Origin of the sequence: Paenibacillus sp. RC21 (assembly GCF_044907935.1) — a bacterium.
Classification (GTDB): domain Bacteria; phylum Bacillota; class Bacilli; order Paenibacillales; family Paenibacillaceae; genus Paenibacillus; species Paenibacillus terrae_A.
The window spans coordinates 346028-403698 of the sequence record NZ_JBIYCS010000001.1 but is presented as its reverse complement, the minus strand read 5'-3'; the positions used below and the strand labels follow the sequence as shown (position 1 = coordinate 403698).

Sequence of the window (57671 nt, the reverse complement as noted above, 5' to 3'; positions counted from 1 at the left end):
ATTTCCTGTGTAGCTCTTTCCCTGCTCAGACGGCTCATATTCGGATGGGAGTAAGCATGGTTCGAAAGCTCATGTCCTCTTTTTTGAATCTCTTTGGCGAGTTCAGGATTTTTTTTCAGCCAGCTACCATCGAAAAAAAACGTAGCCTTGACCTTTTCCTGATCCAGCGTATCCAGTATAGGCGCGATATACTCGTTTCCCCAAGCTACATTGATCATGAAAGAAACCATCGGCTTTTCGGGATTTCCCCGGTAAATCGGGACATTGCCGAGTTGGTTCAAATGTATCTTGGGCGCAAGCTGTCGATACACATATTGTATGGGTTGGTCCGGAGCCGCAATTGCCTTACGATAAGTCGCGTCCAGGTCAACCTCCAAGCCGTTATAGCCGGGAATAGCCTTCCATACCCGGTCGATCTTGGCATCAATCGGCTCTCGTCTTTGTCGGGCAGCCTCTGATCGCAGTCGCTGCATGAGTGCATTATCTGGTAAAGCGGCTATCGCCATCGTTGTTGCAGCCTCGGGCTCACTCGTTTCCGTGCTGTGTCCGGCGCGTAGTTGACTCACATACTCTCGCACCCCGCTAAACTGCCCAATCACCAGCGTAATGACCAGACTGGCTACAACCCACGCTGCTCTCTTTGCCTTTCTCATGATCCCTTCATCCTCCCGCCCGTTTGTCCACATTGTATGCGGGGAGGACAAGAACTATGACGCAGCAAGCCTCTGGAAGCCCACTTCGACACAGCTTGTGCATATGTATGAAAAAAGAGCCAGAAACGTAGCTCTGCCTCTTTCCAAAAGCTTAAAAGATGCTATTCCAATCCCGAGTCTTCTGTAAAAAACGAACAGCACTCCTTTTATAGTGATCCGCTGTACGCAGGTACTAGGACTTTGCAGGAGCTTCAGCCGTCAGAACAGCTTTGCGGGATAAATTGACACGACCTTGTTGATCAATTTCGGTAACTTTCACCGTAATCGTATCTCCAATAGCAACTACATCCTCAACTTTGGCTACACGTTCAGTAGACAGTTGGGAAATATGAACCAGACCGTCCTTGCCCGGTAAAATTTCGACGAATGCACCGAATTTTTCAATCCGCTTCACTGTGCCGATGTAAATCTCTCCAATCACGACTTCTTTCACGATACCTTCAATAATGGAACGCGCCTTCTCATTCATCTCTTGGTTTGTGGAAGCGATGAATACACGACCATCTTGTTCGATATCAATTTTTACGCCGGTTTCTTCGATGATTTTGTTAATGATTTTACCACCCGCACCAATAACATCACGGATTTTATCCGGGTTAATGTGCATCGTCATAATTTTCGGCGCATACGGAGACAATTGCTCACGCGGCGTCTGGATGGCTTCCATCATTTTGCTAAGAATGAACAAGCGTCCTTCTCTGGCTTGTTTGAGCGCATCCTGCAAAATGTTACGATCGATACCGTTAATCTTGATATCCATTTGAATAGCAGTTACGCCTTCTGCTGTACCAGCCACTTTAAAGTCCATGTCGCCCAAGTGATCTTCCATGCCCTGGATATCGGTCAACACGGAAACATGCTCCCCGTCCTTGATCAATCCCATCGCTACACCTGCAACCGGAGCCTTGATCGGTACACCCGCATCCATCATAGCCAGTGTGCTTGCGCAGATACTAGCCTGGGAAGTCGAGCCATTCGATTCCAGCACCTCGGAAACGAGACGAATCGTATATGGAAATTCAGTTTCAGAAGGAATGACTTTGGAAAGCGCACGCTCACCAAGAGCACCATGTCCAATTTCACGACGACCCGGTGCACGCAAAGGACGAGCCTCGCCTACACTGAATGGAGGGAAATTGTAATGATGCATGAAACGCTTCGTTTCTTCCAGATCAATGCCGTCCAAAATTTGCACATCACCCAATGCGCCAAGTGTACAAACGCTAAGCGCTTGCGTTTGACCGCGTGTGAACAAGCCCGAGCCATGCGTACGCGGCAAAATGCTCGTATCGCTTTCGATCGGACGAATCTCGTCAAGCTTACGACCGTCAGGACGCACTTTATCATGCGTAATCAGACGACGGACTTCTTCTTTAACGATATCATAGAGAACTTCGCTCACGTCTTTCAAAAGCTCAGGCGTCTCTATGTACTGTGCTTCAAAATGTGCAACCGTCTCTTCGTTGACTGCATCAATCGCCTCTTGACGGGCATGTTTTTCTATAATTTTGACGGCTTCCACCAAACGTTCAGCCGCATATGCACGAACTTCGCTGTTCACTTTTTCATCGACAGCATGCAGTTTAACCTGCATTTTCTCTTTACCTGCCACTTGAACCAGTTGCTCAATGACTGCCACAATGTTCTTGATCTCGTCATGGCCAAACATGATTGCTTCCAGCATGACTTCTTCCGGAATTTCGTTGCCTTCCGCTTCTACCATCATGATGGCATCTTTCGTCCCGGCTACAACCAGATACAAATCGCTTGCATTCTGTTGCGCAATGTCCGGGTTAATCACGAATTGTCCGTCCACACGGCCTACAGCAACTCCGCCAATCGGTCCGTTAAAAGGTACGTCCGAAATGCTAAGCGCTGCCGAGGTTCCGATCATCGCTGCAATTTCCGGCTCACAATCCTGATCGACACTCATCACCAGGTTTAATACCTGTACATCATTCCGGAAGCCTTCCGGGAACAATGGGCGAATCGGACGGTCTGTCAGACGGCTGGACAAAATCGCTTTTTGACTCGGGCGTCCTTCCCGTTTAATAAATCCGCCTGGGATTTTTCCCACAGCATACAATCTTTCTTCATAGTTCACCGTCAGCGGAAAAAAGTCCAAATCTTTCGGCGCATTGGAAGCGGTCACGGTACAGAGAACAACCGTTTCGCCATAGCTTACTTTAACTGCCGCATTGGCCTGTTTCGCAAGACGCCCTGTTTCCAGCACCAGCTTTCTTCCGCCAAGCTGCATTTCTACACGTTGCTCCATGGTATCCCTCCATTTCATTCCATTGTAAAAGTTCTATACATATCCAGTATTTCCTGTGCGGGCCTAATTCATAAGAAGCCCTATGCATTATAAGCACCAGGAACCTTACTAGACTCGCACTTCTAAAGGATCTGTACGTCAAAAAAATTCCTTACTTCAAAAAAGAACCCGGCTGCTGTCCGCCGTCGCCTTAGCAGGGACAAGCGGTGAACAACCAGGCTTCTTTTCTCATTACATGTCTGAAAATTAACGACGCAGTCCGAGACGCTCGATCAACGCACTGTAACGTCTAACATCAGTCTTCTTCAGGTAAGCCAAAAGTTTACGACGCTGACCGACCATTTTCAACAACCCGCGGCGGGAGTGATGGTCTTTCTTATGCGAACGAAAGTGGCTTTGCAAGTTAACGATGTTTTCAGTAAGGATAGCGATTTGTACCTCTGCAGATCCTGTATCGGATTCATGAGTTTTGTACTCCTCGATCAATTGCTGTTTACGCTCTTGAGTCAATGCCATCCTGTTCACCTCCTTCATTATAATCGCCATTAGCCTCGTAGCCGCTGGTGAAAGCGGACAACCAAGCCAAGGTTCATCGTTGTTTACACAACATAAGTCAGTATAACACAGCGCCTGTCTTATGTAAATAAATTAGCCTAACAGCTTTTTAGCCGTTTGTGCGTCGTTGCCAATCTGGGTAATCAGCTCGTCCACCGAAGAGAATTTGCGTTCAGGACGGATGTAATGATGAAGCTCAACCAGCACAGGCTCACCATAAATCTGCTGATCAAAATCAAACAGATGAACCTCAAACGACGGATTCAGCACACCTTCATGAAAAGTAGGCTTAACCCCTACATTCATTACCCCGCTTTTCCAACGCTCACCCACCAGTGCCCGTACGGCATATACGCCCTTGACTGGAATTACGTAAGTATCATCCAGCTTGAGATTGGCTGTTGGGAAGCCGATGGTGCGTCCACGTTTCTCTCCATCCATTACGGTGCCGCGAATGTGGTAAGAGCGTCCCAGCCAGCGAGAGGCATGCGTTAAATCCCCTGTCTGCAAGGCATGGCGGATGCTGGAGCTGCTCACTTTTTCCCCATCCAGCTCGAATGGCGGTACGGTGTGGACGGACATACGTTCTCCTCCCAGTTCCCGAAGTGTATGCTCATGTCCGGCTCCCCGGTAGCCAAACCGGAAATCAAAGCCCACTACTGCCGTTTGAATCTGCAATGGAAGCAAGATGTCCGTGATGAACGCCTCAGGGCTGACTTTGGAAAAGTCCTCGTCAAATCTCAAAATATAAAGCACGTCCACACCCATATCGGCCAAAATATCCTGCTTGTCCACAAGCGGGGTCAAATAGCCTTCATAGTCGCCTTTTTTCATGACTTCCTTCGGGTGAGGATGAAATGTCATAACAGATACCGGCACTTTCTGTTCCCGAGCCAGCTCGACAGCCTTGCGTATGACACTTGTGTGTCCGAGATGAAGACCGTCGAACTGACCGATCGCCGTGACCTGTGAACGTCCCCATTGGTGCAAAAGCTCATCGCTCAATGGATAAGATAACGATACGGTAATCATATTATTTCACCTGCATTTCACATCATTTGACTAACTTCGTCAAAATTATAGCACAATTCAAGGTAAAAAAACTTTAATTGGCGCGATAGCCCCTGATTCATCACGTCCATATACGCCCAAAAACGTTCGATCCTCTTTATACAACCGGAAGGGCTGGCTGTCCGTCACAGGCGGAGAAATCATGCTCAGCGACAAGCGCTGACCTTGAAGAGCGGCAGCGGCCTTCACTTCGGCCACCGTATGATCAGGCATATAGTCAATGGCCTCATCAGTGGCAATAAGCCGCTCACCCAGGCTGCCATCCGCTACGTAGCGTTCAATTTCTTCGAATGTTAAACAACGATTCGCAGAAATCCCCGCAGACATGGTTCGTTCCAGCTTGACCATCGTCGAAGGATATCCCAATTCGCGGCCGATATCGACGCAGAGCGTACGGATATAAGTTCCTTTGGAGCATAATGCACGAAAAGAAATATCCACATATGATCCCGACTCCGCGAATCCCGTCATTTCCAGCTCGTAAATAGTCACTTCACGGCTTTTACGCTCCACGGTCTTGCCTTCTCGGGCCAGCTCGTATAGACGTTTGCCATCCACTTTGAGGGCCGAGTACATTGGTGGCACTTGGGAAATCGTACCGACAAAACGCTCCAGAACCGCTTTGGCTTCCTCTTCCGTCACCTCTACTGGATGGTCACACTTCTCGGTAATCGTACCCGTAAGGTCCTCTGTATCAGTGGCAAGTCCCAAGCGTAATGTTGCATGGTATTCCTTAGGTAACTCCTGCATGTATTCAACTACCCGGGTAGCACGTCCCAGACACAACGGCAGCACGCCTGTCACCTGAGGATCAAGTGTTCCGGTATGTCCGATTCGCTTCATTCCCAGCAAACGGCGAGTCTTGGCCACCACATCATGAGAGGTGAATCCAGCGGGTTTGTAGACGGGTAGTACGCCTTCCCAAGTTGCTTGTTCCTGCTTCATCGGTTTCATAGCTCGGCCTTCACCCGCCCTACAACGACCTCAATAATGTCCTCCAGCTTACCCTCCAGACGACAACCTGCAGCACGTACGTGTCCCCCGCCCCCAAACGATTGGGCAAGCGCAGCTACGTTAACGTTACCTGCCGATCTCAGACTGGCTTTGACCGCTTGATCACTAATCACTTTAAAGAAAATGCCTACTTCAACGCCACGAATATTCCTCGGATAATTGACGATGCCTTCCAAATCCTCATTAACAGCTCCGCATTCCTTCATATCGTCAGGGGTTACAACCACCCAGGCGATTTTACCATCCTCCGAAATCTCGAGCGTTTGCAATGCTTTGGTCAGGACCTTCATTTGCGGGAATGTCATTTCTTCCAGCAGGCTCTCGGATAGATAGGGACCGTCTACACCATAGGCAAGCAGCTGTGACACTGTAGACATGACTTTAGGCGAAGTGTTCGAATACCTGAAGCCTCCTGTGTCCGTCAGCAGTCCGGTATATACAGCCGTCGCCACTTCAACGTCCCAGTTGATTGCAAACTTTTCCAGTAGATCAAAAAGAATTTCTGCCGTTGCCGCAGCATCCGACTTAATCACATTAACTGTTCCATACGCATCATTCGTCGGATGATGATCAATATTCAAAATGATGGCATCTTCCGCAAAAAACTGCTCTGTTAGACCAACACGACGAAAATCTGCACAATCTACACAAATAATCCGGTTGTATTTCCGTTCCGGCGGTTGCTGGCTCATATCCATAATCTCATCAGCATGCCATAAAAAATCCATGCGCTTGGGGATAGCCCCCTCATTCAGCATGGTAAATTTCTTCCCCAGACATGAGAGAAGCCAGCCCACCGTTACGGTGGAGCTGACTGCGTCTCCGTCCGGCTGTACATGCGATACGATCAGGTAATCATCATGCTCCAGAATAAATTCCTTCGCTTGTTGAAGCGCCTGTTCATAGGTATGCATTGCCGTCTCCTTTACATTCAGTTCATGGTTCCTTCGGATAAACTAGCTCTTGCTATTTCTCATCCTTGTCGATATCACTTAGCAGCTTTTCAATCCGGCTGCCATAAGCGATAGATTCGTCAATTTTGAAAATCAGCTCGGGAATATGGCGAAGCCGTATCCGTTTGCCAAGTTCAGAACGAAGATAACCGTTCGCTTTGTCCAATGCTTTCAGGGAAGAAGTTTTTTGCTCTTCATCCCCAAGCACGCTCAAGTATATTTTCGCTTGGGACAAATCGTTTGTCAGATCAACACCCGTTACCGTAATAAAACCGATACGGGGATCTTTTAATTCGGTCTGTATGAGTTGGCTTAGCTCTTTCTTAATCTGCTCGCCAACCCGACCTGTACGTATTTTAGCCATGGATGCTCACCTCTCTGCCGTTAGCGCTCCACTGTTTCCATGACGAACGCTTCAATAATGTCGAGTTCCTTAACATCATTATAGCCATCAAGGGTAATACCGCATTCGTAACCTTGGGCAACTTCTTTTGCGTCGTCCTTAAAGCGTTTCAGTGAGTCGATTTTACCTTCAAAAATAACAATGCCATCACGTATCAGGCGCGCTTCTGCTGAACGGGCAATTTTACCGGACGTCACCATACAACCGGCAATCGTACCGACCTTAGTGACCTTAAACACGTTACGAACTTCAGCATGCCCAATCACATTTTCTTTATATTCAGGATCCAGCATGCCTTTCATGGCTTGCTCGATTTCTTCAATGACATTGTAAATGACGCGGTGCAGACGAATGTCCACTTTTTCAGCTTCAGCTGTAGATTTCGCCTGATTATCAGGACGAACGTTAAAACCAATCACAATGGCATTGGAAGCCGCAGCCAAAATAATATCGGATTCGGTAATTGCACCTGCACCGCTGTGAAGAATTTTAACGCGTACACCTTCAACTTCAATCTTGTTCAAGGAACCTTTCAGCGCTTCGACGGAACCTTGCACATCACCCTTGATAATGACGTTCAGATCTTTCATCTCGCCATCCTTGATGTGCTGGAACAGGTCATCCAGCGTTACGCGGGTGTTGCTGCCCAGATCGGACTGACGTTGCGTAATCGAACGTCTGTCAGCGATAGCACGAGCTTTGCGCTCATCCTCGAACACCATGAACGGATCGCCAGCAAGTGGCACTTCTGTCAAACCAGTGATTTCAACTGGTGTGGAAGGACCAGCTTCCTTCAGACGGCGGCCTTTGTCATTGACCATGGCACGTACACGTCCGAAACAGTTACCTGCTACGAAAGCATCGCCAACTTTCAGTGTACCATTCTGAACGAGGATACGGGCTACGGAACCGCGGCCTTTGTCCAGCTCAGCTTCGATGATCGTACCACGTGCCCGTTTGTCCGGGTTCGCTTTGTACTCATTTACTTCAGCTACGAGCAGAATCATTTCGAGCAGATCTTCAAGACCCATTCTCTGTTTCGCGGAAACGTTGACAAAGATCGTATCGCCGCCCCACTCTTCAGGAACCAATTCATACTCAGTCAATTCTTGCTTTACTTTATCCGGATTCGCATCCGGCTTGTCGATCTTATTCACAGCCACGATGATCGGCAGACCAGCTGCCTTCGCATGGTTGATGGCTTCAACTGTCTGTGGCATAACACCGTCATCAGCTGCAACAACAATGATCGTCATATCCGTAACTTGAGCACCACGAGCACGCATTGCCGTAAACGCTTCGTGACCCGGTGTATCCAGGAAAGTTATTTTTTTGCTGTTGATTTCAACTTGATACGCACCGATATGCTGTGTAATACCACCAGCTTCGCCACCCGTTACATTAGTGGAGCGAATAGCATCCAGCAAAGTTGTTTTACCATGATCGACGTGACCCATAATCGTAACAACGGGAGGACGTGCTTTCAGAAGCTCTGGATCATCGTTTTCTTCCACTGTTTCAAAGCGATCCTCTTCGACCGGAATTTTCACTTCTACTTCTACACCGAAATCTCCGGCAAGCAGAAGGATAGTATCCATATCCAGTTCCTGGTTAATGGTCGCCATCGTTCCGAGCGTGATCAGCTTTTTGATAACTTCCGATGCATCCTTGTGGAGAAGCTTCGCTGTTTCGCCTACTGTCATCTCACCACGCACAATGATTTTCTTAGGCGTGTTGTCGATTTTCTCGCGGCGCTCCTGTTGTTGACCTCTGCCACGATTGTTGAATTTTCCACCACGATTGTTACCACCGCGGCTATTACCACCACGACCACCGTTACCACCGCGTCCTCCGCCTTGACGGTTATCGTCGAAACGGCCTTGACCGGAACGATTACCGCCGTTATTGGAGTTGCTGCCTGTACGGTTGCCACCACCGCTACGGTTCGCATTGCTACTTCCCGTGGACGATGCCGTTCTTACTGCCGTACTACCTTGACTGCTCCCTTGTGGACGTGAGTTGGTGCTTTGGCTACCTTGAGGACGTGAACCCGTGTTAGTGCTCGGGCGCTGTTGTCCTCCCTGTTGCTGGCCGCCACTACGGTTCTGGCTGCCTTGCTGTCCACTTGGTCTGCTTGTACTCTGTTGACTGCGGTTTTGACCGCCCTGCTGACTGCCTTGCGCTTTTGGAGCGCTGCTTCGGTTACTGTTTTGGTTGTTGTTTGTCCTATTCATACTTACCTGCTTTTCCTGTTGATTTTTGGTTTGCTCAGTTGAATGATTACTATTCTGGCTTGAACCGGCCTGGTTCGAGCTTACTTGCGCCGTGCCTGCTCCGCCTTGCTTGGCCGCAGCATTGGATTTAATATCCTTAAAAAAATTTTCCACTTTACCCACGGCATCGTGTTCCATGACGCTCATATGGTTGTTCACGGGAATATCCAGCCGTTTAAGAATGGTGATAATTTCTTTGCTGCTCATGTTCAACGATTTGGCGTATTCGTATACCCGCACTTTGTCTTTGCTTTCTTGTTTACTCAATATACTCCACCTCCGACATTATCCCCGCATGTTTCTTGATCAATTTCGCGAATCCTTGATCCGTCACAGCCAGCACAACCCGTTCAGGCTTGCCGATGCTGCTTCCCAAGCTTTCCCGGTCAAATCCTATCAATAAGGGGATTTTGTACGTCCCGCATTTGTCGCGGAATTTCTTTTGAGTATTCATTGAAGCATCTTTCGCAAGAATGACCAGCTTGGCTTCTGAAGACCTGATCGCTTTAAAAACGATCTCATCACCTGTTAGCAGCTTGCCAGCTCTCATGGCAAGGCCCAATCCAGACAGCGCCTTATTCATCATGCACGCTGCCTTGTGCCGCCAGGAATTCTTCCTCGACGGCAGCAAAATCACGACTTAGCTGCTCATAAATATCAGGATGAACCGAGTGCTTCAATGCCCGATCCAGTGCCTTGCTTTTTTGAGCAAGCTTGAAGCAGGCGGCTTTGCCGCACAAGTAAGCGCCGCGTCCCGACTTTTTGCCTGTCAAGTCAATCAGCACTTCGTCTTCAGGGGTTTTGACGACACGGATCAACTGCTTCTTAGGCATCATTTCATGACAGGCCACACACTTGCGCAAAGGTACCTTTCTCTGTTTCATGCATTAACCCCCCTACACTCCCGTTTAATCTACAGAAACGGAATCCTGATGCATTTCATCGGTGGATGTTCTCGGTCTGCCGAGTTCTTCCTCCGCCTGCGTTTCGCTCTTGATATCAATTTTCCAGCCAGTGAGCTTGGCAGCAAGGCGGGCATTTTGCCCTTTGATACCAATGGCCAGAGAAAGCTGGTAATCCGGCACGATGACACGCGCCATTTTTTCTTCTTCAAACACCTGCACCTCAAGCACCTTGGACGGGCTCAGCGCATTAGCCACATATTCGTCAACATTATCGGAATAACGCACAATGTCGATTTTTTCACCACGCAACTCATTCACAATCGTCTGCACCCGCGTTCCTCTCGGTCCTACACAAGAACCGACCGGATCTACCTCGGCATTGCGGGAATGAACTGCGATTTTAGAACGGAAGCCTGCTTCACGCGCTACAGAACGAATCTCAACGACACCGTCAAAAATTTCCGGCACCTCGAGTTCGAACAAACGCTTAAGCAGACCTGGATGTGAGCGGGACAACATGATTTGAGGCCCTTTGGTCGTATTCTCTACCTTGGTAATATAAGCCTTAATCCGGTCCAGATGACTGAATTTCTCATTAGGCATCAACTCGCCCAACGGGAGAACCGCCTCCACCTTACCCAGGTCAATATAAATATTACGCGGGTCCTGACGTTGTACGGTCCCTGTTACAATATCCTCTTCCTTGTCCACAAACTTGTTGTAGATCAAACCCCGCTCCGCTTCACGGATACGTTGGGTTACGACCTGCTTCGCTGTTTGTGCGGCAATCCGTCCAAAATCACGAGGAGTAACTTCAATCTCAGCAATATCCTCCAGCTGAAAATGCGGGTTAATCTCACGGGCTGCTGGCAACGAAATCTCGGTGCGAGGATCCAATACCTCCTCAACGATCAGCTTGCGGGCATATACCTTAATGACACCCGAGTTGCGGTTCATATCGACACGCACGTTTTGTGCGGTGTTGAAATTCCGTTTGTAGCTGGAAATCAAGGCTGCTTCAATGGCCTCAAACAGCACATCCTTGCTGATCCCCTTTTCCCGTTCCAACTCGTTCATTGCTTCAATAAAATCCATACTCATGGATTACTGCTCCCCCTTTCAAATGATGCACCTGCGTCCTGGTCGGCACACGAGGCAAAAAAACATGAAGTACATGTCAAACAGCAACGGTCAAATCCGAATTAAAATATGATCGCGAGCCTAGCTCCAGCCACCTTGTCATAAGGTATGGCATGCTTCTTTTGTCCGCTCTGAACAGTAAGTTCCCCATCTTCAAAAGAAAGCAAACGACCTTCAAATTCCTTCAGGCCGTTGATCGGCTCGTATGTAGTAACGAATACATTTTTGCCTACCGCTTTGGTTACGTCTTCCGCTTTTTTCAGCGGTCTTTCAGCGCCTGGTGAAGACACTTCCAGAAAATACGCTGTAGAAACAGGGTCATTTTCGTCCAGCTTTTGACCCAGGTATTCACTGATCATACTACAGTCGTCCAGATCAATTCCCCCGTCTTTGTCTACAAAAACGCGAAGAAACCAATTGCTGCCCTCTTTGACATACTCGACATCGACCAGTTCAAAACCATGCTCATCGAGGTAAGGTTGGGCCATTTCTTCTACTACTGACTTGATCTTTGGTGTGCTCAAAGATTATAACCTCCAAAAGTAAACTTTCCTGTGGTGAAAAAGAGACGCCCCATTGCCATGGACAATGCTTCTCCATCACCGGCATTTTCCATTTTCATTTGATGTAATGTTCATTTTGGGCTCACTGCAAATAAACCGGCGTACCGGTTCCTGCCCAAAAATCGTCTTTTCACGTTGTAACTGTATATCAAACAGTAAAGAGTGGGTTTCCCCACTCTTTAAGCAACGGTTTTATCTCCATGATTACCAAAAAAATTATAACATAACCGTAGTTATGTGACAAGTGCCAGAGCTTGACTACTGGGATTCCAATTAAAACAGAGACAGCTGATTACTCTCCGGCAGTCCACGGAAACAGCCCATCTGGGACAGCATTTCGACAATCGTTTTACTAGCCTTCGATTTTTGCTGAAAATCCTCGACAGACAAAAATTCACCCTGTTCACGGGAGGCTGCGATGTTACGTGCCGCGTTTTCCCCAATCCCCTGAAGCGCTCCGAACGGCGGAATGAGTGAATCTCCGTCTACCTTGAAGCGAGTGCCCTCGGAACGGTACAAATCAATCGTCTTGAAACTGAAGCCGCGAGCCGTCATTTCCAGCGCCATTTCCAGGATCGGAAGCATTCCTTTTTCCTTTGGTGGAGCCTGAAAACCGAGCTGCTCGATTTCGACAATTTTTCGCGCGATGGCATCATACCCCTGACAACACAGTTCAATATCAAAATCGGCTGCGCGTACCGAGAAATAGGTCGCATAATATTCAATCGGATGATACAGCTTGAAATAGGCGGTCCGCACTGCTGAAATAACATAGGCTGCGGCATGGGCCTTTGGAAACATGTACTGGATCTTGAGGCAGGAATCAATGTACCATTGTGGCACCTTGCATTTTTTCATTTCCTCGATCCATTCCGCACTAAGCCCCTTACCTTTACGCACGCTCTCCGTAATTTTAAAGGCCAGACCTGCATCCATCCCCGCCTTATAAATCAGGAATAGCATGATATCATCCCGGCAACCGATTACGGTCTTGATGTTGCAGGTATTGTTTTTGATCAAATCCTGCGCGTTCCCCAACCATACGCCCGTACCATGGGACAGACCCGATATTTGTAGCAAATCGGCAAAAGAACTCGGCTGTGATTCCACTAGCATCTGACGTACAAACTTGGTTCCCATCTCGGGTACACCGTAGGTTGCGACAGGAGTACGGATCTGCTGCGGCGATACGCCAAGCGCCTCCGTGGAATTGAACATACTCATAACCTTCGGATCATTCATCGGAATCGTCGTTGGGTCGACTCCAGTCAAATCCTGAAGCATTCTCATCATGGTCGGATCATCATGGCCCAGAATATCGAGCTTGAGTAAGTTCGCATCAAAAGCATGATAATCAAAATGCGTCGTTTTCCATTCCGAGCTTGTATCATCAGCCGGGAATTGTACCGGCGTAATGTCCTCGACCTCAATATAATCCGGAACGACGACGATCCCGCCCGGATGCTGTCCGGTGCTGCGTTTAACGCCCGTACAGCCGGAAGCCAGCCTGTTTAATTCGGCCCCACGCCATTTTTTATGATGCGCCTCTTCATATTTCTTCGCAAAGCCGAAGGCCGTTTTTTCTGCAACCGTACCGATGGTTCCAGCACGGAATACGCTTTTCTCACCAAACAGTACTTTCGTATAGTTATGTGCGACTGGCTGATATTCCCCGGAGAAGTTCAAGTCAATATCGGGAACTTTATCTCCCTTAAACCCCAGGAACGTTTCAAACGGAATATCCTGTCCCTCACCCTTCAGCTTGCCACCGCATTTCGGACAGTTTTTGTCAGGCAAGTCAAATCCGCTCGGCACACTGCCATCCAAAATCCATTCGCTATGTCTACATTCAGGATTACCACAAATATAATGTGCAGGTAGTGGATTAACCTCGGAAATACCAAGGAAGGTAGCGACCACAGAAGATCCAACAGAACCCCGCGAACCTACCAGGTATCCATCCTGATTGGACTTTTTAACCAGTCGCTCGGAAATGAGATAGTTGGCAGAGAAACCGTATTTAATAATCGGCTCCAGTTCTTTTTCAAGACGGGCTACGACCACCTCGGGTAATTCCTCACCATAAATGGATTTAGCCGTTTCGTAGCAAGTATTGCGGATTTCCTCGTCTGCCCCATCCAGCAAAGGCGTGAACAGCTTGTCAGGGAACAGCTCCAGTTCCTCAAACCGCTCCGCCAACTCGCTGGTATTCCTCACAACGACTTCATAGGCTTTCTCCTCGCCCAAAAACTCGAATTCTGCCACCATTTCGTCTGTCGTGCGCAAATGCGCATCCGGCTTTCGGATATCCTTTAACGGGCTAAAGCCAGTAATTCCATGTATCGTGATATCACGGTACAGCTTATCACGTGTTTCCAAATAGTGAACATTGCCTGTAGCAATAACGGGCTTATCGAGCCGCCGCCCAATTTCGCATACTTTACGAACTGCCGTTTTCAGAGCATCAGGGCCACTTACCAGTTGTTTTTCCACCAGATGCATGTACATGGTTAAAGGTTGGATCTCCAGCACATCATAAAACTGTGCAATTTCCTCTGCTTCCTCCTCCGACTTGTTCAGCACTGCCTCGAAAAACTCACCCTTTTCACAACCTGAAATAATAAGCAGCCCTTCTCTCATCTCGGACAATTTCGATTTAGGAATACAAGGGACACGCTTAAAATACTCGGTATGTGACATTGAAACCAGCTTGTACAGATTTTTTTTGCCAATCGGATTCAGCGCATAAATACAGCAATGGAAAGGACGAACGGTCGATAAATCCTTACCAACATAGTCATTCAAGCGGTCGAGCACTTTCATACCTTTAATTTGTTCCGCATCATTCAAAAGTCCATTCAACACTTCTGTTAGCGCAACTGTATCATCAATGGCCCGGTGATGGCTTTCGAGCGCAACCTTGTATTTGGTAGTCAATGTGTTCAGACGATGATTTTTCATCGTAGGAAACAGCAAGCGGGCCAATTCCAGTGTATCCAGTACCGGGTTCGTCATCTCAGGCAATCCCATATTCCTAAGCGTAGCCTGGATAAAACCGACATCAAATCGCGCATTATGGGCAACCAGTACAGCATCGCCAGCAAAAGCCACAAACTCCTTCATAACGGGCTCCACATCCGGTGCATCCTTGACCATTTCATCGTTAATGTTGGTCAGTTGCTGGATATTGTATGGTATACGCTCATGCGGATTTACAAAGGTAGCATAACGGTCTACCTCTTTACCCTCATGCATTTTGACAGCAGCAATCTCAATAATTCTGTTTTGTGTGACTGACAGACCAGTGGTTTCAATATCAAAAACGACATAAGTCGCTGTTTTCAAATTAAGTGGCTGTGCCTGCATCACAACCTCAACCGCATCGTTGACCACATTGGCCTCGATACCATAAATCATTTTAATTCCGTTTTTCTTGGCGGCCTTAGCGGCATCGGGATAACATTGCACTCCACCATGATCAGTGACCGCAATCGCCTTGTGCCCCCACTTGGCGGCTGTTTTAACATACTGGTCAATAGAGCTAACAGCATCCATCGCGCTCATCTTTGTGTGAAGGTGAAACTCAACCCGTTTTTCCTCTGCATTATCTTTACGGGAAGGAGGAGCCTGCACCTCTACCAGATCAGAAGGAATCATAACCAGCTCAGGAATTTGCATAAACCGATCATATTCGACGCGGCCACGGACCTTAACCCATTTTCCGTTAGCCAGCAAGCTGAGAATTTTTAGATCTTCTTTTGTTTTGGCAAACATTTTCATTTGCAGCGAATCACTAAAATCGGTCAAATAATAGGTGAACAATGTACTTCCATTGCGCAGCTCTTTACTATCGAGACCGAAAATCGTTCCCTGCAACGTGACTTTCTTCTCTTCATCCTGAATTTCTTGCATCGGAACAGGCGGCTCCTTGATGTCATAGCCAAATTGAAGTCGTACATCTCCTTCCTCTTCATCCAGAGGCGGCATTTCTGATTCCATGCTTTCCATCATCTGCTGAATAACTTCACGTTCTTCCTGCATCTTTTTCTCTTGGAACTGCTGCAAAGCCTCTTGGTTACTTTCTCCCACCTGGATTTTAATGCGCATCGAGAGACCAAAATATTTATCGTAGAATTTGATGATTGCTTGGTCAATCTGCTTTTTGCGTGCCAGCTCCAGTGACATGCTATCGCTCATCGTCAGCAATAACAGGCCGTCTTCCCACTCATGTACAGCCCGGTTCATCCAGCCGTTCACGGATGGGATTTCACGGTGCACCCATTCCAGAAAAAGCTTCCAGTATTCACTGATGATATCCGCAGACTGAACCTGCTCACTATACCGAAACCGAAAGGTAATTTTAGCGATGTGGTTCATTTTCTCCTGCACCTGAATACAGAAGGCCCGATATACCTGAGCGGGAACCAGTGTTTCCTTGGCGATGATAATATTCCAATCCTTATTGGTACGGCTTATTTCCACCTGCTCAATCCAACCGTCCAAGAAATAAGGTTCCACCACTCCCGCCGGCATCACTACCTGCTTCATCAGCAGTTCCAGCCGTTTTCTCTTTTCTTCAGCTCCGCCCATGGCTCTCCCCCCGTTTTCCATTGACTTAACTACTCTAATCGTACCCCGGATTCCAAATCTACAATTCTGAAAACATGAAAAGCTTCTGCGTCTAAAACATCTCCGACCGCAAAAGCTTTTCGTAGCCCCCCTCAATCCTCCACCATAGCAACCTCTTACAATTATGCTCGTTAGCGGAGAGAATGAAGTGAGTATAGTGGTATAGCTTTACTTCTTTATTAGTACGCCCGTGCGAACACTACAGTATGCTTGGCTGGTTTGCCGCAGCACAGACATGTGGTCTTTTGCTCGGTAGTTTTGAAAGGTATATTACGGCTTGTAGCGCCTGTCGCTTCTTTGACTTTGTCTTCACATTCTACAGATCCGCACCAGCCTGCCAAAGTAAAGCCACGTTTTTCTTCCATGAGCGCCTTCATTTCATCCAGCGTATCTACGGAATAGAAGTTTTCATCCATAAAGCTCTTGGCACGATCAAACATTTCCTGCTGTACCTGTGCCAGCATCGCATGGACTTCCTCAACAAGGTTATCCTGCTGTACAATCTTTTTCTCGCCACTGATACGGGATACGAGCACGCAAACACCGTTTTCCATATCACGAGGTCCGATTTCAAGACGCACCGGTACACCACGCATTTCGTATTCATTAAACTTCCAACCTGGACTCACATCGCTGCGGTCGTCCATTTTCACACGTACACCCGCTTGTTTCAGTGCAGCGAACAGTTCATCTGCACGGGCAATAACTGCGTCACGCTTCTTAGGCGGCCCGATAGGCACCATAATGACCTGCGTAGGTGCAACTTTAGGAGGCAAGGCCAAACCCCGGTCATCCCCATGGACCATAATCAGTGCACCAATCAGACGCGTACTTGTTCCCCATGAAGTGGTATGAGCGTATTCCAGGTTATTGTCTCGGCTCAAGTATTTAATATCAAAAGCAACGGCAAAATTGGTTCCCATATAGTGAGAAGTCCCCGCTTGCACCGCACGTCCATCCTTCATCATCGCTTCCAGTGAGAATGTATCCTTCGCACCTGCAAATTTTTCAGAAGGCGTTTTTTGTCCGGTAATAACTGGGATAGCCAGTACTTCCTCGATAACCTCGCGGTATACTTCCAGCATTTTCATCGTTTCTTCGCGTGCTTCTTCCTCATTTTCATGAGCAGTATGACCTTCCTGCCACAAAAACTCACTTGTACGCAAGAACGGTAGCGTGCGTTTTTCCCAACGAACCACGTTGGCCCATTGGTTGATAAGCACTGGCAGATCACGATAGGATTGAATCCATTTGGAGTACATATGACCGATCATTGTCTCTGAAGTAGGACGGATCGCAAGGCGCTCCTCCAGCTTTTCCCCGCCAGCCTCGGTTACCCAAGGAAGCTCAGGGTTAAACCCTTCGACATGCTCTTTTTCCTTTTGGAAAAAGCTCTCGGGAATGAACATCGGAAAATAGGCATTGCGATGACCTGTTTCTTTGAAACGCACATCCATGGCTTCCTTGATATGCTCCCAAATTTCAAAACCGTCGGGACGGAACACAATACACCCGCGAACCGGGGAGTAATCCATCAGCTCTGCCTTTTTAATAACATCAATGTACCATCGGGAAAAATCTTCGCTCTGTGGCGTAATTTCCTCGACAAACTGTTTATCGTTCGACATAGAAACGCATGTCCTCCCATACAGACCCTTTTATATAAGTCCGTCTCTAATTAACCGTTAATTAATCGTAAAATATCATTGTACGTGACCGCAATCATGAGCAGGAATAACATAGCAAAACCAACGAAATGGACCATACCTTCCCTGCTCGGATCAACCGGACGTCCTCTTACCGCCTCTACGCCGAGGAAAACAAGTCTGCTTCCATCCAGCGCTGGAATTGGCAATAGATTAAATATCCCCAAATAAAGACTCATTATAGCAGTCCAATACGTAAGCTGCTCAATGCCCTGTTTGGCAATTTGTCCTGTCACTTCAAAGGTACGTACCGGACCTCCCAGATCATTAATGGAGAAGCGTTGGATAAGCTGACTAAACCCCTGGAAAATAATATCGGTCGTTCGTACCATGGATTGTCCAGCAAATTTAAATGTTTCCCCGACTCCGGCTGGCCGTGTCGGAAGTTCAGGCACGATGCCCACTTTACCACCCTTTTGTCCTTCCATTGCACGAGGTGTAATCGTCAGATCAAAAGTTTTGTTATCACGACGAACAACCCATTTCATCGGCTTGTCTTGGGAATCGGCAATCAGTTTGATCATATTTTCAACGTTCGCACCAATCGCAACCCCGTTCACGGATTCAATGATATCGCCCTTATGCAAATCAGCTTCAGCAGCTGGCATACCCGCTGTAATGTCATTAATCTGAACATAAGTCGGGTTGTCCACTTGTACGCCGACCATCTGGATATGCAGACCAAACAGAACAAAGGCAAGGATAAAATTCATCAGCGGTCCAGCAAAAATAGCCATCGCACGCTGTCCTACTGTTTTGCTGCCATACTGTCGATCCTTAGGCGCAATCTGGATGGATTGCCCTTTGGTTACCATCATCGCTTGCGGGTGTACAGTATATTGCTGATCCTCGCCATCCACATCCAATTTTACAGTTAGTGCCTGCTCCAGATCAATGTGCTGCACTTCGCCGCGCACCACATTTTTGCGGTTATCCAATTGGTCCAAATAAATGGTTTTGACGATACCGTCCGTTACACGTACAGCAATTGTTTGTCCGGCTTCAATTTCATTGATTTCCGGATCTTCTCCTGCCATGCGGGCAAAACCACCGAACGGCAGCAAACGTAGTGTAAATCGCGTCTCGTTTCTTTTATAAGAAAACAGTTTCGGACCGAAACCGATCGCAAACTCCCGTACCAGAATCCCGGCGCGTTTGGCAAAATAATAATGCCCCCATTCATGCACCGTCACTATGACGAAAAACATGAGCACCGTCATCAAAACTATTCGAATCGTTTCCAATCGTTTCCGTTCCCCTTTCAATGAGATCGAGTTTGTCTTCCTAGATTATCATTATTCTCCGATCCCACACAAGAGAATCACAATTCGCTTCTCGAACCCAAATTCAGCTTATATCCTGGCAGCTACGCTGCGAACCTCACGGTCACAGGCTTCAATCGCAGCCAGATCAGGGTTAGTGACATTGACATGCCGTTCCAGTACTCGCTCAATAACGGCTTCGATATGCAGAAAAGGAATTTCTCCACGCAGAAAACGGGCAACAGCAATCTCATTAGCCGCATTAAATGCAATTGGTGCTGTACCACCCATTTTACCACATTCAAAGGCAAGCCTTAAACAAGGAAAACGATTAAAGTCCATTTTCTTAAAATGGAGCTTACCCACCTCAGCCAGTGACAGCGGCTTGGCCGGAGACTTCATCCGTTTAGGATAGGTTAAAGCGTATTGAATAGGCACTCTCATATCAGGGTTGCCCAGTTGGGCGACAATACTGGTATCCACAAATTCTACATAGGAATGAATGATGCTTTCAGGATGCAATAGTACGTGAATCTGCTCATAATCAAGTCCGAACAACCAGTGCGCCTCAATGACCTCTAGCCCTTTGTTTACCATCGTTGCCGAATCAATCGTAATTTTGGCACCCATCGACCAATTGGGGTGCTTCAATGCATCTTCTACCGTAACCTCCAGAAGCTGTTCCCTTGTCAAATCACGAAAAGAACCACCCGATGCCGTGAGAGTAATATGTGCCACATCTTTCATACCCTCACCATTCAAGCATTGGAAAATAGCCGAATGCTCACTGTCAATCGGCAGCAACGGCACTCCTTTCGCCCGTGCCCGTTCTGTGACCAGATGACCGGCGGTAACCAGTGTTTCCTTATTGGCCAAACCGATCTGTTTTCCAGCCTCAATCGCGGCCAGCGTGGAGTGCAATCCGACACTGCCCATTACAGCTGTCACAACCATATCTGCATCTGTATTCGCAGCCAGCTCGACGAGTCCTTCATCCCCCCAATGCAGTTCCATTCCGGAAGGCAACAAAGGACGGATTTCCTCCGCCAGTTGCTTGGTGCCGACGGATACCTTCTTGGGTTGGTATAGATGCGCCTGCTCGGCAAGCAACTTTATATTTGAGCCACCTGCTAAAGCCTCTACGGCAAACTGATCCGGGTGCATAGATACGACATCCAGCGTCTGTGTTCCAATAGACCCGGTTGAACCGAGTACCGTAATTCTTTTCATGAAGCACCTTCCTATCTTGAAAATAACCGTTACTCTGCGGCTAACTTTGACCTGAGCATAAACTGTAAGCACCAGGTAAGGGTCATGGAAGCAGCAGCATCATATGTACAATTGGAAAAACGACAATCCAGCTGTCGCAGCGGTCTAATATACCACCGTGCCCTGGCAGCAGATTACCGGAATCTTTAATGTCGTACACCCGCTTGTACGCAGATTGCACTAAATCGCCGAGTTGACCCACAACTGCACAAGATAAACCGATAGCGAAAGCTTTATCCCACGGCAGCAGCCCTTCTGACAATCCGGCAAACACCAGTGCTGTAGCTAACGCTAAAACAATCCCGCCAATAGACCCTTCGACTGTTTTGTTTGGACTGATCGCAGGCCATAGCTTTCTCTTCCCCGCCATTTTGCCTACAAAATAAGCCCCTGCATCACTTGCCCAAATGCAAGCCAGCAACAAAAAGGTCCATAAAAGCCCATGTTCCATATGGCGTGATTCCGCCATATAGGAAAATCCAAAGCCTATATAAACGGTACCGAGAAATAGTATGGACACCGTTTGAATTGTGATTTTATTTTTCGTTCCCACCGTAATGATCATAAAAATAATCATCAGCAGCCAAAGCAGACTTATAGACGGTAATGGTGAGTGCAGACCCAAGGGCTGATAAGGAAATACAAAAGCTAATATTCCTGCATAGCCAACTAACGCTGTACCGCCGAAAGGAGATACCCTGGTCATTCGCGCGAATTCATAGAATCCAATTAAGGCCATAGCCAAAATGAGCAAATGGTAGGCTAAGCCGCCCCACAGGACCATCGCCAAAAAAAATACGCCTGCTACAATACCGGTAATCAATCTCTGTCTCAACGGCTTTCATCCTCCATTTACTTCAGTCCGCCGTACCGCCGTGATCTTCGCTGATATTCGACTACTGCTTCGTATAAATGCTCTTTCTTAAACTCAGGCCAATAAATATCAGTAAACCATAGCTCACTGTAAGCAAGTTGCCATAGCATAAAATTGCTGAGTCTTAGCTCACCACTTGTTCGAATCAGCAGGTCAGGGTCCGGCATACCACTTGAGAGCAAAGAATTCTCAATCAGTTCAGGCGTAATATCTCCGGATTTAAGCTTTCCATCCTCAATTTCACGACCCAACGCTTGCATACATTCAGTGATTTCCAGCCGGCTTCCATAATTTAATGCAAAATTAAGAACAAGTCCGGTATTATTTTCGGTTCGCCGAGTCGCTTCAGTCAACGCATCAACGGTATGAGATGGCAAATGCTCCTTATTTCCCATCATACGCACTTGTACATTTTTTTCAATCAGCTCATCAAGCTCAATAGCCAGAAACTCTTGCGGCAGCCGCATCAAAAAATCGACTTCATCCTTGGGACGCGACCAATTTTCAGTTGAAAAAGCAAATAAGGTCAAATATTTAATGCCTAGTTCATCCGCAGCAATCGCTGTGCGCTTCACTGCCTTCATTCCATTTTGATGCCCTACAATACGCGGCATTCCAATCCGTTTGGCCCATCTGCCGTTCCCATCCATAATAACAGCAACATGCTGCGGAATATTGTCTTTTGAAATGGCCGGTGTTTGCTGTTTTTGTTCCCCGTTCCACCAAGACCGAACCCGTTTGATCATTCCAGTTCCTCCAGCATTCTCTGAAAATGTGCCTCTGGCTTGAAAAGAGACAAACCCCACCGTAAGGGAGGGGCTACCAGTCTCTTATACTTCCATAATTTCTTTTTCTTTTGCAGCCAAAACTCTATCCACTTCGGCGATAAATTTATCTGTCGTTTTCTGGATTTCTTCCTGATATTTACGGGATTCATCCTCGGATATATCAGTTTTCTCCATTTTTTTAATATCATCGTTCGCATCGCGACGAATGTTACGAATGGCGACCTTCGCTTCTTCGCCGTTCTTTTTCGTCAGCTTCACTAGATCCGTTCTGCGTTCTTCTGTCAATGCAGGAATACTCAGGCGAATGGTGTTTCCGTCATTGGAAGGGGTCAAACCCAGATCGGATTTTTGGATAGCACGCTCAATGTCGGCCAGGGAGGATTTATCCCAAGGCTGAATCATTAGAGTCCGGCTGTCCGGTGTATTTACATTAGCCAACTGATTGACTGGAGTCATTGCACCGTAATACTCAACCTGAACGCGATCCAGTAGAGCTGGTGTCGCTCGACCAGCGCGCAAAGATGCAAGGTCACGTTGCAACGACTGAATTGCTTTATGCATGCGCTCTTCAGCGCTCTTTTTCACAGATTGTGGCATTATTTTACACTCCCTTTGACGATCGTGCCAATTTTCTCACCCAACACGACACGTTTAATGTTACCTTGCTCTGTAATAGCAAAGACAATCAACGGAATATTGTTATCCATGCACAGCGAGGAAGCCGTGGAGTCCATGACACCGAGATTTTTGTTGAGCACATCCAAATACGTAAGTTGCTCATACTTCTCGGCTGTGCTGTCTTTAAATGGATCAGCTGAATACACGCCGTCCACTTTATTTTTAGCCATCAGAATCACTTCAGCCTCAATTTCGGCAGCACGCAGGGCAGCCGTAGTATCGGTCGAGAAGAACGGATTCCCTGTACCTGCTGCAAAAATAACAACCCGGCCTTTTTCCAGATGGCGGATAGCTCTACGACGAATGTAAGGCTCAGCAATTTGCTGCATTGCGATAGATGTCTGTACACGCGTAGGAACTTTAATTTGTTCCAAAGCATCCTGCAGTGCCAGTGAGTTCATCACCGTTGCCAGCATACCCATGTAATCGGCTGTTGCCCGGTCAATTCCGTTGGCGCTTCCGGCAATACCCCGCCAAATGTTGCCGCCTCCGCACACGATAGCAACTTCTACTCCCAGTTCGACAACGTCCTTGACCTGCTCAGCGATCGACGCAATTGTATCCGCATCAATACCGTAACCGTTCGGGCCTGACAGCGACTCTCCGCTGACTTTCAGAACAACACGCTTAAACACAGGTTTTTCCAAATGATCACCCTCCAATATCGACTATATATTATGTACAGGATAGATGTCCTGTTGCAAGAAAAGGAACACTGATGTGTTCCAATTCTTTGCTCTTTCCGTATGCAATTACCGTTCGTTGGTAATTATTGTTTCACTTGAGACATAACTTCTTCGTAGAAGTTATCTTCTTTTTTCTCCAAACCTTCGCCCAGTTCAAAGCGAACAAAACGACGCAGGGAAATGTTCTCACCAATGGTACTGATTTTCTCGTTGATGAGTGTAGAGATTGTTTTGTCCGGATCTTTAATGAAAGATTGCTCCAACAGGCAGAACTCTTCATAGAATTTACCGATGCGGCCTTCAACCATTTTCTCAACGATTTTTTCTGGTTTGCCTTCGTTCAAAGCTTGTGCTTTCAGGATTTCTTTTTCTTTTTCGATCTCTTCCTGTGGCACTTCTTCGCGACGAACATAACGAGGGTTCGATGCAGCGATATGCATAGCGATGTCACGCACAAAATCTCTGAACTGGTCTGTTTTAGCTACGAAGTCTGTTTCGCAGTTTACTTCTACCAGTACGCCGATACGGCCACCAGCATGGATGTAGGATTCAACAACGCCTTCAGTAGCGATACGGCCTGCTTTGTTCGCTGCAGCTGCAAGTCCTTTTTCACGCAGCACTTCAACTGCTTTTGTCAAATCACCGTTTGCTTCTTCAAGCGCTTTTTTACAATCCAGCATTCCTGCGCCTGTTTTTTCACGAAGCTCTTTTACCGCGCTAGCATTAACTGCCATATTATTTCCCTCCAAATTTGATTTTCAGTGGTGTACACAAGCTTTATTCCTTAAAAAAAGGGTAGTGAGAGGTTATACACCTGCCAACCACCCTTTTCATTTAATTCTTATAGGTATTTCCGTAAGGAAATATTATGCTGTAGTTTCTTCGCCTTGGTTTGCTTCCATAACTGCATCAGCCATTTTACCTGTCAGCAATTTAACAGCGCGGATCGCGTCGTCATTACCTGGGATAACATAGTCAATTTCGTCTGGATCGCAGTTTGTATCAACGATACCCACGATTGGGATACCCAATTTGCGAGCTTCAGCAACCGCGATGCGTTCTTTGCGTGGATCAATGATGAACAGAGCGCTTGGAAGGCCCTTCATGTTTTTGATACCGCCCAAGAATTTTTCAAGACGATCTTTCTCTTTACGGAGAATGATAACTTCTTTTTTAGGAAGTACAGCGAATGTACCGTCTTCTTCCCAAGCTTCCAGTTGTTTCAAACGATCAATACGTTTTTGAATGGTTTGGAAGTTAGTCAGCGTACCGCCCAACCAACGTTGGTTGATATAGAATTGACCAGCGCGTGCTGCTTCTTCTTTAACGGAATCTTGTGCTTGTTTCTTCGTGCCTACGAACAGAATTGTACCATTCTCAGCTGCAATGCTTTTTACGAAGTTGTAAGCTTCCTCAACCTTTTTCACTGTCTTTTGCAAGTCAATGATGTAAATACCGTTTCTTTCAGTGAAGATATAACGATCCATTTTCGGGTTCCAGCGACGTGTTTGGTGACCAAAGTGAACCCCAGCTTCCAAAAGCTGTTTCATGGAGATTACTGCCATCTTCACACACCTCCTAAGTTTGGTTTTTTGTGTGTCCTCCGCCGACATCATTTCTCGCAAAGACTTTCCATTTGGAAAGCACCCTTTACAAAATTAATCGACGTGCGTTTTTAACACCGTCAATTAATATACCATAACACCCGCAGCGTTGCAACCAACTTTTCGACAATAGCAGGATAAGCGCGAAATGTGACTGATTATTCCCGCCTATAGAGCTTTCTAGCGAAAAATAAAAGCCGCCCACTCTCCCGATCACGGTCAGTTGGACGGCTTCTTTGTAATTTTAGTAATGATAGAACCAAAATCCTCACCCTTGGCAAACTCATAGGTACCGGTACGGATTTTGGTATTGATTTTTTGAGCCTTAGCCTCAGCCTCAAACGCACTGGCATCCGATACGATGCCTGCCTTCTGCAAACCAGATGCCACACTCCTCAGATTGCTTCCCGATGCAATGCTATATTGCACTTGCGGAGTGGCCGGCTGTTTAGGGGTATCTGGAGTAGTCGTAACACTCGAACCTTTAGTTTGCGGCTTATCCGGACTTTGGAGTGCAGACGTGCTTGCTGAAAGCTTAGAAGCAGCCGGAGGTGTGCTGCTTGCAGGTTTCTTTGGTGTCGATGGAATTTGCGCCGCTTCTGCCTTTTTGGGAGCAACCGGTGTTTTATTGCCTTCCTTGATCACCTTGTCACGCCATTCCTCTTCTGTCATTTTCGGATCAGAACTCTCACTGATTTGAAGATTCAGTCTGGCTGCTGTCTCCTCCAATTGCTCACGAGTCATGTTTTTAGGGTCCGCTGAAGACGGCTGCGATTGACCCTGACCGATCATCGCCAATTGCAGCAGTAGTGCGCCTGTAATAAGTCCGGTGCCCATGCCCAGCATGAATGAACGATTTTTGATCACGTCAGGTCCTCCCTTTCTGCCAATTGTAATATGAGCTGTACCTCGCCCCGTTGGATGCCTGATTGCTTAGCAATGTAATCCACCGATTTGCCCTGCTCATACAGCTCGAACAGTTCCTGATAACGCTCACGGATAGATTCCTGCTGAGCTTCAGGCTCAACCTCTTGCAACGGGGTCTGGTCTTCCACAGCTACAATAGAGGCGTCAGACTGCTCTGCCTGTATGGGAATAACAGTCTGCGTATTGCGGAACTGACCATAAGCTGCCACCGCCTGATGCGGGGTACCTGTATGTAGTAGTACCTCAGATCCAGGCACTGTCTGTGTAGAAACTGAAGCAATCGCAGCCTGGCGTTCAAGCTCCACAATCCGGTTCCGAAGCTCAGCCACTTGCTCCTGCAATGAGGCCTGTTTAACCGCATGTTCCTGCTTTATGCCAGATACGAGCTCAATCAGCTCATCATTGCCGTTTTCAATATCGGCCATATATTGCTCCAAGGTGGCCTCGACCTTTTGGACGACGGCCTCTTCTGTTCCCCGGCCTGCCTGCCGCTTCGGCAGCAGCCAGGCGTAGACAACAGCTGCGGCGCCCAGCAGAACAATATATATCCATGGTTGATCCACTGCCCATCGTCTCCTTTTATAACGCTTCTCCACCTGTCGGATCAGAGCGAAAAATCTATATGATGTCCCTTGTATGGATGCTCTGCAGGATGCTCCTTTGAAAGTACATTCTCACCGGACCGAGATCGGCTCTGGCCGGAAGTATCACTGCCCTGCCCTCCATTTTCCCTCTCACCGACGAATGTTTCCGCAGATTCATCCACCGCACTGCTTCGCTGGCGAATCTTTTCCGTCTCCTGCTCGGTCTTTTGCCCTAACAACGCTTGCTCATTCATCGGACGTTGCTGGTATTCGCTTTGATACTTACCCGCTTCACTGGTACGAGGTACGGCGATTTGTAATTCAACAGCTTTCAGGCTCATTGGACCACACCCTTTCCGATTGGGCATCCGTATCTGTTTTCCGAGGAATAAGGAAACTCGTTATCCCTGTGCCAGATTACACGGAGGAGGACATACTGATATCACCCTCATGATAATAAAACGCCATTCTTTCCACCGAATCTTTAATAAATTTTGTATATCTGCCGATAACTATTTTAGAGCCGCCGTAAATAACGTTTTTGACTTCTACCCGTGCGCGGCTAGTATCTTCCAAGGTTCGTTCGATCTCAAGCATTCTTGATTTGGTTTCCAGAAGCTCGTTGTCATTTGATTTTTTAGTAGATGTCAGCTTGATTCGCATCGCCATTCTTTCAGGGGCAAGCTGTCCGGCAGCAGCAAGCTGGTCCAATATGGTGAGGGCCTTATTGGTCTTATCCTGGCTGTCTGTCTGTTGCTTCAAACGTGCCCGGAGTTCAGTCAACTCATCGCGCAGCTCTGGCAGTACACCTACTTCGATTATAGTGGCTGTGGACATCGTATTACCGATCGTACGTGCCACTACCTTTTCACCAGCTTGTACACTACCACCTACGATGAGTCCTTTAGCCCCTCCGCAAAGTACATTCTTGCTGGCTTTGATCTGGGAATGCATGATGCTTTGGGATACAAGTATATCGCCCCCCGCAATCACGTTACCATCCTGTATAAAAGAGCATTTCACATTTTGTGCAGCTTTCACATACCCCTTATGGTATCCGATGATACCACCACTGATGTCGACTGAGCCTTCCGCATCCAATTCAGCACCTTCCACACCGCCGATGACACGAATGTCGCCAGCCGCCCGAATGCGAAAACCTGTCAGGACATTACCACGAATGACGACGGTTCCAACAAAATCAATGTTGCCGACGCTATAATCCACATCCCCGTTCACTTCATATACGGGAAACACATTGAGCTTACCCTTTTCAGTCGTGGTCACCAGTCCGTCGATAGCTGCGTACATTGCAACGCCTTCTGGATGAACAACTACGTTTTTCCCTACTTTAAAACGTGCCTCTTTGCCTGGAAGATAAGGAATTTCCTCTCCCGTGACGGCAATACCAGGTACACCCGGCAATGGATCAATCCGCTCGGCAATCAGTTGTCCACGCTTTACATTTTTTAAACGGGTTAATTCTTTATAGTCCACTCGTCCGTCCGAGGTTTCAAGCGGCTTACGTGCATCTTCACCAGTCACAACTTCAGCCAAATTAATTTTTCCGTCCGTACCATGAATCGGCGGTGTTCCCTCAGCAATCAGCAATTTGGTGAAGAAATAATCTTCCGATCTTGCCACAAACGTATGAATCTCATCAGTAATCAAACCATGGCTTATTTTTTGGTTACTCAGGAAACGCTCCAATTCTTCCACAGAACAGGAAAAGCCTTCTTCACGTTTGGCAAACTCCAAATAAGCGCTAAGTTTATCGGGTGAGACGACCACTTTTAAATACTGGTCCAAAGCATATTGCTTCTCCACAGGGGTGCTCCTTCCGTCTAACTGTTACTGTAACCTCCCGTACGTTTAATCTTTACGCATTAGCAGATCCCGCTGTTTGTCCAGTGTCGCCCTCAGCCGCAATATGGCTTTGGAATGTAGTTGTGAAATACGCGAAGGGGAAAGCGACATGACCTCAGCAATTTCACTGAGAGACAAATCCTCGTAATACAATAAAGAAACAACGATACGTTCTTTTTCAGTCAATTTGTCAATGCCTTGTGCAAGGGCATCACGAAGTGTAAATTCATTGACCTTGTGATCCGGATTTTTCGCCTTTTCATCCACTAAAAGGGAAAGTCGTGTCTCCGATTCTTCTTCGCGAATCGGGTCCTCCAGTGAAACGATCGACATAACAGCGACCTCCTGGATCATATTTTGAAACTCTTTTTCGGAGACGTCCAAATAATGGCTCATCTCTTCGTCACTTACCGTTCGTAAGTATCTCTGCTCCAGATGCTGGTAGGCATCCTCAATTTTTTTCGCTTTTTCCCTGACCGAACGTGGAACCCAATCTCCTTGGCGAAGGCCATCCAAAATCGCTCCTCGAACGCGCCAGGAAGCATAAGTCTCAAACTGTAAACCACGTTCATAGTCAAACTTTTCAAGAGCATCAATCAAGCCCATGACACCGTTACTGGCCAGGTCATCCTTAGATACATTTTTAGGCAAACCTACTGCAAGGCGTCCCGACACATATTCCACAATATGGAGGTACTTTTCAATTAGCTGCTTTTTTGCTTCCTTGTCACCGTGTTCTTTCCATTGCTCCCACAGTTCGGAATGGTTTAAATGAGCGGCTTTTCGCTCGTTCATCGGCTTCACCCTCCTTGTTTGTCTGTCAGGTGACGAACGGCCTTGGCCAATTCTTCAGGGTCCTTGTTTGAAACCAGCTTAGGCGGGTTTAAAGGCGCAAAACCGGTGTTTTTCCCGTCCGTCTGCTCTGGTTTCGGCTTCAACAATTCATTCAGGTTTTCATCTTCGTCTGGTGTCGTCAGGTCCAGATTCCCCCCTACGCCATCCACCTGAGAGCTTGCCCGGCTTTGGGCATTACCCAGATCTGGCCGCGCTACGACACCCAGTGTCCAGCGCAGCACAAATGCAAGCAGGAACCAAAAAACGAAAGCGACCAAGCCACGAATTAAGCTCGTGGTCAGCAGATTGCTGCCAGTGGACAACACAAAAGTCAGAATAAATCCGACTACTCCAGACCAAAGATTAATGCGTAAGCTGCCAAATAACATGATTATAATTCCTTTACACCTTTTTGTACGCTTCGAATATTCAAAACGCCAGTTTCACAGTCCAGCTCAATCGTTCGGCCATAACTACCACCTGTATCCTCCGCAAGCAGAGGAATACCGAGATCTACGAGCATTTCCTTGCATGACTCCACATTGCGCGGACCAATTCGCATGGTGTCCCCGCTGCCGGCAAAGGCGAACATTTGCGCTCCCCCTGCCATTTTGGCGACCAGTCTGCGGCGCTCGGCTCCCAATTTCAGCATCCGCTCAAATAGCTCCGGCAACGCGGTATCGGCATATTTGGCGATGTTAAGTTGCCCTTCACGCGCAATGTCTGAGGACGGTAGCATTACATGTGCCATACCAGCCAGTTTTAAATGAGGATCGTAAAGGGTCAATCCGACGCAGGAACCAAGTCCTGTCGTGCGAATCGAGTTTGGATTGCTGGTTACGTTCAAGTCTGCCATGCCCACTTTGATGATGCTTTTATCCTCAATCATCGTTCATCGGGACTCCTAACGACCTGAATATTTTACCAAACGATTCCGGATCCGGAATCAGGAAAAATTGACCCTCAATCTGATTCTGCCCCTCCAGAAACGTTGTGTCAATCAACAGGGCTGCATCCCCCATCTGACCAAACTGCAACAATCCGTAGCTGAGAATGGCCCCGGCCATATCCAAAGCTAGTGCGGGAACCGTCGGATACATGGACAACCGGGTGAAATCGGCCAACGAGGACAAGTATGAACCCGCTAAAATATTCCCGATTTCAGACAGAGCCGAATGCTCCATTTCGTTAAAGCTGTCCTCATCATCCGAGGGAATATTCGCAAGCCGGGAAAGCAGACTTTTTGCCGCATGGGGTTGCAATATGAAAAAGAGATTACCTGGAGCTTCGCCCTCGACTCTGAAAAATATAGCAACGACAAGTTGCTCATTCCCGCCGACCTTTTCGGCAATTTCCTCAAAAGGCAGCATTTGTACTTTAGGTACGCCCATATCAACCGGTTTATTCAGAAGTCGGGAGAGCGCTGTAGCAGCGTTCCCCGAACCAATGTTACCGACTTCCTTCAAAACATCCAACTTGAAATCTTCGAGATTTTCAAGATTTTCCATAAATTAATCCTCTAAGCCTTCCAGTTGGTTCATTTCACTCCGATTCAGCACCTCAGACAAATTCAGCATGATGAGCAAGCGCTCTTCACCGATTTTAGCGACTCCACGCAAATATTTAGCCTTGACTCCGCCAACGACTTCTGGTGGTGTCTCAATGTTGTCGGTATTCAGGTCGATTACGTCGTTCGCCGAATCAACGATAAAGCCGACTTGCATCTCACCCACTGCAACGATGATAATTCGGGTTTGATCGGTATACTCCGCCTCAGACAATCCAAAACGACCACGCAGATCAATAACGGGAATGACCACGCCTCTCATATTGAATACGCCTTTGACAAAATCGTATGTTCTTGGAACACGTGTAATCGGCACCATGCGCTCAATGGATTGGACTTTTTCTACTTCGACACCGTATTCCTCTTCACCAAGTTTAAATACGATAACTTTAATTTCTTCTCCCATGTCTAAAAACCCTCCTTATGGATGTCAGCAATTTCACATTTCTTTCATTTTTAATGAAGACATTATTTAATGAAAACATTAGGGTCAATGATCAAAGCAACCTGACCGTCACCCAGAATCGTGGCGCCTGAAATTCCTTGGATGTTCGGAAGGTATTTGCCCAGGTTTTTAAGGACAATTTCACTTTGTCCCAAAAAGTCCTGAACAGAAAGAGCTGCCAGACGGTCACCCTTGCGGATAACAACAACCTCTGTCTCTTCTTCTTCATCCTCATTGAAGTCTGGTACTTCAAACAGCTGACTCAAGGAGATAAGCGGAATATGGGATTCGCGGAAAGCGATCATTTTGTTGCCGTGTACAGAACGGATTTGTGTCCGTTTGACGATCGCAGTCTCCACAATAGAAGACAACGGAATCGCATATTTTTCGGAACCGATCTGTATCATCATGGCCGCAATAATGGATAGTGTCAGTGGCAACTGCACAGAAAAATTGGTGCCTTTTCCCAGAACAGAATGAATCGTAACGTTACCACCAAGGGAAGTGATTTTAGATTTAACTACATCGAGTCCAACGCCGCGTCCTGAAACGTCCGAAATGACCTCAGCTGTACTGAATCCCGGAGCGAAAAGTACCTGATGGGCCTCTTCATCGCTCATTGCAGCTGCTTGTTCCTCCGTCATAATCCCTTTGGAAATGGCACTTTTCAGTACCTTCTCACGATTAATGCCGCTTCCATCGTCTTCAATCTCGATGAACACGTTATTGCCACTGTGGAAAGCACGTAAATGAACTGTTCCTGTCTCCGGTTTGCCTGCCGCAATACGGGTCGCTACTGGCTCAATGCCGTGATCCACAGAGTTGCGCAGTAAATGCACTAACGGATCACCGATTTCGTCGATAACGGTACGGTCCATTTCAGTGTCCGCGCCAGTAATGACCAAATCCAGCTTTTTATCCAGCGATTTGGCTAGATCACGCACCATACGCGGGAAACGATTGAAAACCGTGTCCACGGGTACCATCCGCAATTTAAGCACAACATTTTGCAGGTCACTGCTTACGCGGCTCATATGTTCTACCGTTTCAGTCAGCGCCGGATTAGAAGCCTCACTCGCCAGCTGCTCCAGCCTTACACGGTCAATAAGCAATTCACTGAACAAATTCATCAATACGTCCAGGCGTTCAATATCTACACGAATCGTACGATTGTGCGTAGGTGCTGCAGGCTTGGCTACTTGAGCTTTACCATCAGCTGGCTTCGCACCGGAGGCCGCAGTTGGAGACTGCGGCTGAGATGCAGCGGACTGTTGTTGTACAGCTACCGGGGCTTCCTGCACCGCAGCAGACTCTGCCAGCCCAGCCTTGACTTCGCTCATTTGCTTAAGCGATTCCTGATCCAGCTGTACAACGGAGACGGATTCGATTTCGGAAATACCAGCGATTTCCTTCTCCAGCTCTCCTACCTCTTTCTGCGTTATGTAATATAACGAGAAATTTTGTTCGAATTTCTCCTGCTCAATATCCTGTACAGACGGATAAGCTTTTACGATTTCACCGGAGTTCTCCAGCGTATTAAATACCATAAAGGCACGTGCAGCCTTCAGCTGGCTTTCTGAGCTAATCGTTACCTGTATATAGTGAACCCGATGCCCTTCAGAAATAGATTGCTCCAGTACAGAATACTGGAATTGATCCAGCACAAGACCCGCGCTTTCGCTATCCGCCGCTTTTTTCGGCGTAACCGCCTCAGTAACAGCATCTGTTCCAGATTTTTGGAAATCGCCACGCACGATGGATTGCAGTGAAGCTACAATAGAGGATACATCCGCTTTTCCATCGCCACCCTCTGTAATGTTCTGTACCATGGACTCCAACGCATCCAACCCTTTAAAAAAGGTATCGAATATAAATTCCTGCATCGCAAGCTTGTTGTTTCGTACCAGATCAAGAACGTTTTCCATTTGGTGAGTGAGCGATGCCAGGTCTTCAAAACCCATTGTAGCAGCCATTCCTTTGAGGGTATGGGCAGACCGGAAAATCACCTGAACGATGCCCAGATCGGTAGGACTACTTTCCAGTTGAAGCATTTTTTCGTTAAGAGATTGCAGATGATCATTCGACTCATCAATAAACATGTTTAAATATTGGTTCATGTCCATTGTGAGACACCTCCTCCATGAGTTACACTCCGATTATTTCACAACTTGTACAAGCTTGGGGGCGATCTCCTGCATCGGCAGAAGGTGGCGCACACATTTTAACTCTACAGCCGAGCGGGGCATTCCGTACACTACGCAAGTTTCCTCATTTTCAGCAAATGTGGATTGTACCCCTGCATCATAAAGCTTTTTCATCATCTTAGCCCCGTCGCTTCCCATGCCAGTCAGCAACACCAGATGCCGTTCCAGAGAGGTTAACGGGAGTAACGATTCGAACATCGTGTCAACAGAAGGACGGTGACCGTTACGAGCTTCTTCCGTCTTCAGTGATACGGTGTATTTACCACTGGCTCCCGGCACAATTCTCAATTGATATCCTCCCGGAGCAATATAAGCTGTTCCGGTCTCCAACGTCATCCCCTGCTCAGCTTCAACCACCCGGAGCGGACTCAACGTATTCAGACGCTGTGCCAGCGAACGGGTAAAGTTTGGCGGCATATGCTGCACGATGACAATCGGAGCGGGAAAATCCCCGGGAATGTGTTCCAGCAACGTCTTGAGCGCACGCGGCCCCCCCGTAGAACATCCGACCGCCACCAGCTTGCGAAAGTTGGGCGAATATACTCCGCCTTTTTTAAGAGAGAACCCCTTAGGCGCTGCTGGAACTATTGGTGCCGTCACTGGGGGCGTAGCAGCCATAGAAGCAACTGGAGCCGAAGGAACCGGCGTAGACACCGTTTTTCGAGGCTCCGGCTTGATTAGCCCTCCCTTATCCGTGGCGTGCAGCGATTTGGCTGCAGCCGTATCGGAAATATTCAGTTGCCCTGGCGTACGTTCAGCTGCCTTAGGTGGCTCCTCCTTCTTCTGCGTAGCAGGTGCTTGCGCCGTCTTCCGTGGCTGGGCGACCGGCTTACTTAAACGGCTGTCAGGCACAGAGCTGCCCGTCTGCGGCCGTTTCTGTTCCGGCTTGGCTGCCGGAGCAGACTTGCCAGTATCCCGCTTCGGCGGAACCGGTGCAGCAGTTGCAGAAGCAATCGGTGCAATAAGAGCCTTACCTTCCGCTCCCTTGTCAGCCACAGCTTGTCCTTCTGGAGTCTGCTCTAGCGGCGTTTTTTTCGCTTGTTCCAGCGCCGCTTTTCGTTCGTTAGCTTCCTTGCGCTCCAATCGGCTGCGGACTGCTTGCATAGCAGTGTGCATCTGCTCCAATAGCGCCTTGCCCACCTGCTGGATATCCTGAGCATGGGAGACGGAGGGCTTCCGTATAAAATCGAAAGCTCCTGCTTCCAGAGCCATAATGGTCTCCTTCATACCTTGTTCATTAATACCAGAGAGCATAATGACCGGAAGCGGATGGGCCGCCATAATCAGAGGGAGCGCTTCAAGACCATTCATTTCAGGCATCTCGACATCCATTGTGACCAGGTCAGGCTGTAGCTCCTTCACTTTCTCTACAGCCTCTTTGCCGTTGGCGGCTGTACCTGCGATGTCAAACGAATCATCCCTTACAATTAAATCTGAAACAATTTTGCGCATAAAGGCCGAATCATCCACAACCAGCACCCGGTAAGCACACATGTTAAACACCTCTGTTTCCTTTCATCAAAATCATTGCGCCGAACGCCGCAACCATTTTTGCATAAACCCTTTGATTCCGCTTAAAGCACCTGAATGTGGAGCCTGTGGCATCGCTGCAAAACGGTGCGCCAGATTCAACACATCTCTGGATGCCGTACATCCCGGATAAGCAATTGAAAAAGGCACCTGCCTTTTGACTGCCTGCATGACATGAGTGTCATCACTGATATGTCCCAGCAACGGAATGTCGATCTCCAAAAAGCGTCGCGCAACCAGCGCTATCTTATCGGCAACTTGACGGGCCTCATTATCGTTATCGGCACGATTGACTATAATTTTGAATACTGTATCCTTTTGCAATCCACTGACGACTTTGATCAGCGCATAAGCATCCGTTAAAGACGTAGGCTCTGGCGTAGTTACGACCATACATTCGTCAGCGGATGTGATAAATTTAAGGTTTTCTTTAGATAACCCCGCACCGGTGTCAAACAAAACATAATCCATATCTGCGGCAATTTTCTCCACCTCATCGGCAAAATAGTTCAAATCGTCATCGGATAACGTAAACAGCTCGCTCAAGCCAGATCCTCCAGCAATATAAGGCAAGCCTCCTACGCCCGTTTGAACAATTTCGGCCATTGATTTTTCACGTTTTAACAGGTGAAGAAGATTGTATCTTGAATTGGCACCCATCAACACATCAATATTGGCCATACCGATATCTGCATCAAATACGAGTACCTTTCGGCCAAGCGATTGCAAGGCCAAAGCAAAATTAAGGGTGAAATTAGATTTGCCCACACCACCCTTACCACTGGTGACTGTCACTATTTTCGCATGACGATTACGTGCAGGCAGTCGATACTTATCTAGGGCTGAAGCCATTTGTCTAAGAGATTGGGCTTGGTCACTCATACAGAATCCTCAGTATCTCCTGACGATTCTGTGGTTCCGAACAGCAGGTTTGTCACCATTTCTGTATCTGGATGTAGTAGATCGTCAGGTACATTTTGACCGTTCGTAATATAGGCCAGTTGCATAGGAAACTGGTGCAACAGATTAAACATACCACCACAACTACCTGTCTCATCCATTTTGGTAAATACAACCTTACCAAGGCCAAACTTACTGAAATGTCCGGTTATGTTGAGCATATCCTTGCTTTTGGACGTTAGGCTAAGCACCAGATACGTCTCACTTTCCTTAATAGGTGAAAGCAGACTTTGCAATTCCGAAACGAGCAGCTCATTACGGTAATTTCGTCCTGCAGTATCCATCAGGATCAAGTCACAATGCTCCAGACGCTGAATAGCTCTGTGAACATCTCCGGGAGATTGCACGACTTCAAGCGGAACATTCAAAATCGTAGCGTATGTACGCAACTGTTCGACAGCCGAGATACGGTACGTGTCAGAGGTAATAAATCCGACTTTGCGTTGATGCTTAAACAGCTGTTCTGCTGCCAGCTTGGCAATGGTCGTCGTTTTTCCCACTCCGGTTGGCCCTGCCACATACACAATTTTGGTATCTTTTGAGATGCCCTTGTCCAGCCTTTCCCGAATGAAACCGGCCACTTCTGCACGAAGAGCATGTTCCCAATCAAAAGATTCAGGATCAGACGGATGCTCACTTCGGCGCTCATATACCCGTTCAAGCCAATGCTCCAGCAAATCGCGTTCCACTTCCTGCTCCAGCATACGCTCACAAATCTTTTGTAACGGTTCCGGCCAAGTATTTTCCATCACAGAATTGCGGGAAAATCGAGTCATCATAGCTTTCATTTCCCGTAATTCATTAAGCAGGGCTTGATTTTCCTCTGCCCCTATCTTGTCTGGAACGCTTGCCTCCGAAGGTAGCTTAAACAATTCGTCGGATGTTTCCTTTTTCGGAACCGCTGCTTTGTTGTTCAAAGCTTCATTTTCTGTTTCCACACTATAACCAGCCCCGTATGAAGAACGCTCCATGCTTGAGGCAGCTTGTTCGGAGCCAGCCAGCAAATCAGCCAATCCCTCTTTGGAACCGTTTGTCATCTGCGTTACCCGTCGATAGGCTTCAGGAGCGGCTTGTCTGGGAACCACTGGTGACGATGGTACTTCCTGCTGCTCAGGAGCACTCATGGATGGAAAAGCCTCAACTGACTGCTGCTGTGACGGTTGAACCCGTCGTGGTTTTTGAAGCTGCTGCTCCTCTACCGCAGCGACGACTTCGATTTTCTTTTTTCCGAACATACCCATGAATCCGCCGATCTTCATTTCCTTGGTGCTCAAAATGACGGCATCCGTTCCGAAGTCACCTCTGATTTGCATCATGGCCTCCGGCATTGTATCCACTACATATCGTTTCACTCTCATAAGTTCACCACCCCGACACTTTGAATTTCAACGTTCGGCTCCAGCTCACTATACGACAGTACCGGGACATCCTGCATCGTCCGTTCCATCACTTGCCGCAAATACATACGAATCGTCGGTGATGTTAATACGATAGGCTGCTGCCCGGATTGAATGAGACGATTGATTTGCTCCATCATCCTTTGATACACCGTCTGCGTTGATACCGGATCAAGTGCCAGATAGCTGCCCTGCTCCGACTGTTGCACGCTTTCGGCAATTTTCTTCTCCAGCCCTGGTCCCACGGTAATGACACGTAGCGTCTCTCCCTGCTGGGCGAACTGTTGTGTAATCTGGCGAGATAACGCCTGGCGAACATATTCAGTCAGCACGTCCGGATCTTTTGTATAAGTGCCGTAATCAGCCAGCGTTTCGAAAATGGTCACCATATCGCGGATGGAGATTTTTTCTTTTAACAGCTTGGCCAGCACTTTTTGTACATCTCCAATCGCCAACACGGAAGGAATAAGATCGTCCACAAGCACCGGATAATTTTCCTTGAGATTGTCGACCAGCGACCGCGTTTCCTGTCTACCAAGCAACTCGTGGGCATGTTTCTTGATCGTTTCCGTCAAATGAGTAGCTACAACCGAAGGAGGGTCCACAACCGTATAACCGGACAGCTCCGCAACATCCTTGGTATTCTCATCAATCCAGAGCGCAGGCAATCCGAAGGCTGGTTCTGTCGTTTCGATGCCTGTAATGGAATCGTCGTCGTATCCCGGGCTCATTGCCAGATAATGGTTTAACAGCAATTCCCCGCCGCCTACCGTATTGCCTTTAATCTTGATTACATACTCGTTCGGCTTGAGCTGGATATTGTCCCGTATACGAATGACCGGCACAACCAAGCCCAGTTCCAGCGCACATTGACGACGGATCATAATAATCCGGTCTAGCAAATCCCCGCCCTGCTGCGTATCAGCCAGCGGAATCAGCCCGTATCCAAACTCGAATTCGATCGGATCGACCTGAAGCAAATTAATGACACTTTCCGGACTGCGCACCTCTTCAATCTGCTGCTCTTCTTCCATCTGTTCATCAGCAATCTGCTTACGTTCCATATTGCCCTGCATTCTTCGGGCCGCAAAAAACAGCAGAACAGCCAGTGGAAGGGTCGTAATGATATGAATAGGAGTAAACAAGCCCAACAAAGCAATCGTGGCAGCCACGATGTAAATCAGTTTTGGATATGAAAAGAGCTGCTCCGTCAAATCATCCGCCAAGTTTCCATCAGATGTTGCTCGTGTAACGATCAGACCTGACGCTGTGGATATGAGCAACGCGGGGATCTGGCTAACCAGTCCATCACCAATGGTCAGAACGGAGTAAGTCGACAGCGCCTCCTGAAACCCTTTACCCTGAACAGCCATACCGATAATAAAACCGCCGACCAGGTTGATAATCAAAATGATAATACTGGCAATGGCGTCACCTTTAACAAATTTGCTGGCACCATCCATTGCTCCGTAAAAATCCGCTTCTCGTTCGATTTTACTGCGCCGTTCACGGGCTTGCTGTTCGTTGATCAGACCTGCATTCAGGTCGGCATCAATACTCATTTGTTTACCCGGCATCGCGTCCAGTGTAAACCGTGCGCCTACCTCAGCAACCCGCTCGGAGCCCTTGGTGATCACGATAAACTGCACAACCACGAGAATTAGGAAGACAACAAAACCGACCGCAATTTGTCCACCTGCAATCCAACTACCAAACGTAGCCACTACTTCCCCGGCATGTCCCTCACCTAAAATGAGCTTGGTCGTAGAAATATTAAGCGCCAGACGAAATAACGTTGTGATGAGCAGTAATGAAGGAAAAATAGAGAACTGTAAAGCTTCCTTTGTGTTCATGGACACAAGTAGAATCATCAAAGCAATCGATATGTTGATCACGAGCAAAATGTCGAGCAACCATGAAGGGATCGGTAGAATCATCATAAGGACGATGCCGATGACGCCTGCAAGGACGGTTATTTCTTTTATTTTCACGGGTCTCTTGGCCTCCGATCCCTTTATTTCACTTTACCTTTTAATTTATATACATACGCCAGCACTTCGGCAACAGCCTGGAACAGATCAGCTGGAATGGCATCCCCGATTTCGGCTCTTTGAAACAGCGCCCGTGCCAGCGGCTTGTTTTCCATCGTTATAACGCCGTTTTGCTTGGCAATTTCCTTAATTCGGAGCGCTACGTAATCTTGCCCTTTCGCAATAATCTGCGGCGCATCCATCTCCGAACCGTCATATTTCAAAGCCACAGCAAAGTGCGTAGGGTTGGTAATGATGACATCTGCATTGGGAACTTCCTGCATCATGCGCTGCATAGCCATTCGGCGCTGTCGTTCACGAATTTTCCCTTTGATCAGCGGGTCACCCTCCATTTTCTTATATTCATCCTTGATGTCCTGTTTGGACATTTTCAGATTTTTCTCATGCTCATAGCGTTGATACATATAATCCAATATTGCTAAAACGAACAGCACCACACCAATTTTGAGTCCCAGCTCCATGGTTAATGATGCCGTAAAGCTCAACATCTGGTCACCGGACATTTCGGCCAGCTTGGGTAAGTCTGCTTTTGTTTTCCAGAGCACGCCGTACACCAGATAGCCGATCACGGACATTTTTAAAACAGATTTGAGGAATTCGACCAGTGACCGCATGGAAAAAATATTTTTAAATCCTTTAATCGGGTCAATCTTGCTAAACTTGGGCGTAATCCCCTCTCCAGTTAACAAGAAACCGATCTGCATGTAATTTGCCACGATCCCGATGACAATGGCCCCAACAAAAATAGGAGCCAGCATAATCATGATTTGCACGCCATACTCACCCATCATCAGCATTGTAGTGTTCGGCGTTACTTCCATCGTTAACCGATTTACAAAAATATCCCGAAACAAGCGAACCGCATGATCCTTGAAATACCCGCCGAAAATCATAAGGCAGAAAAACGTTACCAGCAGGACGCCCGCCCCGGGCAACTCCATACTTTTGGCAACCTGCCCCTTTTGCCTAGCATCCTGTTTCTTTTTGGGTGTGGCTTTTTCCGTTTTTTCCCCTGAGAACAACTGCAGGTTCATAGCATATTTAAATGACAAACTACGTTCCTCCAAACCAGATATTAAGGACGGTTGCCCATAATATCCAACAAGTTGCGCATGGATTCGAACATCACAGTAAACAATTTTTCGAAGATAAAAGCAAAACTCGGCATCAGAAGCAGTAACATGAACAGCCCGACAATAATTTTGAGCGGCACGCCAATAACAAAAATGTTAAACTGCGGAGCCGTTTTAGCCAAAAATCCGAGTCCCACATCCGTTAAAAAAGTAGCTACTACTATAGGAGCCGCAATTTGAAAAGCCAGCAAAAAGGATTCAGCAAAGGAACGTACCAGAAACTCTGTAACACTACCTCCATACAGCTTTACAAAAAAATCATTTGTCAGCGGCACCCAATCATAACTGTATAAAATAGCGGTTATCAGGTGGTGATGCCCATTTAAACTTAAAAAGAGCAACACGGCTATGGCAAACTTGAAATTCCCCGTTAGAGGCGACGAAGCTCCTGTCATCGGGTCGAACACACTTGCCATCCCGAAACCCACCTGAAGATCAATAAAGGAACCTGCGGTTTGGATCGCTGTCATGAATAAATAAGCGGTGAAACCCAGCAACAATCCAATCAGCACCTCGCGACCTACCAACAGCACATACGCTGCATCCGTCGGTACTTGCTGATGCGTACCATAAGTGAGATACACAATCAATGCGAGAAATCCGGAAATCCCGACCTTAAAGGTACTAGGTACTCCTCGGGTTGAAAATATAGGCGCTACTACAAAAAACGAGGTAATCCGACAAAAAATCAGCAAAAAAACAGGAAAACTCTGTAACAACATGTCCATAACTTCAGCCTAACCTATATATTTGTACAGATTGTCCAGAATGTTAAACGTAAAATCCACTAATGTCGTCAATATCCAAGGTCCGAACAAGAGCAATGCCAGTAATACGGCGACAATCTTCGGAACAAATGCCAAAGTCTGCTCCTGAATTTGGGTTGTCGCCTGAAAAATACTGATAATCAAACCGACGACCAGTCCCAAAATCAGCATCGGAGCGCTAACTTTAAGCACTGTGTACACCGCTTGTCCGGCAAGGGAAATAATAAACTCCGAAGTCATTGCCGTCCTCCTTGATTGCTGTCCCTGCGGGAAATATTCATGTGTTAAAGCTCAGAAGCAATGATTTGACGACCAGATACCAACCATCTACGAGCACAAACAGCAGTATTTTAAAAGGAAGCGAAATCATCACCGGCGGCAGCATCATCATCCCCATAGCCATGAGCGTACTCGCCACCACAATGTCAATAACCAAAAATGGTATAAAGATCATGAAACCCATCTGAAATGCTGTCTTTAACTCACTAATGGCATAAGCCGGAACCATCACCGTTAATGGAATATCCTGGTAGTTTTTCGGTTTTTCCATCTTGGTGTATTTCATAAAGAGCAGTAGATCCTTCTCCCGTGTATGAGAGAACATAAAGGTCTTGATGGGTACCGCAGCCTTGTCCAGCGCCTGAGACTGTGTCAAATCCCCCTTGAGATACGGCTGGAGGGCAGTTTCGTTCATAGCTGAGAACGTCGGTGCCATAATGAATAAGGTAAGAAACAGAGCCAGCCCGACAAGCACCTGGTTAGGTGGCATCTGCTGAGTCCCCAGCGAGGTGCGAACAAAGCCCAGCACGATCACAATTCGCGTAAAGCTCGTCATAAGCACAAGCAACGCGGGCGCTACACTGATGACAGTAATAAGTAAAATAATAGACAGCGAGGTGGCACCGGGCTGTCCTTTATCCGAGTTGCCGACTTGAATATCAATGTTCGGAATCGGTTCCGCAGAGGCCGCCGTCACCGAAATGAAGCTGAACAAGACAAGCAGCAAACATGCAAGTATAATCTTTTTTCTCATGAATCTCCCGACCGATCTGTAGTATTCTCCTCATTGCGCAGCTTTTCGAGTTTATCCTTACGATTCGGCATCTGCCGAAGCTTGGATTCGAACATCTCGTGAAAAGACGTTTCCTCTTCAGACTGCTGCTGTGCCGCGGTGTTCCGGCGAAGCTTATCCGCAATTTTAGCGAATAGCGGGGCAATCGGGCCGCGCTGCAGAGAAGCTTCCTGCTCCAGTGCGGCCAAAATTTGCTCCACTTCTTCAGGATCGGATACTTTGTCAACAAGCCGGATATCTTCTCCCACACCAATGAGGTACACACTGCTGCCAACTTCAACAAGCTGAAGGGATTTGTTAGGGCCCAGCCCCACGCCTCCCAGTATGCGAACGGAGCGGTTGCTGAACCAGCTCTGATTTCTTTTACTCAAAAACCGTATCAAGTACACGATCAGTACGATGATAAAGATCAGCACGAAAAGGACCCAGGCAATGTTGCCTATATTGCTGGATGTACTCAATGCGTCAGAGGCACCCTGTTGTGTATCCATACCGGATGCGCCTTACACACCCAGTGTTTTGTTGATGGCTTCGATAACCCGATCCGATTGGAAAGGCTTAACAATAAAATCTTTTGCACCTGCTTGGATAGCATCAATAACCATCGCTTGCTGACCCATCGCGGAACACATAATGACCTTTGCGTTCGCGTCAATTTTTTTGATTTCCTTCAGAGCGGCAATGCCGTCCATTTCGGGCATCGTAATATCCATCGTAATCAGGTCCGGACGAAGTTCCTTGAATTTTTCAATAGCCTGTGATCCATCCTGGGCCTCTCCTACTACTTCATATCCATTTTTGGACAGGATGTCCCGAATCATCATTCTCATAAATGCAGCATCGTCCACGATCAAAATACGGTTTGCCATCTGAAATAAATCCTCCCTAAATTATGCTATTATTGTAATTTTTGAATACGGTCCCATTGGCTTACAATATCCGTCACACGCACGCCGAAGTTCTCATCGATTACGACAACCTCGCCTTTGGCAATCAGTTTGTTGTTAACCAGAATGTCTACTGGCTCCCCAGCAAGCTTGTCCAGTTCAATAATTGAACCTTGTGAGAGCTCTAGAATATCTTTAATTTGCTTTTGGGTCCTTCCTAATTCTACGGTGACTCTAAGGGGAATGTCCATCAATAAATTTAAATTGTTTTCATCCACTTGCGCAAATGCACCGGACTGCAAGTTTGAAAATTGTACAGGCTGCACATTTACATTTCGCCCCGGTATCGAACCATAATGATGAGGCGCTCCATAAGGGGCCTGCGGTGGGACACCTCCAGGCATTCCATAACCTGGCGCTCCCTGCTGACCGTATCCAGGGTCTTGAGGGTACATAGGCGGTTGCTGTCCATAACCTGCATCCTGCGGCGTCTGGACAGGCACCTGTGCGGCTACAGGCGGCTGTTGATACGTTGGTGCGGGTTGCTGTTGCGGAATCTCGGTTTGTTGCGGCACTTCTGGAGCAGTCGTTGCAGCTACTTGCTGTGCCGACGCTTGCGGTTGCTCATCTTCCTCTCCGCCATTCATCAGAATGCTCACCATCTTTTTAGCGAAATGCACAGGCAACAGTTGCATCAATGTAGAGTCAATCAGGTCACCGATCAACAAACGGAAGGATACTGTAATCAACGTCTGTTCGTCTGGCAGGCTGGATACTCCATCACCATGCATGGGATCCAAAATATCAATTCCAGGTGGAGAAATATTAACAAATCGGTTAAACATAGTAGACATTGAGGTTGCCGACGAACCCATCATCTGGTTCATCGCTTCCTGCACAGCGCTGATGTGAATTTCATTCAATTCTTCATCTACCGGATTTCCTTCACCGCCAAGCATCAAATCCGCTATGACCTGCGCATCACGCTTTTTGATCACGAGCGAGTTAATACCCTCAAATCCATCTACATAATTCACATGTACCGCTACGTGCGGCTTAGGAAAAGTTGTTTCGAATTCAGAACGGGTAATAATTGAAACTTTAGGGGTTGTAATATCAACCTTTTGACCGAGCAGTGTGGAAAGAGCTGTCGCTGCGCTGCCGAACGTAATATTACCGATCTCTCCGAGAGCATCCTGCTCCAGAGGAGTCAGAAAATCGTCAACGGTCTTGTTGGCGGGAGTAGAATCCGTGCCCGCTTCAGACTGTTTCAGCAGGGCATCAATTTCCTCCTGGGACAAATAGTCTTTACTCGTCAATTTCTTCAACTCCTTCGCTGACAATTTCATCAATCTGTACGGCAACACGATCTTTTACCATGCCGGGACTTCCCAAGAATTTCAGTTTTTCGCCCACCCGGATGGAGAGCCCTTCCTTGACGGGTTTGTTCAATGAAATGACATCCCCCACCGAAAGGCCCAAAAACTCGGCCACATTTATTCGGGATTCACCTAGCTCGGCAATAATGGGAAGTTGCGCTTTCGTGACCCGTAATCTCAAGGCGTCAATCTCTTCAGGCGCCCTTGATTTCTTTTCGGATGTAAACCACTGGTGCGTGGACAGTCTAGCCATAATCGGCTCCAATACCACGTGCGGGATACAAAGGTTAATCATCCCTGTGGTATCACCAATTTTGGTACTAAGTGAGATTAGGGCAATCGTTTCATTTGGTGAAACAATCTGCATAAACTGCGGATTGGTTTCCATTGCCTCCAAACGCGGTTCAATATCCAATACCGTTTTCCAAGCCTCTTGCAGGCTGTCAAAGGTACGACTAAAAATCCGCTCCATGATTGTCGTCTCAATTTCTGTCAACGCGTTAACCTTGGACGGCGCTGATCCGGTTCCTCCGAGAAGCCTGTCCAGCATTGCAAAAGCTACGTTCGGGTGAACCTCAAGCACCATGCGTCCTTCCAGCGGCTCGGCTTCAAAAATGTTCAAAATGGTCATTTTTGGAATGGAGCGAATGAATTCATCATAAGGAAGCTGCTCCACCTGAACGACATTAATTTGGACAAACGTCCGGAGCTGTGCTGAAAAATAAGTGGTCAGATACCGCGCAAAATTTTCGTGTATCCGCGTCAAACTCCGAATATGATCCTTGGAAAACCGAAGCGCTCTTTTGAAGTCATAAGCGCGAACTTTCTTTTGGGTATCTTCCTTTTTAAGTTCTTCCGCATCCATTTCACCGGACGATAGAGCTGCTAAAAGGGCATCAATTTCCCCTTGCGACATTACATCCACCAATGTTATTCACCCCCTTACATGTTCTGACAAGTTCACCTGGAATCAAATGGCTGCCAGCAAAAAGTCTGTAATTTTGGCGTTCCCCAGGTGACCTTCAGGGAGCGACTTGTTGATGAGATCCGTCAGCTTGTCACTGAATTGGTCCCGGCCTTTAGCTGTTCTGAGCTCATCAGGCTTGGTGTCTGCAAGTAATTGAATAACGATTGGCTTGATACTGATGTCCTTGATTTTTTCAAAAGATTCCTTTGCTTTAGCATCGTTTAATTGAAAGGAAAGGTTCATTTGGACAATATAATCAGCGTCTGCCAAATTTGTTTTGATACCAGTAATTTCAGAACTCACTTCCACTAATTCATCTGCTGACAGTCGGGGAAGCTGTTCTGCTTGAGCGGCTTGCGCATTTGGAGTGGCTTCCGACTTCTTCCCACTAAGCGCTGGTATAAGTACAAAGGCCGCACCTGCAATCAAAGTAATCGCGAGTAAAATTGTAATGAGCCATGGCAGCATCTTTTTCATTCGTCTTCCTCCATTTGTTGCACTTTTATCGTGGCGGCATGTATGCCGATTTCACGGCTGTAACCCTTGATCAAGGAGACGACATCTGCCGCTTTTTCCAATACAATCAACCGTTTCCCCGTCACTAAAGTGACGTATGTATCCGGCGTTTCCTCCACAGTCTCAATGAGCAGAGCATTAAGCCACATAGGCGAGCCGTTCAGCCGCGTTAACGGGATCATCGTAACACCAACCTCCTGATAGGAGCGGGGAAGCCTTTACTTCCCCGCGTTTAGATGCGATTATCGTTTCAAGTTTACAACTTCCTGAAGCACTTCATCCGAGGTCGTAATGATACGCGAGTTCGCCTGGAAGCCGCGCTGCGCCACGATCATTTCGGTAAATTCACCTGTCAAATCGACGTTGGACATTTCCAGCTGGCCCGCAATGATAGCGCCCCGGCCCTCCGAATTAGCTACTCCAGGCTCAAGTGCATCAATGTTGGAGTTAACAGTGGTACGGTACAAGCTACCTCCGATTTTCTCCAAGCCTTCGGGGTTTGTCACTCTGGCTATACCAATTTGCGTGCCATTGTCCACGGTGCCATCATCCAATTGTTGTACAATCGTACCGTCCTGCGAGATAGAGAACGATGTAACATTGTCAGCAAGTGTGATCGGATCCCCACCCGCGTCTCCTACGAAAAAGCCATCTGAGGTAACCAAATTTCGGTTCGCATCCACGTGAAAATCACCCGCGCGAGTCAGATAAGGAACTTCCTGTGCATCATTCATTTTGACCAGGAAAAATCCGTCACCGTTAATCCGCAAATCTGTCGGATTGTTCGTAGTCATAGCACTACCTGGAAGATGAAGTGTATCAATCGAACTGACCGATACCCCTAAACCGACCTGCTTGGCATTTTGTCCCGCAGTAGTCGTTCCGTCCGGCGCACTTGCACCCGAACTTGTTTGGCTCAAAATATCCTTGAACATGACACGGCTGGACTTGAAGCCTGTTGTATTTACGTTTGCAATGTTGTTACCGATAACGTCCAGCTTTGTTTGAAAGCCCTTCATACCCGATACACCCGAATACATTGATCTCAACATTGAGTATAAATCCTCCTCTGAATGCTTGCTCGATTAACCGCATCAGTCGATCCGCGGCTTCTTCATGGCTTTCCTGCTCGGGCCAGCCACTTCTTGCTAAATTTTCTATGAAATAATAACGGCACTATCAATTTGCGTAAATACGTTATCCTGCATGGATTGCTTATCCATCGCGGTAACTACTGTCCGGTTGGGCACACTTACAATCAACGCCATATCCTGCATTAAAATCAATGATTCTTTGGCGCCTTTGGCAGCTGCTTTATCCACAGCGGAGTTAATCTTCGCCATCTGGTCACTTCTCAGCTCTATCCCCCGCTGCTCCAAACGCTTTGCTGCATGGTTGCTCAGCTTGAGTACTTGATCCTGCAACACCTGTCCGAATGGTCTACCATCCTTAGGTACCGTATTTACCCGGTTCTGCGAGATTGCTGCCGGAGGGACATTGGCGGGAAAAAGACATCCGACCGTTATTCGGTCATTCACGTGTCTCACCACTTCCAGTAGAGGAAGAAGTTGTAGTATCCGTTGTCCCTGCCGAGGAAGCCGTTGTTTGAGCCTGGCTTACCGATGTCACATCTTTCAGGGCTACCTCTGACTTTCCGATTTTGGCATACTGTACACCGTCACGAATAACGATGGAATCCACGATTCCACTTTTCACCGCACCTGCACCCGTTTCACCCGTAAGCGAATCCTTTTTACCAGCCTCAATCCAACTGACTTCTTTTCCAATCAAACCGGAGGATATTCCTAAAGACTGTCCCAACGTATTCAACTGGGTAGAAATGTTCATCAACTGCTCCACGGAAGAAAATTGCGCCATTTGCGCGATAAATTCCTTATCTTCCAGAGGCTGCATTGGGTCCTGGTTTTGGAGCTGGGTAATCAAAATTTTCAAAAATTGATCCTTACCCATCGTTTTGGTATCCTTGGCGCTTGCCGTTTTGACGTTATTCACGTTGTAGTTTGGCCAGACGTTACTGGTGGATACATTATTGTCCGCAGTCGTCATTGTGTTCTCACCTCCATGCTACGCTTGTGCTGTAAAGGAGCCTGTCCGATTTACATCATCTGTGCGTTGTTCTGCTGTCCAATTGCGGAGTTCCTCCGCCATTTCAGCTACCTTTAGAGCATCCTCGGCTTCTTCTCTACTCCGCGACTTGGAACGTTGCTCGGATTGTTGCTGCTGATTTGCACCTGATCCACGGCCATCCTGATACATGTGGGAAGAGAGTGATTCATTTTGCGTCACTTCCACTTTATCTACCTGAATACCCTGGCTTTGAAGACTTGCACGCAGCTGTGACATTTGCTGTTCAAGCAAATCCTTAGCTCCACTGTGCTCAGTCATGAACTGGGCGACCAAGTGCCCATTCTGCATCGTCAGTTTAACTTCCAGCTGTCCCAAATGATCTGGGCGAAGCATGATAGTCGCTTCCGTTAACCCAGAATGTTTCACGATATCAAGCTTTTGCACTACAAATTCCGTCATTTCCTTAGCAAATTGTCGTACATGTACAACAGGCTGCGCCGGAGCGGAAGGAGTTGTGCCTTGCGTCTGCACCGAAAGCTGGCCTGCGGTCGTAATCACAGAAGTTTGACTGTCGGTCGCTGCCGGATCAGACTGCTCGGTTACGTCTACTACTGCACCAGTTTCATCCGTTGGAGTGGCTTTAACAGCGGCTTGAACATGAATATTTGCTGATGAACGTTGTCCTTCTGTACCTTGCTGGCTTGTCCCACCTTGACTCGTCTGCTGCTCAGTAGCAACAACCTGTTTGTCTGTAGAAACAGCCGTTAATGTCTGAGTGCCATTCGCCCGATTCGCGGAAGGCTGAACTGCTTGTGAATCTGCGCCATCAGCAAGCTCCACAGCTTTTAGTACGCCGGTCCACTGCTCATCGGAAATAGCTCCCGTACCAGCCGTCGTATTTTGAAGCGATTGTAACAGCTGTGTAATCTGGGACTTTTGGTCTCCCGTAGCCTGATTCGCTACATTTGCAAGCTGTGACAAAGCATCCTGTAATGCAAACCGAATGGTAGCCGGATGAGCTGCCAAAGCCGTTAAGCCTGTCGCCTCATTCGTTCCTGCCCCGTCTGTTTGCTGCTCCGCTCCACCGCCTAAAAGCTGCTGTACTTGCTGAACCCACGACTGGAGAGCTGCAAACAAGGCTGGATCAGCTGTTACCTGATCATCCAGCTTTTCAAGATTTTGCAGTAATGGAGCCAATGTCTCAACAAGCGGTTCTGCTGAAGCTTCTGTCGATTCTCCGGCAGCAATCAACGGCAGCACCATAACTAATGGAGATTTCCCAGCATCTGTGCTTGTAGAACCCGTTTGCCCGCCAGTCATCATTTGCGTAAGCGTCTGATTAAAAGCACCGCCTGTGGCTCCTGCTGCTGCCGTCCCTGCTGTTGAAGTTGTCGCTGTACTAGCTGTGCTACCAGCCGTCTGACTGGAACTGCTGAGAGATACACTTTGAGAAATAAGTGTCATTTATTTTTTCACCTCCCTTCATTCAAATCACTTGCTGCCCATCAGCTTGTTCAAAATTTTCGCCGTCTGTGCAGCATCCTTCGCAGACATATTTTGCAGTAAAGAGGCACGTGTCGAATCATCTACTGTATTTAATATGTTCAATGCCTTGTCCGGACTGATTTTGTAAGTTTGTAAAATAAGCTCGGCACCACTTTTCTTGTCCATGGAAGCGAATGTACTGCTAATTTGAGTGTTTTGCAGGCTTTTACTCGTTGTTCCCGCTGCCGTGCTTTGGTCCTTTTTCAAGCGGGACTGCAACGCAGCCAACGACAAATCGGTAGATGGCGTTACGTTTTTCAGAGCCATCGTGATATCGGCTGCTTTTTTAGCATCCATCTTTTGTAAAATCTTCGCACTGTTCGCAGGGTCCATGTAGCTTAGCAGTTGTACCGTTTCTTCGGTGGTCAAGTTTTCCATAATCGGTGCTGCCTTACTTGCCGTCATTCCTTCATACATGGAAGCAAGGTCTCTGGCCTGTTTTACATATGGGTCTTCATTCGCTGTTCCGTCTGCCGCTTGCGTACCTGTCTGTGTCTGTCCCTGCTGACTGGACTGCGGCTGTTGTTCCTGTTGCGTTTGCAACGTACTAACCTGATTTTGCAGTTCTGTAACCTTTTTATCCTGAGTCGTTTTGGCATCACTAGCCTTTTTAAGTTCTTCTGTCTGCTTGGCCAAATCTGCCTTAAGCTGCTGGATAGTGGCTTCGGAGCTTTGGGACTGGGCTTTCTGATCAGCCTCTTTGCTCTTGGCAACCTTGTCTTTCGGTTCAGGAATCCAATTCTTCACAATCGGAATCTTGTTTCCCAATGAAATCATTTCACTTCTGAAATCCATGTTGAACAGCGTAAGCAGGACCCCGACCAGAACGATTGTAAAAACAATCGGAATCAGGAAAAACATAAACCGTTCAAATCCCCCGCCTGACTCTTTTTCCAAATCCATATCCAGTTCATTTTCTGCTAAATTCCGTGCCATCGTCTTCCTCCTCAGGCAGCTGATATGCGTATCCTGTGACTTTCCGCTTACCGGGCTTTCATGGCAAATCTCACGGAAGCCATTTCATCCAGCTCGTTCTGCTCGCGCAGGAGCATTTCCTGTTGGAATTTCACGTTGGCCTTCTCTCTCGCTTTCAGCCAAACTTGTTCATCCAGCATTTTATCGGTCAAAACGGTTTGTTTGCTTTGCACATTTTGCTGCGCATATTGAACGTCCCTATGCTTGCGTGTGATACATTGATCCAGATGATTGACGTAAGTCTGTAATTCCTGAATGGTAGAGAGCGGCGCGCAATCCTCGGCAGCCTTTTGAATGGCTGATATGACCCGATTCCTTTCGCCTAATAGCTGTATCAATGTCTGCTCCTCAGCCTGCAATTGTCCGACAGCACTGGAAAGCAACCATTCGGCCTGTGACTTTTCGTTGGTTTTCAAGTCTACAACTTTCTGAAAGGAATACTGAAATCTCATCGTTCAACCTTCATCTCCTCGTAAATTCAGAAATCAAACGCTCACGAACCTCGTCCAGCTCAACCTTTTCATCCGTTCTTTGCCTTGTAAAATCCCATATATCCCGTATGCGATCCATGGATTCGTCAATTTCTGCATTCGAACCCTGCTGATAAGCCCCAATGTTAATCAGGTCCTCTGAATCTTTATAAACCGCCATCAGGCGCTTAATATTCTCGGCAGCGTCAATCTGGTCACGTGGTGCAATATCCTTCATGACCCGGCTAATGCTGGCTAACACATCAATTGCAGGAAAATGTCCTTTATTCGCTATCCCCCGGTTGAGCACAATATGCCCATCCAAGATCCCGCGCACCGCATCCGCGATGGGTTCATTCATGTCGTCACCATCGACCAGCACCGTATAAAAAGCGGTTATGGAACCTGTAGGCCCGGTTCCCGCACGCTCCAGCAACTTGGGCAAACTGGCGAATACAGAAGGGGTATAACCCCTCATCGCCGGTGGCTCACCGACTGCCAATCCTACTTCACGTTGCGCCATCGCATACCGGGTTACCGAGTCCATCATCAGCATGACGTTCAATCCGCGATCACGAAAGTATTCAGCGATCGTCGTTGCAATGAGCGCACCCTTAATACGGATCAACGCGGGTTGGTCGGAAGTTGCCACGATGACTACTGAACGTTCAAGCCCTTCCGGACCCAAATCCCGTTCAATAAAGTCCAGCACTTCGCGTCCACGTTCCCCGATCAGAGCAATTACGTTCACATCTGCTTCCGTATTACGGGCAATCATTCCCATTAGGGTACTCTTACCTACACCGGAGCCTGCGAAAATACCGACCCGCTGTCCTTTACCGATGGTAAGCAATCCGTCAATGGCTCGTACACCGATACTGATCGGCTCCTGCACACGCGGGCGACTCAGCGGATTCGATGGAATGTTGAAGGTCGAGTATCTCGCCATCCGTGAGGGAATCAACGAACCGTCCAAAGGTTGGCCCAAACCGTCCAGCACTTTGCCTAACAGCTCCGATCCCACCTGCACGTTCAATGGCTTTCCTGTTCCTACGACATCACAGCCGGGACCAATGGATTGCAGTTCTCCGAGCGGCATCAAAAGTACCTTGTTGTCTCTAAAGCCTACAACTTCCGCTTGCAGTGGCTTAGCCGTTTTACCCGGATAAATGTAACAAACATCCCCAATACTGGCGTCCGGACCTTCCGATTCCACCATCAAACCGATAACCTGTGTCACTTTGCCGTTTACCCGAACCGGGTCTAATTGTCGCAAATGATCCATGTAGCGCTGCGCATTAAGCCCCTTCATGTCTTCGCTCCTCGTTCTCATGTGCCAGACGCAGCAGTTCCTTTTTGATCTCAGCCAGTTGTGTATCTATCCGTGCATCCACACTTCCAAAGGAAGAACGAATAACACAGCCGCGATCCTTCACAGTTCCATCAGGAATAATTTGCAGTTCTGCCTGCGAATCGACAGTTAATGACAATTCTTCGCGTGCACCTTGCACAAATGCGAAATGCTGAGGCGACACACACAGTGTAATTGTTCCTTTTTCCCGCTTACGAGCCAAGTTTTTACGAATGAGCTCAATGGTATATTCAGGCTCAATACTAAGCTGTTTTTCAATAACTTTCTCAGCAATAGAACTACTCAGCTCGACCAGAAAAGGCTCAGCCTCCTGAATCAATTGCTCCTTGGTCTCATAGGCCTGACGCAAAATATCCTGCGCTTCTGCCATCATCTGTTCCGATTTCACCTGAAGCTCGGCCTCAGCCAACTTTTGGCCTTCCTCATAGCCTTGCTGAAACCCGTCAGCCTTTAAGGACTCTGTTAACTGCTCGTCCTGCTCACGGCGTTCCTGCCACCAGGTTTCAATCTGCTGCTGCGCCTCCTGAAGCATCCGTTCCGCTTCTTCAGCCGCCTCACGAACCTGCCGTTCGGCAAAATCCTTGGCATCATTCAGCATTTCATCCCGGAGCCGTTCAGTCTCGTAATCTCTCTGTGGTTCCGGCTCCATATGTTCAGTTGTGACTTCCTCGTCCGACGTTTCTGGCGCATACGTATGTGCCACATCAATGGTTTTCAAAGCTTCAACAGGCACATATTGGAAAGATTTGATCAAGTTAGACAATGATGTCATCTCCTCCGCCGCGTGCGATTATAATCTCACCGGCCTCTTCCAATCTGCGGATCGTCGATACGATGCGAGTCTGCGCTTCTTCCACATCACGCAGCCGTACCGGTCCCATATATTCCATTTCCTCTTTGAAGGTTTCTGCCATCCGTTTCGACATATTTCGGAAAATCACATCGCGTACTTCTTCGCTGGACACTTTAAGCGCCAACTGCAAATCGGCATTGTCGATATCGCGGATAATACGTTGAATGGAACGGTTGTCCACATTGACGATATCCTCGAATACGAACATTCTTTTCTTGATTTCCTCGGCCAGTTCAGGGTCCTGAATTTCAAGCGAGTCGAGGATCGTGCGTTCGGTCCCTCGGTCTACCCCATTCAAAATCTGAACAATGGACTCGATACCACCTGCATTCGTGTAATCCTGCGTCGCGGTTGCTGACAGCTTTTGCTCCAGCACACGTTCCACTTGTGAAATGACTTCCGGCGAAGTGCTGTCCATTACAGCGACACGCCGAGCCACCTCAGCCTGCTTTTCCTGTGGCAGGGACGACAGAATCGCCGCCGCCTGCTCAAATTGCAAGTACGAGAGCACGAGAGCAATCGTCTGTGGATTTTCGTTCTGTATAAAGTTCAAAATCTGGTTTGGATCAGCCTTGCGGGCAAAATCGAACGGTCTCACCTGCAACGTCGCCGTCAGACGGTTAATGACCTCAACTGCTTTTTGCGACCCGAGTGCCTTTTCCAATATCTCTTTGGCATAATTGATGCCGCCTTGGGAAATGTACTCCTGAGCCAAACAAATTTGATGAAACTCAGCCATAATCGAATCTTTTTCCGTTGCATCGACCTTCCGCACATTGGCGATTTCCAATGTAAGTTGCTCAATCTCTTCGTCACGCAAATGCTTGAATATTTGAGCAGATACTTCCGGCCCCATCGTGATTAGCAGAATTGCCGCTTTTTGTCTTCCCGTTAAACCTTGACTGCTTGCTTTTGCCAATGAACTCACCTCTATTCGTCAGCCAGCCATGTACGAAGCAGATTGACGAATTCGTCGGGTTTCTTTTTCGCCAGACTCTCAAGCTGTTTACGCACTTGACTTTCATTTGTCACACTTTCCATGGTAATGGACGGGAACTCCGTCGGTGTTGGCATAAGTTGCAGATCTTCATCTAATTCTTCTTCCTGCTGCTTACGACGACCGCGTACAATCAGGAAGATTACGCCTGCCAACAGTGCCAGTACAGCAGCCCCGATGCCCCATACCCAAGGGTTGGAAGCTGAAAAAAACGTGTTGGTGTTCGCTGGCGCCGGTACGGTTTGAGAGAACACTGAAACTTTTTTGGCTAAATCAGCGTCTGTAATAGTAATACCGGAATTCGCTAATGAAGCTCTTACGATATTAACCAAAATATTTTGGATTGCGGCCTGAGTTGCTGCATCCAAAGTTTGCTGCCCCGTTGGTGGTTCAACTGCTACATTAATGGTTAAATCTTTTACAGTGTACGGACTTTGGATAATATCCTTCGCAATTCGGTTAACTTCGTAGTTAATTGTGCTTGAGCTCTTATCTGAGCTTGTGTTGCCCGAATTGCTTCCTCCAGGGTAACCAGGTACATCCTGCGTTCCTGTTCCTGCGACTCCTCCGGTTTGTCCACTACTGCCAGTGTAGCTTTCCTGAATTTGCTGGGCGCTGATTTCAATGCCCTTCATTTTCGTTTGATCAACTGGTGTGACCATCTGCTCTTTCGACGTTACTTTGTCGAAATTTAGCTGTGACATAACCAGCACATTCACTTTGTCTTCGCCAACAATTTTCGACAAAAATTGTTGGACATTATTCCTTACATCGCTCTCAAACTTCTTCTGCAGAGCCATGTTTTCCTCAACACCACTGGAGAGACCTCCTTGACCGCCCTTGGCCGTTGGAATCAGTTCATACTCCTTATTGGTGATCGTAATGTTTTCTACAGGCAAATTCGGCACAGCCGTCTTTACCAGATTAAAGTATCCGTCGATGGCTTGCTGATTTGGCGTAAAGCCAGGTTCGAATTCCATTTGAACCGAAGCAGAAGCTTTGTCTTTTTCTTCAAGCCCAGCAAAAATGTTTTCCTTCGGCATATTTATGACAGCTTTGGAGCTTTGGACACCATCCATCCGTTCCAACAATTGCTGCACTTCGCCGTTCAAGGCGTTATTGTATTTCACATTGAACTCGTTCTCCGTCATACCAATTGCCGAGGAGGACTGGTCAAAGGCACTCATGCCGATTGAACCCTTTTGAATTAGGCCCTGAGACCCAACATCTACCTTTGCCTTATCCGCGTTTGCGGTTGGAACTGCGATTTGCGTCCCGCCAGCATTGAGCTGATACGGAATACCCGCAGAATCGAGATATTTAATGACCCCGGCAGCATCGTTTGCGTTTAAATCCCGGAAAGCCACTTCATACTCGGTTTTGGTAAACTGCATCGTTAGCACTACAATGGCAATGATGATGAATGCCAATGTCGAAACAAGTAATATCTTCTGTTTTTTGCTGAAATTATTCCAATACCCGGAAATCTTATCCCGATATTGGGCGATTCTCTCGTTCACTCCGTCACCCCATCCGAAACTTTGCTAGATCCTCTTTACATCTGTGTACGCATGATCTCCTGATAGGCTTCAATCGCTTTGTTTCGGACTTGAGTAGTAAGCTGCAGAGAAAGCAGCGCTTGTTGGGAAGTGATCAAGACCTGATCAACATCAACTTTTCCTGCCATGAACTGGTCGGACATCGTGTGTGTAGCGGCTTCCTGCTGCCCCACTTCATTGAGCGCATCCTTTAGGAACGAACCAAAATCCTTCAAGGATTCGGAAGGCGTCGCTTTCGTCAACTCATTGTTAGGCGATTGAATTTGCTGTATTGCCGGTGTCTGTACATTAAACATGGCGTTCTGGATCATGTTTTACTCTCCCTATTCTGTAGTTAGTAGTCCTGGAACTTAGCGACCGATTTCAAGTGCCTTGGAAACCATTGCCTTGGATGCATTCAGAGCTGTTACATTGGCTTCGTAAGAGCGTGTTGCGGAAATCATGTCTACCATTTCTTTCATAATGTCTACATTAGGCATATATACATAGCCATCTTTATCAGCATCCGGGTGACCCGGATTGTACACAGGCTTCAAAGGTGACTGATCTTCCTGTATTTGCGAAACCTTGACGCCAGCGGCGCCTGTTCCATTTCCTTCCATTTGAGCCTGCAAAACATCGGCAAACCGAGATTGGTTAGGCTCCAAAACAACCGTTTTTCTCCGATATGGAACCGCTTGTCCATTCTCCACTTTTGCCCGGGTTGTCTCTGCATTGGCAATGTTGCTTGATATGACATCCATCCGCAACCTTTGGGCCGTAAGAGCAGAGGCACTGATATCAAAGCCGTTGTTAATCTTCACCTGGTCCTATCTCCCTTCTACCGCTGTTCTCATCATTTTGATGCGTTCACTAATTTCTTGGATGTAGGTATTATATCTCAGTTGATTCTCAGCCATAAGGCTCATTTCTCTGTCGATATCCACGTTATTCATATTGTTGTTCATGACAGAATACCCATCTTTGGTGACCACAGCATCTGGAATGGAGTTCGCAGGTCCTATCTGAAAATGTTTCGCATTGGTTACTTTTCCACGTAATGGTGTCACGTCGCCACCCATTTGCTGCTGAAGCAATTCTTCAAATGAAACCTCTGAACGCTTAAAATACGGGGTATCCTCATTGGAAATGTTGTTGGCTATCACACGTTGTCTCGTATTTGCCGCCTGAACACCTGCCTGAAGTTTTTGAAAGCTCATATCACCCAGCAGATTCATTTAGCTCCTCCTTCCAGCGTCTACTCCAAAGTAAGATTCAATAAAACAAGATTTTTCACTTTTTTTCGACAATAAAATTTCATAATTATACATTTCTCTTAGGTCTTAAGTAGAAAATAATTGCTTTGTGTCATATATTCTAAGTTTC

59 protein-coding genes (1 of these 59 cut by a window edge) are annotated in these 57671 nt (G+C 47.5%); all 59 read right to left on the bottom strand.

The features are described 5' to 3' along the window. A protein-coding gene (locus tag ABIA61_RS01955) for a polysaccharide deacetylase family protein (protein WP_283655658.1) crosses the window boundary here: on the bottom strand, positions 1-653 show its 5' portion. Its footprint begins 352 nt before the window's first position; the window shows 653 of its 1005 coding nt (coding positions 1-653); it begins with the start codon at positions 651-653; the stop codon falls past the left edge of the window. Between the two features lie 232 nt (positions 654-885). After that, positions 886-2988 (bottom strand): polyribonucleotide nucleotidyltransferase, encoded by a 2103-nt coding sequence (gene pnp / locus ABIA61_RS01950; RefSeq protein WP_404519229.1) that lies wholly within the window; start codon positions 2986-2988, stop codon positions 886-888. A gap of 246 nt (positions 2989-3234) precedes the next feature. Then, positions 3235-3504 (bottom strand): 30S ribosomal protein S15, encoded by a 270-nt coding sequence (gene rpsO / locus ABIA61_RS01945; RefSeq protein WP_014281126.1) that lies wholly within the window; start codon positions 3502-3504, stop codon positions 3235-3237. Positions 3505-3636: 132 nt separating this feature from the next. Beyond that, positions 3637-4575 (bottom strand): bifunctional riboflavin kinase/FAD synthetase, encoded by a 939-nt coding sequence (locus ABIA61_RS01940; protein WP_404580230.1) that lies wholly within the window; start codon positions 4573-4575, stop codon positions 3637-3639. Positions 4576-4632: 57 nt separating this feature from the next. Next, complete coding sequence (gene truB / locus ABIA61_RS01935; protein ID WP_283655655.1) at positions 4633-5568, bottom strand: tRNA pseudouridine(55) synthase TruB; 936 nt, start codon at positions 5566-5568, stop codon at positions 4633-4635. Further along, positions 5565-6542, bottom strand: a complete 978-nt coding sequence (locus ABIA61_RS01930) for a DHH family phosphoesterase (protein WP_283655654.1) — start codon at positions 6540-6542, stop codon at positions 5565-5567. Before ABIA61_RS01930 ends, truB begins: the two co-directional genes overlap by 4 nt. Before the next feature lie 52 nt (positions 6543-6594). Further along, positions 6595-6945: a 30S ribosome-binding factor RbfA gene (gene rbfA, locus ABIA61_RS01925; protein WP_014281122.1), complete on the bottom strand. Its 351-nt coding sequence runs from the start codon at positions 6943-6945 to the stop codon at positions 6595-6597. A gap of 20 nt (positions 6946-6965) precedes the next feature. Continuing rightward, positions 6966-9524: a translation initiation factor IF-2 gene (gene infB, locus ABIA61_RS01920; RefSeq protein WP_283655653.1), complete on the bottom strand. Its 2559-nt coding sequence runs from the start codon at positions 9522-9524 to the stop codon at positions 6966-6968. Then, complete coding sequence (locus tag ABIA61_RS01915; RefSeq protein ID WP_025720915.1) at positions 9517-9840, bottom strand: L7Ae/L30e/S12e/Gadd45 family ribosomal protein; 324 nt, start codon at positions 9838-9840, stop codon at positions 9517-9519. Before ABIA61_RS01915 ends, infB begins: the two co-directional genes overlap by 8 nt. Beyond that, positions 9833-10141 carry an RNase P modulator RnpM gene (gene rnpM, locus ABIA61_RS01910; protein WP_283655652.1) on the bottom strand — a complete coding sequence of 103 codons (309 nt, stop codon included), beginning with the start codon at positions 10139-10141 and terminating at the stop codon, positions 9833-9835. Before rnpM ends, ABIA61_RS01915 begins: the two co-directional genes overlap by 8 nt. Positions 10142-10165: 24 nt before the next feature. Further along, the gene (gene nusA, locus ABIA61_RS01905; protein ID WP_013309927.1) at positions 10166-11263 is read right to left on the bottom strand and encodes a transcription termination factor NusA; all 1098 of its coding nucleotides are present in this window, start codon (positions 11261-11263) and stop codon (positions 10166-10168) included. Positions 11264-11364: 101 nt separating this feature from the next. Continuing rightward, positions 11365-11826 carry a ribosome maturation factor RimP gene (rimP, locus tag ABIA61_RS01900; RefSeq protein WP_014281118.1) on the bottom strand — a complete coding sequence of 154 codons (462 nt, stop codon included), beginning with the start codon at positions 11824-11826 and terminating at the stop codon, positions 11365-11367. 312 nt (positions 11827-12138) lie between these two features. Continuing rightward, positions 12139-16455 carry a PolC-type DNA polymerase III gene (locus ABIA61_RS01895; protein WP_404519233.1) on the bottom strand — a complete coding sequence of 1439 codons (4317 nt, stop codon included), beginning with the start codon at positions 16453-16455 and terminating at the stop codon, positions 12139-12141. 218 nt (positions 16456-16673) lie between these two features. Further along, complete coding sequence (gene proS / locus ABIA61_RS01890; RefSeq protein WP_283655650.1) at positions 16674-18122, bottom strand: proline--tRNA ligase; 1449 nt, start codon at positions 18120-18122, stop codon at positions 16674-16676. A gap of 50 nt (positions 18123-18172) precedes the next feature. Beyond that, entirely contained in the window at positions 18173-19444 is a 1272-nt protein-coding gene (gene rseP / locus ABIA61_RS01885; RefSeq protein ID WP_404519234.1) for an RIP metalloprotease RseP, read from the bottom strand. Positions 19445-19552: 108 nt separating this feature from the next. Continuing rightward, complete coding sequence (locus tag ABIA61_RS01880) at positions 19553-20692, bottom strand: 1-deoxy-D-xylulose-5-phosphate reductoisomerase (protein WP_404580229.1); 1140 nt, start codon at positions 20690-20692, stop codon at positions 19553-19555. Positions 20693-20774: 82 nt separating this feature from the next. Next, positions 20775-21566: a phosphatidate cytidylyltransferase gene (locus tag ABIA61_RS01875; protein ID WP_283655648.1), complete on the bottom strand. Its 792-nt coding sequence runs from the start codon at positions 21564-21566 to the stop codon at positions 20775-20777. 17 nt (positions 21567-21583) lie between these two features. Then, positions 21584-22351, bottom strand: coding sequence for an undecaprenyl pyrophosphate synthase (locus ABIA61_RS01870; RefSeq protein WP_283655647.1), 768 nt, complete (start codon positions 22349-22351; stop codon positions 21584-21586). An 84-nt stretch (positions 22352-22435) separates the two neighbouring features. After that, entirely contained in the window at positions 22436-22990 is a 555-nt protein-coding gene (gene frr, locus ABIA61_RS01865; protein ID WP_283655646.1) for a ribosome recycling factor, read from the bottom strand. Further along, on the bottom strand, positions 22990-23718 hold the full coding sequence (gene pyrH, locus ABIA61_RS01860) for a UMP kinase (protein WP_283655645.1): 729 nt from the start codon (positions 23716-23718) through the stop codon (positions 22990-22992). The genes frr and pyrH overlap by 1 nt, the downstream gene beginning before the upstream one ends. A 122-nt stretch (positions 23719-23840) precedes the next feature. Next, entirely contained in the window at positions 23841-24491 is a 651-nt protein-coding gene (gene tsf, locus ABIA61_RS01855; protein ID WP_013309917.1) for a translation elongation factor Ts, read from the bottom strand. A gap of 132 nt (positions 24492-24623) precedes the next feature. Beyond that, on the bottom strand, positions 24624-25322 hold the full coding sequence (gene rpsB / locus ABIA61_RS01850) for a 30S ribosomal protein S2 (RefSeq protein ID WP_013309916.1): 699 nt from the start codon (positions 25320-25322) through the stop codon (positions 24624-24626). Positions 25323-25580: 258 nt separating this feature from the next. Further along, complete coding sequence (locus ABIA61_RS01845; protein WP_404519236.1) at positions 25581-26228, bottom strand: peptidase; 648 nt, start codon at positions 26226-26228, stop codon at positions 25581-25583. Next, positions 26225-26851, bottom strand: coding sequence for a DUF6115 domain-containing protein (locus ABIA61_RS01840; protein WP_404519238.1), 627 nt, complete (start codon positions 26849-26851; stop codon positions 26225-26227). The genes ABIA61_RS01845 and ABIA61_RS01840 overlap by 4 nt, the downstream gene beginning before the upstream one ends. A 41-nt stretch (positions 26852-26892) precedes the next feature. After that, positions 26893-27213 (bottom strand): hypothetical protein, encoded by a 321-nt coding sequence (locus ABIA61_RS01835; RefSeq protein ID WP_404519239.1) that lies wholly within the window; start codon positions 27211-27213, stop codon positions 26893-26895. Between the two features lie 76 nt (positions 27214-27289). After that, positions 27290-28699 carry a flagellar assembly protein A gene (locus ABIA61_RS01830; RefSeq protein WP_404519241.1) on the bottom strand — a complete coding sequence of 470 codons (1410 nt, stop codon included), beginning with the start codon at positions 28697-28699 and terminating at the stop codon, positions 27290-27292. A 45-nt stretch (positions 28700-28744) separates the two neighbouring features. Further along, complete coding sequence (locus ABIA61_RS01825; RefSeq protein WP_013309911.1) at positions 28745-29533, bottom strand: FliA/WhiG family RNA polymerase sigma factor; 789 nt, start codon at positions 29531-29533, stop codon at positions 28745-28747. A gap of 5 nt (positions 29534-29538) precedes the next feature. Then, complete coding sequence (locus ABIA61_RS01820) at positions 29539-29961, bottom strand: hypothetical protein (RefSeq protein WP_283655640.1); 423 nt, start codon at positions 29959-29961, stop codon at positions 29539-29541. Between the two features lie 2 nt (positions 29962-29963). Beyond that, a complete protein-coding gene (locus ABIA61_RS01815) occupies positions 29964-30461 on the bottom strand; it encodes a chemotaxis protein CheD (RefSeq protein ID WP_025684946.1) in 498 nt (165 codons plus the stop codon). Continuing rightward, positions 30454-31080 (bottom strand): chemotaxis protein CheC, encoded by a 627-nt coding sequence (locus tag ABIA61_RS01810; protein ID WP_044644853.1) that lies wholly within the window; start codon positions 31078-31080, stop codon positions 30454-30456. Before ABIA61_RS01810 ends, ABIA61_RS01815 begins: the two co-directional genes overlap by 8 nt. A gap of 3 nt (positions 31081-31083) precedes the next feature. Continuing rightward, positions 31084-31545, bottom strand: a complete 462-nt coding sequence (locus ABIA61_RS01805) for a chemotaxis protein CheW (RefSeq protein ID WP_014281101.1) — start codon at positions 31543-31545, stop codon at positions 31084-31086. A gap of 62 nt (positions 31546-31607) precedes the next feature. Next, positions 31608-33707 carry a chemotaxis protein CheA gene (locus tag ABIA61_RS01800; protein WP_283655639.1) on the bottom strand — a complete coding sequence of 700 codons (2100 nt, stop codon included), beginning with the start codon at positions 33705-33707 and terminating at the stop codon, positions 31608-31610. A gap of 33 nt (positions 33708-33740) precedes the next feature. Next, positions 33741-35282: a chemotaxis protein CheB gene (locus ABIA61_RS01795; RefSeq protein ID WP_283656246.1), complete on the bottom strand. Its 1542-nt coding sequence runs from the start codon at positions 35280-35282 to the stop codon at positions 33741-33743. A 30-nt stretch (positions 35283-35312) separates the two neighbouring features. Beyond that, positions 35313-36200 carry a MinD/ParA family protein gene (locus tag ABIA61_RS01790; protein WP_283655638.1) on the bottom strand — a complete coding sequence of 296 codons (888 nt, stop codon included), beginning with the start codon at positions 36198-36200 and terminating at the stop codon, positions 35313-35315. After that, positions 36197-37636 (bottom strand): flagellar biosynthesis GTPase FlhF, encoded by a 1440-nt coding sequence (gene flhF, locus ABIA61_RS01785; protein WP_404519244.1) that lies wholly within the window; start codon positions 37634-37636, stop codon positions 36197-36199. The genes ABIA61_RS01790 and flhF overlap by 4 nt, the downstream gene beginning before the upstream one ends. Then, positions 37633-39666, bottom strand: coding sequence for a flagellar biosynthesis protein FlhA (flhA, locus tag ABIA61_RS01780; protein WP_044644858.1), 2034 nt, complete (start codon positions 39664-39666; stop codon positions 37633-37635). The genes flhF and flhA overlap by 4 nt, the downstream gene beginning before the upstream one ends. A gap of 23 nt (positions 39667-39689) precedes the next feature. Further along, complete coding sequence (gene flhB / locus ABIA61_RS01775) at positions 39690-40802, bottom strand: flagellar biosynthesis protein FlhB (RefSeq protein WP_283656245.1); 1113 nt, start codon at positions 40800-40802, stop codon at positions 39690-39692. Beyond that, a complete protein-coding gene (gene fliR, locus ABIA61_RS01770; RefSeq protein ID WP_283655636.1) occupies positions 40802-41587 on the bottom strand; it encodes a flagellar biosynthetic protein FliR in 786 nt (261 codons plus the stop codon). The genes flhB and fliR overlap by 1 nt, the downstream gene beginning before the upstream one ends. A gap of 9 nt (positions 41588-41596) precedes the next feature. Continuing rightward, positions 41597-41866 carry a flagellar biosynthesis protein FliQ gene (fliQ, locus tag ABIA61_RS01765; RefSeq protein WP_014281093.1) on the bottom strand — a complete coding sequence of 90 codons (270 nt, stop codon included), beginning with the start codon at positions 41864-41866 and terminating at the stop codon, positions 41597-41599. A gap of 37 nt (positions 41867-41903) precedes the next feature. Next, complete coding sequence (gene fliP / locus ABIA61_RS01760) at positions 41904-42659, bottom strand: flagellar type III secretion system pore protein FliP (protein WP_134910122.1); 756 nt, start codon at positions 42657-42659, stop codon at positions 41904-41906. Further along, positions 42656-43189, bottom strand: coding sequence for a flagellar biosynthetic protein FliO (locus ABIA61_RS01755; RefSeq protein ID WP_283655635.1), 534 nt, complete (start codon positions 43187-43189; stop codon positions 42656-42658). Before ABIA61_RS01755 ends, fliP begins: the two co-directional genes overlap by 4 nt. Positions 43190-43201: 12 nt before the next feature. After that, a complete protein-coding gene (locus ABIA61_RS01750; RefSeq protein WP_014281090.1) occupies positions 43202-43567 on the bottom strand; it encodes a response regulator in 366 nt (121 codons plus the stop codon). A gap of 29 nt (positions 43568-43596) precedes the next feature. Then, the gene (fliY, locus tag ABIA61_RS01745; protein ID WP_283655634.1) at positions 43597-44904 is read right to left on the bottom strand and encodes a flagellar motor switch phosphatase FliY; all 1308 of its coding nucleotides are present in this window, start codon (positions 44902-44904) and stop codon (positions 43597-43599) included. After that, on the bottom strand, positions 44894-45892 hold the full coding sequence (fliM, locus tag ABIA61_RS01740; protein WP_137062728.1) for a flagellar motor switch protein FliM: 999 nt from the start codon (positions 45890-45892) through the stop codon (positions 44894-44896). The genes fliY and fliM overlap by 11 nt, the downstream gene beginning before the upstream one ends. 42 nt (positions 45893-45934) lie before the next feature. Further along, positions 45935-46408 (bottom strand): flagellar basal body-associated FliL family protein, encoded by a 474-nt coding sequence (locus tag ABIA61_RS01735; RefSeq protein WP_014281087.1) that lies wholly within the window; start codon positions 46406-46408, stop codon positions 45935-45937. After that, on the bottom strand, positions 46405-46629 hold the full coding sequence (locus tag ABIA61_RS01730; RefSeq protein ID WP_014281086.1) for a flagellar FlbD family protein: 225 nt from the start codon (positions 46627-46629) through the stop codon (positions 46405-46407). The genes ABIA61_RS01735 and ABIA61_RS01730 overlap by 4 nt, the downstream gene beginning before the upstream one ends. Before the next feature lie 60 nt (positions 46630-46689). Continuing rightward, positions 46690-47499, bottom strand: a complete 810-nt coding sequence (gene flgG / locus ABIA61_RS01725; RefSeq protein ID WP_134910131.1) for a flagellar basal body rod protein FlgG — start codon at positions 47497-47499, stop codon at positions 46690-46692. A gap of 105 nt (positions 47500-47604) precedes the next feature. Continuing rightward, positions 47605-47985: a TIGR02530 family flagellar biosynthesis protein gene (locus ABIA61_RS01720; RefSeq protein ID WP_283655633.1), complete on the bottom strand. Its 381-nt coding sequence runs from the start codon at positions 47983-47985 to the stop codon at positions 47605-47607. Then, positions 47978-48514, bottom strand: a complete 537-nt coding sequence (locus tag ABIA61_RS01715) for a flagellar hook capping FlgD N-terminal domain-containing protein (RefSeq protein WP_283655632.1) — start codon at positions 48512-48514, stop codon at positions 47978-47980. Before ABIA61_RS01715 ends, ABIA61_RS01720 begins: the two co-directional genes overlap by 8 nt. Before the next feature lie 18 nt (positions 48515-48532). Continuing rightward, entirely contained in the window at positions 48533-49999 is a 1467-nt protein-coding gene (locus ABIA61_RS01710) for a flagellar hook-length control protein FliK (RefSeq protein ID WP_283655631.1), read from the bottom strand. Positions 50000-50026: 27 nt separating this feature from the next. Then, positions 50027-51016 carry a magnesium transporter MgtE N-terminal domain-containing protein gene (locus tag ABIA61_RS01705; protein WP_283655630.1) on the bottom strand — a complete coding sequence of 330 codons (990 nt, stop codon included), beginning with the start codon at positions 51014-51016 and terminating at the stop codon, positions 50027-50029. Positions 51017-51063: 47 nt separating this feature from the next. Then, a complete protein-coding gene (gene fliJ / locus ABIA61_RS01700) occupies positions 51064-51507 on the bottom strand; it encodes a flagellar export protein FliJ (protein ID WP_283655629.1) in 444 nt (147 codons plus the stop codon). A gap of 10 nt (positions 51508-51517) precedes the next feature. Further along, entirely contained in the window at positions 51518-52837 is a 1320-nt protein-coding gene (gene fliI, locus ABIA61_RS01695) for a flagellar protein export ATPase FliI (RefSeq protein WP_283655628.1), read from the bottom strand. Next, a complete protein-coding gene (locus ABIA61_RS01690; RefSeq protein WP_283655627.1) occupies positions 52824-53660 on the bottom strand; it encodes a FliH/SctL family protein in 837 nt (278 codons plus the stop codon). Before ABIA61_RS01690 ends, fliI begins: the two co-directional genes overlap by 14 nt. After that, positions 53653-54669 (bottom strand): flagellar motor switch protein FliG, encoded by a 1017-nt coding sequence (gene fliG / locus ABIA61_RS01685; protein ID WP_283655626.1) that lies wholly within the window; start codon positions 54667-54669, stop codon positions 53653-53655. Before fliG ends, ABIA61_RS01690 begins: the two co-directional genes overlap by 8 nt. 11 nt (positions 54670-54680) lie before the next feature. Then, a complete protein-coding gene (gene fliF / locus ABIA61_RS01680) occupies positions 54681-56267 on the bottom strand; it encodes a flagellar basal-body MS-ring/collar protein FliF (protein ID WP_283655625.1) in 1587 nt (528 codons plus the stop codon). 35 nt (positions 56268-56302) lie between these two features. Next, positions 56303-56617, bottom strand: coding sequence for a flagellar hook-basal body complex protein FliE (gene fliE, locus ABIA61_RS01675; protein WP_283655624.1), 315 nt, complete (start codon positions 56615-56617; stop codon positions 56303-56305). 39 nt (positions 56618-56656) lie between these two features. Further along, on the bottom strand, positions 56657-57109 hold the full coding sequence (gene flgC / locus ABIA61_RS01670) for a flagellar basal body rod protein FlgC (protein WP_014281074.1): 453 nt from the start codon (positions 57107-57109) through the stop codon (positions 56657-56659). 6 nt (positions 57110-57115) lie between these two features. Then, positions 57116-57523, bottom strand: a complete 408-nt coding sequence (gene flgB / locus ABIA61_RS01665; RefSeq protein WP_044644874.1) for a flagellar basal body rod protein FlgB — start codon at positions 57521-57523, stop codon at positions 57116-57118. Between the last annotated feature and the right edge of the window lie 148 nt (positions 57524-57671).

Bases quoted from the DNA above. Each gene is read 5' to 3' on its own strand.
- ABIA61_RS01940 (WP_404580230.1), bottom strand. From the start codon at position 4,575: ATGATTACCGTATCGTTATCTTATCCATTGAGCGATGAGCTTTTGCAC.
- rbfA (WP_014281122.1), bottom strand. From the start codon at position 6,945: ATGGCTAAAATACGTACAGGTCGGGTTGGCGAGCAGATTAAGAAAGAG.
- ABIA61_RS01710 (WP_283655631.1), bottom strand. From the start codon at position 49,999: ATGACACTTATTTCTCAAAGTGTATCTCTCAGCAGTTCCAGTCAGACG.
- fliE (WP_283655624.1), bottom strand. From the start codon at position 56,617: ATGATCCAGAACGCCATGTTTAATGTACAGACACCGGCAATACAGCAA.
- ABIA61_RS01730 (WP_014281086.1), bottom strand. From the start codon at position 46,629: ATGATCCCGTTAACGCGGCTGAACGGCTCGCCTATGTGGCTTAATGCT.
- ABIA61_RS01715 (WP_283655632.1), bottom strand. From the start codon at position 48,514: ATGACGACTGCGGACAATAATGTATCCACCAGTAACGTCTGGCCAAAC.
- pnp (WP_404519229.1), bottom strand. From the start codon at position 2,988: ATGGAGCAACGTGTAGAAATGCAGCTTGGCGGAAGAAAGCTGGTGCTG.
- ABIA61_RS01750 (WP_014281090.1), bottom strand. From the start codon at position 43,567: ATGGCAAACCGTATTTTGATCGTGGACGATGCTGCATTTATGAGAATG.
- ABIA61_RS01810 (WP_044644853.1), bottom strand. From the start codon at position 31,080: ATGGAAAATCTTGAAAATCTCGAAGATTTCAAGTTGGATGTTTTGAAG.
- ABIA61_RS01805 (WP_014281101.1), bottom strand. From the start codon at position 31,545: ATGGGAGAAGAAATTAAAGTTATCGTATTTAAACTTGGTGAAGAGGAA.
- ABIA61_RS01795 (WP_283656246.1), bottom strand. From the start codon at position 35,282: ATGTGTGCTTACCGGGTGCTGGTTGTGGATGATTCGGCCTTTATGCGC.
- ABIA61_RS01930 (WP_283655654.1), bottom strand. From the start codon at position 6,542: ATGCATACCTATGAACAGGCGCTTCAACAAGCGAAGGAATTTATTCTG.
- rnpM (WP_283655652.1), bottom strand. From the start codon at position 10,141: ATGAAACAGAGAAAGGTACCTTTGCGCAAGTGTGTGGCCTGTCATGAA.
- nusA (WP_013309927.1), bottom strand. From the start codon at position 11,263: ATGAGTATGGATTTTATTGAAGCAATGAACGAGTTGGAACGGGAAAAG.
- ABIA61_RS01880 (WP_404580229.1), bottom strand. From the start codon at position 20,692: ATGAAAAGAATTACGGTACTCGGTTCAACCGGGTCTATTGGAACACAG.
- ABIA61_RS01820 (WP_283655640.1), bottom strand. From the start codon at position 29,961: ATGTTATTTGGCAGCTTACGCATTAATCTTTGGTCTGGAGTAGTCGGA.
- ABIA61_RS01870 (WP_283655647.1), bottom strand. From the start codon at position 22,351: ATGATCAAACGGGTTCGGTCTTGGTGGAACGGGGAACAAAAACAGCAA.
- ABIA61_RS01800 (WP_283655639.1), bottom strand. From the start codon at position 33,707: ATGGACATGAACCAATATTTAAACATGTTTATTGATGAGTCGAATGAT.
- fliP (WP_134910122.1), bottom strand. From the start codon at position 42,659: ATGAGAAAAAAGATTATACTTGCATGTTTGCTGCTTGTCTTGTTCAGC.
- flgB (WP_044644874.1), bottom strand. From the start codon at position 57,523: ATGAATCTGCTGGGTGATATGAGCTTTCAAAAACTTCAGGCAGGTGTT.
- tsf (WP_013309917.1), bottom strand. From the start codon at position 24,491: ATGGCAGTTAATGCTAGCGCGGTAAAAGAGCTTCGTGAAAAAACAGGC.
- ABIA61_RS01895 (WP_404519233.1), bottom strand. From the start codon at position 16,455: ATGGGCGGAGCTGAAGAAAAGAGAAAACGGCTGGAACTGCTGATGAAG.
- ABIA61_RS01755 (WP_283655635.1), bottom strand. From the start codon at position 43,189: ATGGATACACAACAGGGTGCCTCTGACGCATTGAGTACATCCAGCAAT.
- ABIA61_RS01735 (WP_014281087.1), bottom strand. From the start codon at position 46,408: ATGAAAAAGATGCTGCCATGGCTCATTACAATTTTACTCGCGATTACT.
- ABIA61_RS01815 (WP_025684946.1), bottom strand. From the start codon at position 30,461: ATGATTGAGGATAAAAGCATCATCAAAGTGGGCATGGCAGACTTGAAC.
- fliQ (WP_014281093.1), bottom strand. From the start codon at position 41,866: ATGACTTCGGAGTTTATTATTTCCCTTGCCGGACAAGCGGTGTACACA.
- ABIA61_RS01915 (WP_025720915.1), bottom strand. From the start codon at position 9,840: ATGAATAAGGCGCTGTCTGGATTGGGCCTTGCCATGAGAGCTGGCAAG.
- frr (WP_283655646.1), bottom strand. From the start codon at position 22,990: ATGCCACAATCTGTGAAAAAGAGCGCTGAAGAGCGCATGCATAAAGCA.
- rpsB (WP_013309916.1), bottom strand. From the start codon at position 25,322: ATGGCAGTAATCTCCATGAAACAGCTTTTGGAAGCTGGGGTTCACTTT.
- ABIA61_RS01790 (WP_283655638.1), bottom strand. From the start codon at position 36,200: ATGAGTGACCAAGCCCAATCTCTTAGACAAATGGCTTCAGCCCTAGAT.
- fliJ (WP_283655629.1), bottom strand. From the start codon at position 51,507: ATGAGATTTCAGTATTCCTTTCAGAAAGTTGTAGACTTGAAAACCAAC.
- flgG (WP_134910131.1), bottom strand. From the start codon at position 47,499: ATGTTGAGATCAATGTATTCGGGTGTATCGGGTATGAAGGGCTTTCAA.
- rpsO (WP_014281126.1), bottom strand. From the start codon at position 3,504: ATGGCATTGACTCAAGAGCGTAAACAGCAATTGATCGAGGAGTACAAA.
- proS (WP_283655650.1), bottom strand. From the start codon at position 18,122: ATGTCGAACGATAAACAGTTTGTCGAGGAAATTACGCCACAGAGCGAA.
- fliR (WP_283655636.1), bottom strand. From the start codon at position 41,587: ATGGACATGTTGTTACAGAGTTTTCCTGTTTTTTTGCTGATTTTTTGT.
- ABIA61_RS01825 (WP_013309911.1), bottom strand. From the start codon at position 29,533: ATGAACGAGCGAAAAGCCGCTCATTTAAACCATTCCGAACTGTGGGAG.
- ABIA61_RS01835 (WP_404519239.1), bottom strand. From the start codon at position 27,213: ATGAGCCTGAAAGCTGTTGAATTACAAATCGCCGTACCTCGTACCAGT.
- flhF (WP_404519244.1), bottom strand. From the start codon at position 37,636: ATGAGAGTGAAACGATATGTAGTGGATACAATGCCGGAGGCCATGATG.
- truB (WP_283655655.1), bottom strand. From the start codon at position 5,568: ATGAAACCGATGAAGCAGGAACAAGCAACTTGGGAAGGCGTACTACCC.
- fliI (WP_283655628.1), bottom strand. From the start codon at position 52,837: ATGAAGGGGCTTAATGCGCAGCGCTACATGGATCATTTGCGACAATTA.
- ABIA61_RS01705 (WP_283655630.1), bottom strand. From the start codon at position 51,016: ATGGCACGGAATTTAGCAGAAAATGAACTGGATATGGATTTGGAAAAA.